Raw genomic sequence first — 56486 nt, 5'->3', positions numbered from 1 at the left:
CCGGTGACCTCTTCGCCGACGAGTTCGCGCAGGTCGCGCTGCCGGGCGATGAAGCTGATGACCGGGATGGGCCGGCGGGTGTCGCCGCCCTCGACGAAGTTGGTGATCTTCTGGATCTCACGGGAGACGAACTGCTGGTCGCCGATCGAGTTGGCCAGCCAGAGGATCAACTCGTCGAGGAAGAGGATCAGGCCGTGGTAGCCGAGTTCCTTGGCGTGGCGGCTGATTTCGGTCAGGCCCCGGTCGAGCGAGACGAACGCCTCGGCGTCCTCCCGCGCGTTGCTGAAGAAGCCCCTGTTCCAACTGGTCAGCAGGTCGTTGACCAGCTTGCGGCGCAGCTCGTCGTTGTACGCGCCAGCGAACGCCTCGTCGAGCCGCTCGGGCGTCCAGAAGGTCTCGCTCTCGCCCCACTCATCCTCGACGTCCCCGCCGGGCAGTCCCTCGATGAACTGCTTGTCGCCGATCTTCTCCCGCAGCGAGGCGGCCTGGTCCAGCAGCGCGTCGGTGCGGTGCACGGCCGGGATGGGCGCCTCGGGGTGCAGCGCGCGGACCCGGTCGACGTAGCCGCCGAGCACCCGCTGTTCCAGCGAGCGGGCGTCGAGCAGGTGGTACGGCACCAGCAGGAACTTGCGGCCGTCGAGCCAAACGCTGTGCTTGGCGACCAGCGGCGCGAACTCGTCCCGCCCCCGGGCGACGGACTCGCCCCGCAGCAGCGCGTGCAGCACCGCCATGAAGTGCGACTTACCGGAGCCGAAGGAGCCGTGCAGGTAGGCGGCCTTCGAGGCGTGCCCCTCAACCGCGGAGCGGATCAGCCCGAGCGCCTCGTCGAAGTTGCCGAGCAGCCGGTCCGTGACGACATAGTCACGGAGGGTGGCGTCGGCGTCGGCGACACTGTCGGCGAGCTTGAGCACGAAGTCGCTCGTGCTCGTGCGCTCCGGGATGTCGATGAACTCCCGGAGCAGCGGCGCGGGGCTGGGCGAAGACATGCCGCATACCGTACCGAGAAACGCGATGAGGATACCCACCGAGTCGACCAGGGTTCGACGTGGCGGCCGATAGGTTGACCGCGGGTGGCACTTGCCGCCGCAACTCGACAACCAGCGGCTGTCAAATGCACGACTGCCGCCTCCGCCCCTTGTTCCGCCTTCGCCGCTTTGCAACCATGTCGACTCCAGCAGTCGTGTCCTGGCCAGTCCCCGGGGCTGCGCTGCATGGTTCCTGCGTTGCCCCTACTCGGAAGGCGTGTTCGACGGTGGATGCCAACACCTACTCGTTGAAGCAGGTTCTCACGCAGGATCGTCGTTACGTCATTCCGACATTCCAACGAGACTACGAGTGGACCCTCGACGGCCAGTGGGCTCTCCTCTTCGAGGATCTCGTGGAGACCGCCGATCGCCTGTTCCAGGCACGACAGCAGGCGGCTGCCAGCGGTGAGCCGCTAGCGAAAGCGGACAGGAAGGTTCCTCCGCATTTTCTCGGTGCGATCGTCTGTGACCAGCTGCCCGCTGCTGTCGGGGGCCTTGACCTACGCGCCGTCATCGACGGGCAACAGCGACTGACCACCGTCCAGCTTGTCCTGCGGGGCGTGTTGGACGTGCTGATTGAGCACCGGTCACCACGCGCCAACCAGGTGCGCCGGCTGCTGGAGAACCACCCGGACATCGTCGGATCGCCCGAGGAAAGGCACAAGCTCTGGCCTCGTCGAAAGGACCGGCAGGTCTGGCCGGTGGCCATGGCGGACGATCTTCCCGAACAGGGGACCCACCTGTACCTCCAGGCACGGCGCTACTTCTCCCAACGCACGCGGGAGGCGGTGAAGGGAGCCGAGCCCGAGCGGCTGGACACCTTCGTCGACGCGTTGCTGGATCTATTCAAGCTCGTGGTCATCGATCTTGAGGACAACGACGACGCCCAGGTCATCTTCGAGGTGCTCAACGGCCGGCAGACTCCCCTGTCCGCAGCGGACCTGGTGAAGAACCTGTTGTTCCTGCGTGGAGAGTTGTCGGACGAGAAGGAACTGGAGAAGATCTACGACACCTACTGGGCGCCATTCGACGAACCTTGGTGGAAGACAGAGGTCGGGCGAGGGCACGCCCAACGCGGCCGGCGGGACGTCCTGCTCTCCGGATGGCTGACCGCTGTGTCCCGGTCCGAGGCGAGCGTCAGCCACCTCTACGGTCAGGTGCGAAGCTACCTCGACGGCGCCGGACGCAAAACCGTGGACGTGCTCGCGGAACTCCACGACTTCGGGCGGGCCTACCGGGTCGTCGTCGGAGCCGAACCGGCTGAATCGCAATCGCTCCGGCAGTCCTACCAACGACTGGACGCCCTGGGCATCACCACGGCTACTCCGCTGTTGATGTGGCTACGCACCCTGCCGCCCGACAGTCTGTCTGCTGTAGACCACGCACTGGCGGTCCGTGCGGTGGAGTCGTGGGTCGTCAGAAGGCTGCTCGTCGGTGCCAATACGCGCGGCTACGGCAAGGTCTTCGTCGACGTACTCAAGGGTGCCGCCGAACGGACAGCCGTGGGTGGCCCCTCGCTCGTCGAGGCAGTCGTGCGTGTCCTCCGCGGTGCGGACGACACCCTCTGGCCGGACGATGACGAGTTGGTCAAGGCGTTCGCCACGCGCAGGTTCTACGGAAACCTGACGCAGGAGCGGATTAGGCTGGTACTAGGGGCCATCGACCAGTACCTGCAGGAGAACAACCCGAAAACTGAGCCAGCAATTTTCTCTTACGAGAAGTTGCAGATCGAGCACGTCATGCCCCGGGATTGGCGGAAGCACTGGCCGCCGACCGCAGCGGACGAGGCTGGCAAGCTCCTGGAAACGCAACGTCGCGACGAAGCGCTGCACCGCATTGGCAACCTCACGCTCGTGACTCCGACCTTCAACAATTCCGTGTCCAATGGGAGTTGGGCCGTCAAGCGGCCAGAGTTCGCGCAACAGTCGAAGCTGCAACTCAACGCACCGCTCGCCGACTGCGAGACGTGGACCGTCGAAACGGTCGACGAGCGGAGTAGGACGCTTGCCGGTGTCGCAGCCATGGTCTGGCCTCGCTTCTCCGTCTGATCACACGCCCGCTTGGCTCCGACGGGCGTCACTGCCCGTCGGCGCCATACGTATGTCCGTTACCCTGCCCGCATGTCAGAAGCCGGCGATGGATAACGAGCTTCAGCTGATCGGTGACGGCGTTGGGCTGGCGGTCATCGGCGCGGGGAACGACGAGGAGGGTTGCCGAGGAAGAGTGAGTGGGCGATGCCCGCCAGCACGAACTACGCGGAGACGGTAGAACCGGGCGACCTCATCGACGGAATCTTCGGGCTGTTTCCCTTCGCATAGACCACCCGGAAGCCCAGGTGTTGTGCCAGTGGCGCCCAGCGAGCGGAAGCGGCAAGTTGCTCAACACTGTTGACCTTGCCGCTGTTGACAAGCCGGTGCAGCACGACCGTCTCGAAGGCGGCTGACTCGATCCAGTCGACCTGCTTCGTGAAGCCGCACACCAGGGCAGCGCCGGTTTCGTGCAGGAAGTCGGTAAGGTACGCATCGGAGCCGCGAAGCACCGAGCAGCCACCAACGTAGATCCGTTTGCCCTGCCATCGTCCCGCCACCCAGCCGGCGATATCACCGAGACTCGTCTCATGCGAGTCAGACAGCCACAAGCTCCTGGGAGAGCCGTGGAACGCGAAGAACCCCACCTCGAAGGCGGCATACTTGCGCAACGACCACTCTTTGAGCAGATACTTTAGTTGTTCCGGAGTGACGGCGTTCCGATGGATGTAGCGCAGGCTCTCCAGCCCGTCCAACAATTCCAGCGTCGGCCGTACGCTGTGGCGCCGGGTCAGATCGCGATCCCAATGCCCCTCGACGCAGAAGACTCCCTTGGGCTTTCCCACTCGCAAGATCCTTCCTGACATCTCTCGGTCGTGCCCTGGCCTTGCGGCCCGGATGGCCATGGCACCGCCCGCAGCGCTCGGCGACGCCACTTCTGGATCTTCTCCATCTGCGTCACAGAGCCGACTTTCCCAGTCGAAGACAGTGAGCCACTACCGGTAGGGCTGTGAGGACAGTCCACGACTGTCCAAGTTCTGGCCGGGTGTGATGACAGTACTTCCCTACTTCACGCCCGGGCACCCGGCCCGCCTCTTGCCGACTAACGCGATATGAAGTGTCGAACTGGCGACAGCTAGACCACCGTCCATCGCAGACAATCGGACGCTAGCCGCTGTCATGGCAGGGTGAGCGCGTTCCCTGCAGGGAGGTCGGGGCAGCATGACTGGTGAAGCGTCCCCTCTGGGTGTGCCTGACGATGCTGGCGCTGACGTCGTTCTCCTTCATCTATGCCCCAAAGACCCCCGGTCAGAGCCTCGAAGAGCATCAGAAGGAGAAGAACCGGTGCCTCACTGAACTGGAGACCACGTGTCCAAGTACAACTCTCTACGAGATCATCTACGGCGGCGGACAAGCGAGGTACGGTACACGCTCGACCAAGTTTCGGAACTGGTGCCGGGTGGGCTACCCCCATCGGCCTACCGGTACGAAGCGTGGTGGGCCAACGGCGACCAAACACATGCGCACAGCCGGGCCTGGGGAGACGCCGGCTTCACAGCTCATCCCGACCTCGCCAACCGGACAGTGCGATTCATGCCGAAGCCGAGGGCGTCGCGGTGACAAGCGAACCAGCGTGTGCGCCGTTTGCGGGAGAGCCTCCCCCGCGCGAGACGTACATCATCAAGCACGGGTTCCAGTTCAATCCAGAGACCTGGCGACGCCGGTTGCCAGATCCGATCGACCTACCGGCCTGTATCGATAAACTCCCCCGAGTCGGTCGCTGGCCCCGCATCACGCGCGGGGATCTGCTGCAGGCGGGTGCCGCCGCACACACCGGCCGCGCGGCCATCGACATTCTGATCGGGGCGTACATATGGGGTAGCGGACTGCCCGGTGGGCGAGGGCCAGCCCGCCTGCGCAAGGTGTTCGATCTCAACGACGGTCGCACGGAGCGGCACCTCGGTGAAGCACTCCAGGTCTTGCGGAGTGAGGGACCTCGGGCGGCATACGCGGCCCTCCATCACGGAGGTGACTACAAGCTGAAGCGACTGGGCCCCTCCTTCTTCACCAAGCTGCTCTACTTCCTCGGCTGGGACTCGGCAGCGGGCGACCAGCGGCCCCTGATCATGGACCAGTACGTGGTGATCGGCATGAACGGTTTCCGGGGCACGAGTTGGCGACCGCTTGGCCCCTGGAGCGCGAACAAGTACGGCGAGTACCTCGCCTGGGCGCATGAGCGCGCGAGTGGCTGGGGCAGCGGGACCGAGCCTGACGTCGTGGAGCGGGCGGTTTGGGAGCACGGCCGGTGATGGCTGGTGCGAACACCGTGGGTACGAGTCGATCCGCCTCCTTCCCCATCCACGTGTACTGAGCCGAGTTGGCTAACAATCGGTCATCATCATCCAGACGCAAACAAGCCTCGTCAGAGTGGCCGACAATCATGGGCTGCCGGCCACTCACCACAGAGCAAGGATTCCAATGCGCCTCAGCCGTACCGTCACGATCCTCGCGACCGCCGTCACCGCGGCAATCACCCTGACTGCCTGCGGCGGTGATGCTGGCGGCGGAGCCGAGCCGCCTCCCACTCCCAGTGCTTCCGCGCCGACCACCGGTCCGACGGCTTCACCAACCGCGGCTACCTACAAGCAGCTCCACAAGGCGGCCCTCACACAGGCGCTTCTGCCCCTGAAGTCAATGCCGGCGGGCTACAGCGAGGCTCCGCTGTCTGAGCCACGAGTTGCGACAACTGCTGGGCGAGCGGACCGGCTACATGAAGCGGTATCCCGCCGTTCCGCTCGCGCTTGGTTGATATCGCACGTCCTCCAGAGTGGCGACGGGGCAATCTGAAAGTGTTGCCAGGACCCGGGCGGGAAGGCTAGGAGGGGTGCGGAATCTCTAGTCCAAGGGCGTGCACCCTGACCCCGGCTCCTGTTTGGCGCCATCGGCAGCAGAGCACTCATGAATACCCGCATCTACGACCTGCGCATCTACGACTTGCTGCTTCGGCTTCGCCAGTTCCGAGCCGGACAGGTGCTCCTTCAGCCTCTTGGACATGGGGAGGAAGGTCGCAAGAGTAAGGCCGCCCGACACGACGGCCCCGACGAGGGGGATCGCCTTTGAGACAGTCTGTGCGAAAGTCTGCTTGGTCATCTGAACGCCGAGGTAGCTTGCGACTTTCTTGACTACCGGGTAGACAACGCCCTTGGTGAGTGCCTTCTGCGGTAGTTTCTTGACAACTTGCTTGGAGATCTCACCCGAGATTTTCCCCACGGCAGCGTTGGCCGACTGGGTGCCGAACATCACGCCCACGAAGAGGATGAGCATCCCTTTGGTCGCGTCGTCGAGGTCGTCGCTGTCGGCCGAGAAAAGGTCCGGCCAACTATAGAGGTAGGCAAGTTTTTGTGCCACTCGGAGCATGTGGCCGAAGTATTGGGCCAGGTCGGCGGGCACAGTGGCGGGCAGGAACAGCAAACCGGGCATCCCCGCAGCGGCAGAGAGAACGCTGGCCTTGGCAGTCTCGTAATAAATGGAATCGTCTGCCGCCTTATCGAGAACTTCGAGAGGGATTCCGGCTGCTGCGGGGGTCTCTTCGATTGCTCGGCGAATTTCGTCCTCGGAACAGTACTGGGTCAGGGCACTCTTGAGATATTCAGCCCTGCTGATGCGTACGCCCGGAAGACCTGCTGCGCTCACCAGCACTGCCGAGAAGCGCGCCTCCGGGTCCTCGATAGCTTGGCTCGTGGCCATGGCATGGACCTCCCCATCTGATCTCTGTAGAACCGTCACCGAGGAACGCCCCGGACGTGAATCCGCCACCTATGCCTTGGCTTTACGACCGCGGGTGGCCTTGGGCGGGCGCCATGAGGTGAGCGCCTCGTCGGTGAGGTGGAGGCGGTTGGTGGTCTCGGCCAGGAAGCCGGCGTAGATGTCCGCCGGCGAGGCGCCCCACTCCGGGTCGAACTCGCCGTGCCACTGGCGTACCCAGGGGAGGATCTCGCGCAGCCCCGCGACTAGCGGCGACAGCCGGTCGGCGGCCCAGCCGTCCTCCTGCTCGCGGGCGACGATCAGGGTGGCCAGGGCCTGGGCCTGCTCGCGGTGGTCCCAGCCGGCCCAACCGACCAGCAGCGACGGGTCACCGTCGCGGCTGGCTCCCGGGTACGAGACGAACCGCTCCTTGGGCACGTCGAGCTTGCCCCGGTGCTTCCAGTAGCTGCCCTTGAGGAAATCCGCCGAGGTGTACTTCGGCGGCACCGGGATCTGCTTGCGGAACTCCCGCTTCGCCGCCTCGTCGGGCAGCGCGTCCTCCTGCCTTTGTAGGTCCCACACCTGCTCCCAGTCGGCGCGCTTGGCCAGCCCGGAGTCCTTGTAGCGCAGCGCGGCCAGGTGCGGCACGTGCTCGTCGGCGACCAGGTCGGCGATCACCTTGCCGAGATCCTGACCGGGCGCGTAGAGGTTGGCGACGGTGAGCACGTCGTCGTCGCGGCGCAGCTCGTCGGCGAGCTGGGCGGTGGTCAGCGGGCGCGGCTGCTCCAGCCCGTCGACGTGGTGGTACCACAGCTCACGCGCCTCGCACCGGTCGAGCAGCCAGTCGCGCAGCGCCTTGCGCTGCATCGCGTCCCAGCCGTCGGTGGCCCAGCGCCGCTTGCACTCCGGCCGCTCGATCAGCCCGATGTTGCGGTTGCCCTCGATGACCGCGATCCGCCGCTCCACGACCGCCTTGTACTCGTCCGACCAGGACGCCGGCAGCTCGGTGATCGGCGTAGAGCCGTGCCGGGCGAACCACTGCGTCTCCAGGCCCTCGTCGCGCATCTTGCGGGCAAGCACGATCTCGAAGGCCCGCTGCCCGAGCAGCAGCATCGGCGGCCGGATGCTCTCCGGGGCGGTCAGGTCCTCGTCCAGCAGCCCGTAGAGCGAGTAGACCTGCCAGTCCAACTCCTCCTGCAAGCAGATCATCGCGCCACGCAGGTAGTGCCACTCGTAGCTGGCGGCATCCAGCCGCTCCCGGGTGGGTACCCCGGACCCCGCGACCGCCGCCGGGCTCACCGTGGCAAGCCGCTGCGCCAGGCCATCGATCTCCCGGCTCAGTTTCAGGGGGTACGCCGACGGCAGCGGAAACTCCTGCAGTTTCGTACCCGTGAACTCGTAGAAGCGTTCCCACATCTCAGTCTTGATGCCGGACTGGTAACCCTCGTTTCCCTTGTTGTGGCTGACCTGCTTGAGCCAAAAGCAGGCGGTCGAACTGTTGAGCAGCCCTAGCAGCCGCAGGTGATCGTTCTCCGACGCCCCCTCCGGCAACTTGATCACCGGCGCCGACTGCTTGAAGACCTTCCCACCCCGATCTAGCACAAAATGGTTATGCGTAGCCACAAACGCAAACGCAATCGACAGCGGCGCCCGATACCGCTTAGCAAAGAACATCGAGTATTCGAACCAAGTTAGTCCACGTGCCAGCTGGTCGCTACCATAAGCCACCCGGTTCATGAGAATCCGGCGCAACGGCCAGAGGGCAGCCTGCACGGTGGCGTCCGGCGCCGCCCTCAAACTCTCCTCGTGATAGGGCCATACGGATTCGACTGGAGCGTGGAGATCCCAATCTCGAGTGACGTCACCCTCGACTATTGGGCGCCGGTGCTCCTCACGCACGCGCCGTCTCCGGAGGAACCCATCACCCACCATGTAGGCACTGTCCTCTCGAGTGACCGCTCCAAACCCGATCTCGTCCACTTCGGCGGACAGAATCTTGTTGTCTGGGGACTCGATTGCGGCCTGAAGCTCACCGGCCCCACCGCCAGCCAAACTCCATGGATGGGCCGCGAACGACCGACGCCCGAGATCAGACACGCTCACCCACTGGCTTTCGGAGCCTGGATTTTGGATTTGCTGCACAATGGCTCGCCAGACCAGACCCATGCTCGGTTCAGCGGGTGCGCTCGGCTCGCCACGGATGCCCATGACGGTACGGATAGTCCCAGGCCTGTTCAGGTTGGTGTTTCGGCCAACCAGAATGACGGTAGGTGTGCCGTGGCCGGGAATATAGGCGCCGGATGTGTCGACCACCTGGGTTAGGTTGACACGGGTAGCGAAAAGTGTCTCGATCATCTTTTTGCCAAACTCGCGCTTCATGAATGAGTTGGCCGTGATCTGCCCGACGTACCCGGCACCCATTCCAGCCGCATCAGCGGTCTTGCCAAGATCGAAGAAGCGCTGAGCGAACGGCACCGAGAGGGCATACTCGCGATAGCAGGTGTCGTACATGTCACGGTAGGCGTCGCTTAGGTTCTTGTCTTTGACCGTGATGTAGGGCGGATTGCCGACCACGACGTGGTAGCGGCCGGCGCCGAGGATGCCGGGGTGGTTCTGCACGTCCTCGGTCGCGTAGGCGAACTCGACCAACGGGTCCTCGCCGAAGAGAGTCCCCTGCCTGTGCTTCATGAGAGAGTCTCCGACAGCGAGGTGTAGGGGGAGGACGAAGTTGGCCGTGCCGGCGAGGGTCTTGATGCCGCTGGCGCGGAGGGCGGCGACGAGGAGGCGGAAGCGAGCGATGGCTATGGCAAAGGGGTTGATGTCGACGCCGTGGACTGCGTCGAGGGCGAGGCGTACGCGCTCGTGAGGGTCCCGGTTGGGGGCGTGCTGCTCCCACTCCGTCAGGAGGCGGTGGAAGGCACCGAGGACGAAGTGGCCCGAGCCGCAGGTCGGGTCGATCATCTTGACCACGTCGTGGCCGAACTCTTCGATTGCCGGAGTCAGCGTCAGGTCGAGGATGAACTCCTCGACGAACTCCGGCGTCTGGAGCAGGGCGTAGGTCTTGCGGGCCGCCTCGGAGAGGTCCTGGTAGAGGTCGCCGAGGAAGCGCGTGTCCCACTCCGGGTCGGTGAAGTCGTGGACCAGGCCGCCAGTCTCGCCACGTCGACGCCAGAAGGCGATCAGGTTTTTGGCCTCGTCGTGAGACAGCGGGACCTGGTAGAGGGGGTTGTGCCGCTTGTCGAACAGCGACTTGCCGGCCTGGGTGCTGGCGATGGCATCGAAGCCCTGGTGCAGCCAATCGCGCAGCGTCTTGTCGGGCTGGTCGCGGAAGAACTGCGCCTCGGCCTCCTCGGCCAGCACCAGCCGGTCCCCCGGCCCGGCGAGGTAGGGGTCGGGCAGCAGGCCGTTGTCCTCGCAGAAGCGTACGAAGACGGTGCCGAGCACCCAGGCGACGGCGACCTGGGTGACGCGCTCGTCGCGCCAGGCCGCCCAGGTGGCGGCGGTGCGCCCGACCTTGAAGGCGTGGTCGTACTCGCCACGCAGGCGGAGGCGCACCTCCTCGACCGACTCGGCCTGCTCCCGCAGGTCCTTTTCCAGGTTCTTGACCTGCTTCTGCAGGTCGGACAAGAGCAGCTTCCGGTCGATCACCCGACGACTCTAGCCGTCCCGTCAACGGGACGGGGCTACCCGTAAGGCCTGTTTCCGTCGCCGGCCCGCTACCTACGGCTCCCGCGTCCAGAGCTTCGCGTCGTTCACGAAGACCACCCTTGGCCTGTGGCGGGCTTCAGTCAGCCGCGAGGCGAGCATTGATCCTGGCTACCGCCTCGTCCCGTGCCGAGGGGTCCGACGACCACACCATCGTGGTCCGGCTCGAAAGAACCATGAAGACCACCCGACCGCCCGTCCTGGTGGTGATACGCAGCCGTGGCGGCGTATCGGCATGGGCGGCGACAGCCTCGATGTCCACCAACGCGATCCGCCGGACACGGCCCAAGCCTGCTACGGGCGTGAACGTCACTTCTTCGTCAGTTAGCGCGAGTGTCCCGCCGAGCAAGGCGAGCCGTCCCGCAAACGAGGTGCCCGAGGAGACGGGCACGCTCGCCACCCACCGGTTGTTGCCGCTCGTCACAAATGGATCCTTACCCGGGAAGCCTGTTGGAGTCACTATCTTGCAGGGCGACACCAACTTTCCGCCATCACGGAGTCAGTCGCGCTGGCCGTCCGGGCGATCGCCGTAACGTCCACTCCCTGATCTGCGAGGGGCGGGCATCGAGCTTCCCTGCCCCGGGGTGAGACTGCCAGTGCAATGCCATCAACACCGCCAGCTACCCGTTGACGCATAGACGATGGGTCCGGTCGAGCGCCGATCCGGCCAGCCCCGCTACCTACGGCTCCCGCATCCAGAGCTTCGGGTCGTTCACGAAGACGCCCTTGCCCTGGTGGCGCCAGATCACCCTCAGCGCTTCGAGCCGCACGTAGACCTGCTTGACGGTCGACGGGCTGACCTTGTGCGTCGTGGCGAGCTGCGTGATTGAGGGCAGCTTGTCGCCCGGCCTGAGCTTCTTCGCTCTGATGTCGGCGACGATCTCGTCGGCGATGCGGATGTAGTCGGCGGTGATTGGCATGACTCCCCCTGCGTGGCACGCCAATTCGATCACGCAACGACACCTTGCAACAACTCATCGTTTGACTCAGATGACTGGGACAGCTAAGTTGAGAACTGCGTCTCCCCTTGCGTGGCAACAAGGAGTAGAGGCGTTCCCCTGGTCGGGGCGGGTGTTTCGTGCCCGTCCCGGCCTCATCCGGCTGCTCTGTCGTCGTACCGCTGAATCGGGCCGCGGACGACCCGCCCTTCCAGACCCCACCGCGCGGAGCCTGCGCGCTCCCGCCTGCCCGCAGAGAGGATCGTCGTGGCTCAGGTGTATCGAGGCGGTCAGCCCTACCCGGCCGGCTGTCCGGGCCGGTTGACGCCGCACGAGGTGCGGACCCGCGAGTTCGCCGCGTGCCGGCGCGGTGTCGACCCCTTGGAGGTACGCGAGTTCCAGGCCCGGGTGGCCGACGAGCTGGCCATGCTCAACGAGACGGTACGGCTGCTCAGCCAGGAGAACGACCGGATCAAGCGGGCGCTGCGCGACTGGCAGACCATGCACGCGCGGGAGTGCCGGCCGCCGGAGGAGTACCACCGCAACTCCGGTCACTGGTGACCGCGCGCCCCTCCCCCGGCGACCTGCTCGTCGTCGACGGCCGGGCCTCGGTGCAGTTCGGCGGGGACCGCGCCCTGACCTTCCGCGTCGTCTCGGTCTCCGACCAACCGACGTACGCCGGCTGGATCTGGCTGACCGGCTACGTCCTCGACCGGCGCGGCGAGGCGACCGACAAGCGCGAGATCTACGTCCAGCTCGCCGGCCTCCGCCCGGCCCCTCCTCCTGACACCCCGTCCCGCCGCGCCCCGCGCTCCCGCCCTGCCTCGTCCTATGTTCGGCGACCTGATCAGGGCAGCGCCGCGAGTGGCGACCGCGCCGGACTGCGCGCCGGGGCTGATGCTGGGTGACGCCCTCGGTGCGACGGGTGGCGCGGCGCCGCAAACAGGTGCGGAACAGGTCGAGGCGAGCGGCCCCCAGTGGTGGGGCCGCTATCTCGACCGCTGACGATCGAGGGTGGCCGGCCGCCGCTGCGAAAGCGCGGTGGCGGTGCCGGCCGGTGCCTGCGCACCGACCATCCTCTGGTACGCGACCCGGAGTGTCGGCGCCACGATCTCGTAGAGGTAGGGAACACCGTTGAGCCCTCCCCAGCGCAGCTTGCCCCAGGCGGAGGGATTGGTGAACGACGCGACGAGGGTGCCGACGCCCGCGAGTCGCGCCTGTTCGAGGTGCGGGGCAACCTGACGGCGCCGGCCCATCAGCTCGGTGAGCACCTTGTGGACCTGGACGCCCTGCACGATGCACAGCGTCGGCTCCAGGATCTTGACCGTCGCGGCCAAGTGCGGAAGGCAGTTGCGGCTCATGGTCGCGTCGCTCAACGACCTCGCCCCGTTGGCGGTGGCCGAGCAGAGCCGCAAGTTCGCCATGGCGTACGCGTCGAAGACATGCACCGGTTGCCGCACCCCGCTCATGCGGAACTGCTCGCCTTCCCGATCGGCTCCCGGCTTCCGCCCCACCGCGAGCCGGATGGCATTGGTGGTGCCCTTCATGTGCGGATTCCGGTCACTGAACGGCAGCTCGGCCGACTTCATGACCTCAGCGTGGCGCTGATCAAGAGTCACGTGCTCTCTCGGGTGCACCGTGTCCATCGCGATGACCAGGATGCGGCACGGTTTCCCGCCCAGCGTGAGGTCGTAGTGACGGCCGACGTGTGAGAGCTGCCCGGCGGCGAAGGACACCTCGGGCCGCGGTGCCCCCCGCCCGTCGAACATGACGGCCCGCCGGCAACTGCTCAGCTTGCGGCAGACGCACTTGTCCGACGATCCGAGCACCTGCGCGCCCATGTACTGGCGCAGCTTCTCGACGCGCCTGACCGTGGCGAGAGTGTCGCTTGCCGCCGTCATGGCGACACCTCGGCATCGCTGCCACGGACTCCGGTTTCGGTACCAGCACCGGCCCTGGGTCGAGGGGGCGGTGGCGCGCTGCCTTCACTGGCAGTTCCCGCGCCGACGAGAGCGTCCCGGAGGAGGGCGGTCTCCTCGGCGCTCGGCGGTCGGGCTGATCCCTTATGCCACTCGACGACCAGCCGCTGGTCCGACGGCAACGCGTACGTCCGCACCGCCCGGCTGGGCACCTTCGACCCGTAGCGCCTGCCGCCGGATCCCAGCCTGCCCGTCCGCGGCAGCTTGAGCGCCTGGGCGATGCCGTCCCAGGGGCGGCCGAAGGCGAACACGTCCCGCACCGGCAGTTCCGCGATCGGCTGCCACACGAACTCGTCGATGACCTCCGGCGGCGGCCGCAGTGGCGCGGTTATGGCCTTCGAGTGCCACGGGTAACACTCGAAGATCAGCAGGTCACGATGGTCGGCGGTCGGATCCTGGAGCCACCGGCGGGTGAACGCGAGCCGCGCCTGGTAGTACCTGTTCTCACCCATCTCCTGCGGCAGGGTCCATGGCGAGCGGTTGTACGGGCATGTCGTCGCCCACCTGCTGTACGAGCCGTGCTCCTTGATCTCCTTGGCGAAGATGCCTTCCCGTGCCTGGAAGCGGGGACGGAATTCGCCAGGGTTCAGGCCCAGCACCACCATCCGTGGCGTGTGCTCCAGACCGAGGAGGTCACCATGGTAGAGCTCCGGGAACCCGTCACGAGTCACCTCGCCGGGCCCGACGCCCGCATAGGAGTCGAACCATGCCTTGAGTTCATCCGGCATTCGGTCTTCGCCGCTGAGCCATGATTCCACGTGGGCGTCCCAGAAGGCCGCGACGCGCTGCCGCGCGGAGGTCGTCATGACGAAAAGTTAGCGACGCGTGACTGGTCAGGCCAGGGCGCAACGCGAAGAATCAGCCTCGTGACCGAAACCTTGCGCCAATTGGCCGCGTTGCTGCGGGATCGCGACGAGTTGGACGCCCGGATCGCGGCGCTCACCGGGCGATCGGCACAGCCGGGGGACATCGGCGAGTTCATCGCCGCCCAGGTGTTCGACATCGAGCTGGCCGACACGGCGAACCAGGCCGGCTACGACGGCACCTTCCGATCCGGTCCGCTCGTCGGCCGGACGGTGAACGTCAAGGCCTACGGCGACGCCTTCGCCGGCCTCGACATCAGCCCGCACCCCTGCGACCACTACCTGATCCTCAGTGGGCCGGCCCGACCGCCGGGCGGCCTGCGGCACCACCGGTGGCGAATCTCCGCGGCGTACCTTCTCGACACCCGCCGCCTGCTCGCGACCCTCGCGGCCAGGGGTGTGAAGGTCGGAATCGCGACGAGCGTTCGCAGAGCCGACCTCGAGGTCGCCCAGGTCTTCCCCACTCCCGGGGCGCACGCCCCGATACGCCTCACGCCGGAGCAGACCGCGCTGTTGTCGCTGTTCACGTAGATCGCTCCTGCCCGCCGCCATCACTCGCGGGCCGGGCATGCGCAGCGCTGGTAATCGACCGCGCCGACTGGGGCGGACTGTCGTGATGACGACAGCACGCTGCTCCCACGATCGGCTGCGACACCGACCGCCGCACAAGCGATAGGCGATTTTCCATGGGAAAACGACGGCTTCCAACGCCACTGGATCAATAGGGGGAAGGCCCGCTCATTCTTGACAGGCATTTTGACGTTGGCATACTGGGCGGTGCCCGTTTCCCGGTGTGCGCCATCACGACAGATGCGGTGACCCATGGACGACCTGTCGGCAGCAGGCCTGGCCGCCGCAGCGAGCGCGGCTCTGATCCAAGCCATGGTCTCGGACGTGTGGCTCAACGTGAAGGACCACGCGGCACGCGTCCTCGGTCGCGACGAGACGGAGTCGATAGCCCGCGAGGACCGGGTCCTGGAGGATTCGCGCGAACGGGTGTTGACCGCCTCGCCGGAGCGCAGAGATGCGGCGTCAGCCCTGGAGGCGGCCCGGTGGGAGGGCCGGTTGCAGGCCCGGCTGGAGGAGGACCCGGACTTCGCCGTCGCGATACGGGAGCTGGTCGCCGCGGTCCGGGCGGCCGGCGCAGGCGTCGACCAGTCGACCACCGTGCAGCAGAACGTGACCGCCGGCCGGGATTCGTACACCGCAGGCCGTGATCTCACCGTGGGTCGCCCCGAACGAACCCCGTGAGTGACGCGTGACCGCGCCCCGGCAGGATGTCAGCGCACGCCGTGACGGCTATGTCGCGGGCCGGGACCTGCACCTGCACGTGGCGGGGCAGCAGCTCAGCCTCTATCCGGAGGAACGCTTCGCCGCGCCGCTGACCTACGATCGCGAACGGCCGATCTTCGTGCAGTACCTGAATCCGGAGATCCGGTCGTGTTACGGCCGCCCGCAGTCGGCCCGTTTCACGGAGACGGATCTGTCCCAGGCGCTGCACGCGACGCGGCTGGCCGTGCTCGCCACCGACGAGGAACTGATCCTGCCCGCGTCGTACCTGTTCGAGGTGCCCAGCCTGTCGGTCTTCCTCACCCGGATCCGGTCACTCGTGGTCCGCGGCGTGGTCCACTACTCCTCACACATCGCCGACCTCGCCTCCTACGTGGAGCACAAGGCCGTCGAATACCGCCGCGACGCCCGCAACCCCTACGAGCTGGCCCCGCACCGCAGCCTCACCGACGGCCTCGTCTGGCGACCCCGCTATGCGCAGAACACCGCCACCGACATCGGCCAGAGCTGGGGCACCGCGCTACAACCGGACGGCGAGCTGGCCACGACGCTCGCGAGCATCGCCGGTCGCTGGCCCCCGACGGCCGGTGACGTCGAGACGCACCTGCATGACGTGCCCGAACGGCTCGACGGTCAGGCCTTCATCAGCCGGTTCGTCCGGGCCACGGTGCCGGTGACGCTGGGCGCCGAGGAACGGGCCAGGATCGACATGTTCCTGTCCCGCGAATACCTCGCCAGCTACCTCCGCGACCTCGACGCCGCCATCGTCGCCGACTTCGACTTCGGCGACTTCTCCTGCGGGATTCGCCAACTGCGGACGTCCCTCGCGGACCGCGTGCTCTCCGCCCGCTCGTTCGACCTCGGCCTGCGATGGCTCGGCATCCATGACTTCGTCCACCGCAGCGCCCGCTAGCCTGAGCTGCTCACCCTGCGCTCGACTCCCGAGTTCGGCGCCGTCGCCACCGCCACGCAGCATCCGGTGCTCCGCGCCCGGCTCCGCGAGGCGGTGATCCGCGGGCGGAAGCGCCTCAGGTTCCAGAACGCGGCGACCATCCAGCAGGCGCTGACCGTGGTGGCCGTCGTCGCCAACAAGCTCGATGTCACGTTGAACCAGGCAGATCCCGACCGAAGGGCACGATGATGCTGATTTCCGTTTACTGTTCCGGGTCGATCATCAAGGGCGGAGGCGATCAACAACGTCTCTGCTGGACGGATGTGGAGCGGGAGGAGGTCGCGGCCGGGGCGGCTCCCTGCGACGTCGTCTTCCTCAATCCGGACGACCCGATCCCCGACGCGGGCAACACGTTGGGCCAGTTCGGCCGGGACATGTACCAGGTGATGGTGGCGACGGCGGTCATCGTCGACGCCCGGGTACGCCGCGGGATCGGCATCGGTGTCGAGATGGCGGCAGCGGTCACGCTGGGAACGCCCGTGGTCGTGGTCGCTCCCCGCAACTCGCAGTACCGCAGTGACGTGCTGGAATATCGGGGCGTGCGGGTGACCGACTACGTGCATCCGCACGTGGCGGCGCTCGCCACCGAGGTGGTCGACGACTTCGCCGCCGCCGGTCACGCCCTCGTGTCGCTGGCCGACCGACCCAGGGCGGCCCAACCTCGCCCTGCCTGGCTGTCAACCGCACTGAACGAGTACGAGAGCAACGTGCTCGGCATCGACACACCGATGCTCGACGCGCTCCGAAGGATCAGGGCCGGTGCGGCGCGAGTGCCCAGCACGACGGCATGATCGCCGACACGGGGTCCAGCGCCGTCGAGCCGATCGGCACCAGCACGGGGGTGACCGGTCTCCACCTGGTGCACAACCGGCACCTGGAAACGCTGCTGTTCGACCGCAACCTGACGGGCCTGCCGTTCCGGCGGGCGTGCCTCGCCAGCAGCAGGGAGTTCGTCCGGCACATCCGGGACGAACTCGACGGCGCGGATATCGCCGAGCTGATCGTCCTGAGCAAGGGCCTGGTCTACCAGCTCGCGGAGGCGGTCGCCCTCGAGGCGGGCCGGAACCTGCCGGCGAACCTGGTCTCCACGAGCAGGGTGGCCGTCGCCTCCGACGATGCCATGGTCGAGGTGTCCTACGCACGGTTCGACGCCGGCGGCTCGACGCTGCTGATCGGCGACACCGTCGCCTCCGGCGCGACGATCGTGGCGGCGCTGCGGGAATACCAGCGGTTCCACCCGGTCCGTCGCCTGTACGTGCTGTCGTACGCCGGCGCCCTGCACGGTGCGGCCCGCATCGCCGACTACTGCGCCAGGAGCGGGATCGAGTGCAGCATGCTCTTCGGCCTGGCGGCGTTCGGGCTCGCCGAGAACGGGTTCGACCTGTCCTTCCTGCACCCCGCGACCGTCACCAGGGACGCCTACCGCGAGCGGGCCCGACGGCAGTTCGCCGGCAAGCCCGTCTCAGCCGTCGGGTGGGACTTCGGCTCGCAGGCCATGGCACCGGAGAAGTACCGCCAGCTCTGCTGGGTCGAGGCCGGCTTGTGGGAACTGCAGGGCTCACCGGCCCTCGCCGTGGCCCGCGAGCCGGAAGACATGACAGCCCTCGCGCACGAGGCACCGGCGTACGCGGGCACCACGTTCCAGGCTGCGGGCAACGACGCGGTCCGAGGCGCCGAGGCCATGGTGGACGCTCGTACGTCAAGCGGTGACTGCGCTGCGGTGGGCGTTGACGACCCAGGCGTCCGGTAGGGCGATCCACTCGTTGTCGCCCACCCGCACGACCGCACCATCCAGCTTGGGCAGCAGCGCCGGATCCTCCATCGGGCAGAGCAGCCACACGTCGCCCGCCCCGGCACGCGCCGCGTCAGCCAGCTCGTAGAGCCGGTCCACCGCCCGGTAGCGCGCCAGCACCGCCGCGTCGTGCAGCAGCACCGGCCCCTCGTCGGCCCGCAGCTCCGCGCGCAGCTCGGGCGCGGCGAGCTGCCACGCCTGCTCGACGTACTCGCCCAGCTTGATCGCCGGCCGAGAATCAGGCGCCGCGATGTCGGCTCTCAGCACCGTCTCCCAGGTCGGCTTCGGACGCGCGTCGACCAGGGCGTGCAGGTGGTCCAGGAAGCGGGCCGCCACGTTGACCGGCCGGGCGTCGAAGCGCCGGATCAGTTCCTCGCGGGCCAGGGCGTACCGGTTGAGGCGTACCGTCAGGGCCCGGAACCCTCCGGCGGACCTGGCGCCCGTCAGCCGCTCCTCGGCCCGCATCGCCGCTGCCAGCTCCGGCGACTCGGCCGTCCACCGGCTCGGCGCGGCCGTCGCCGACGGGCGGCGCTGCATGATCGACATGGAGGACGACGCGTTGCGGGGCGGCGGCGGGACGTACCGGTCGCGGTCCCAGCGCAGCTCGAAGCCGGCCTCGGCGAGCAGCCGATCCAGCTTCGGATGCCCCGGCAACGGCTCCAGCTCGGGGAACCGCGCGGCGACCCGGTCGGCCACCTGCGTGGGGGTCAGGCCGCGCCGCTTGTCGGGCCCGGTCGCCGGTGGCACCACACCGGCCTGGGCCAGCCGCAGCGCCCGCACCGGGTCGAGGTCGCGAGGGTAGAGCTCTAGCCGCGCGGTCGCGGCGGCCCGCTCCGAGGCCACCGCCGCGAGCAGCACCCGTCGCCGCTCGTCGATCGCGTCGGCCGCCCCGCCGGGCGCGGTCACGGCCGCGAGGGTACGCAGCACCGTCGCCGGGCTGGGCAGCACCTCGCTGGCGGCGAGCCGGTCGGCGGCCTTACCGAGCGCGTCGGCGTAGTCGAGCAGGGCCGGCGCGGCCGGGGTGTCCGGGGCGTCGTCCTCGCCCGCTTCGAGGGCCACCAGCAGCCGCTCGCCGTGCCGGCGCAGCAGCAGACGCGGCTCGTCGGCCAGGGCGTCGATCTCCACGGCGGCCCGCACCGCGGCGAGCGCCACCGCCCGGCGCAGCGCGTCGCCGGTACGCACCGAACCCCGACTGCCGAGCAGCGCCGTGGCCAGCTCGGAGACGCCCATCACCCGACCGCCGTCGCGCAACAGCTCGATGATCTGCGTACGGACGCTGCCGACGACGGGGATGTCGTGCCAGCGCTTGCGCTGCTTGCCGAGGATCTGCGCGATGCGGGCAGAGCTCACGCCCAGCGCGGTGGCGACCTGCGGCTGCTGCGGCCAGGACGGCAGCGCCGGCAGCGTGCCGGAGGAATCGGGCAGGTGCAGCAGCAGTCGGGTGCCCTCGATCTCGGTGCCGTTGCGGCCGTTCTTCGCCGGCAGCAGCAGCGTGGCGATCGCGTCCACGCCGACGCGCACCAGATCGGCGTCGCCGTGCCCGGCGTCGGTCTCGGTGGCCACCTCGGCGGTGGCCGCCCTGCGGGCGGCGGGGGTGGTGGAGATGGTTTCCCGCTCCCCCAGCCGGCCGCGCCACTCCTTGACCCGACGCTGCAGCTCCTTGCGGGTCCGCGCGCCGAGGCCGGGGAGGGTGGCGAGCTTGTTCGCCACGGTGAGTAGCTCGCCGACGGTGGTGGCCTCCAGCCGGTGGGCGGCGGAGACGGCCCGCGGGGTGAGGCCGGCGGCCTCCAGCGCGGTGGCCCGGGTCGCCCTGGTCGCGGCCTCGTCCCGGGCCGCCTCGGCGGCCTGCTCGTCCGGCTCGTCGGCCTCGATCTCCGGGTGGTCGGTGCCGACCGGAGCGCTCGCGTCGGAGCGACGGAACACCTGGTGCCAGGCGTCGCGCATGTCCTTCAGTGAGGTGAACCGCTGCCGGTGGTCGCGGTGCAGCGCCTGCCGGAAGAAGTCGACCAGATCGTCGCGGATCGCCGGGTCGAACGCCTCCACGGCCAGCACCGGCGGGCCCTCGGTGAGCTGCGGCTCCGTGCCGCCGTCGCCCCAGACCGGCAGCTCGCCCGAGGCCATCTCGTGCAGGGTGACCGCGAGGGCGTACCACTCGGCATGCTTGTCGTAGACCTGCCGGTTGGCGGTGCCGAGAAACGGGTCCAGGTAGCGGGGGGTGCCGGCGGCGGTCTCCTTGACCGACACCCCGGCCAGGGAGAAATCGAACAGCACCAGCTGCCGGGTGCGGTTGGGGCGGATCCGGATCGCGATGTTGTCTGGCTTGATGTCGCGGTGGTAGACGCCCTCGCCCTCCAGGTAGTCGAGGGCGCCGAAGAGGTAGTCGCTGTAGGTTTCCAGCTCATCGACGGTGAGCCGACCGTCGTCGCGCAGCTTGCGGGCCAGCGTCAGCTCGCCCGCATGCTCCAGCACCACGACGGTGCGGTTGCCGAGCTGCAGCGGTTCGGGCCGGGCCAGCCGGATCACCCGGGAGTCGGTGAGCGGGCCGAGCACCCGCGCCTCGTGCGCGAGCCGGGCGCCCTTCTCGTCGGAGAGGCCGACCTTGAGCACCTCGTCCTTGCCGGTGCGCTCGTTGTGCGCGAGGAACGCCCGGCAGGTCGAACCGGTGCCGAGGCTCTTCCTGATCGTCCACTCGCCGACCCGGTCGCCGCCGCGCGCCTCCAGCGGGTCGACCTGCTCCGGCTCCGGTTCCTCCGGGTGCACCGAGGCGGGCGGCGGGGCGGTCAGCTCGTCCTCGACCTCCTGCAGCATCTCGACGAACTCGGCGACGGTGGTGAGTCGCTGGGTCGGCACCGGGGCGGTGGCCGCCTGGATCAGCTCGTCGGCGAAGAGGCTGATCCCGTCGGCCACGGCGGTGGCGCGCAGCCCGTTGTCCCGGGCCAGCCGGGAAAGGAGTTCGGGACGCTTCGCCGCCGGTGGCTCACCCGTCAGGATCAGGTACGCCAGCGCGCCCAGCCCGAAGACGTCCATCGCCACCGGGTCGGGCTTCGGGGCGGTCAGCTCCGGCGCGAGGTACACCTCGGCGGAGCGCTCGATGTGCGAGGCGGCGTGCGAGGAGAGAGTGACCGGGTCGCCGCTGCTGCCGCCCGCGGTGTCGGCACCCCGGGTGGCCGCCTGCCAGTCGCTGACCTGCAACTGCGGCACCAGCCAGGCCTCGTCCTCGCTGCCGCCCCGCCGCCGCCGACCAGGGCTGACCAGCACGCTGCGGGCCGACAGGGCGCGATGGTGCAGCCGCCGGCGGTGCGCGTACGCCACCGTCTCGGCCAGCTGACGGATCATGGCGAGCCGGCTCAACGCGTCGAGGCGGTCGCCATACTGGGCCATGTAGTGGTCCAGCCGGATGGAGCGAGGGTCGTACCGGAAGATCAGCGCGGGCCCGGCCTCGTGCGACTCCATCGAGTCGACCCGCACTATGCCCGGGTGGTTGATGCCGTGCAGGACGGTCATCTCGCGCTTCGCGGCGCGTTCGATGCTGGCCCGCTCGGACTGCACAGCGTTGCGTTCGACCAGGTAGATCCGGATTCGCCGGTGCTCGCGTTCCAGCTCCCGGTGGCGGGCGTGGTGGTCCTGCCACGTCGGGCCCAGGTCGAACGGGCGGGTCTCCAGCTCCCACGACCCGATCTGGTAGTGCTTGCGGCTGCGGGCGATGCCGACGGCGTTGAGCAGCTCCGGCAGCGCCGCGGACACCTCCTTGGTGACCCGCTGCCGCTCGTCCTGCGGCGGACGCTGAAGCAGCCACCCGATGGCCGGCAGCGGGCCGGGCTGGTGGCCGGGAGCCGGCTCGGGGCCGTGGATGCCGTGCAGGTGATGCTCAGCGAGGTTGACGATCAGACCCGGCTTGGCGAGGAAGACCGCCGCCTGCACGAAAGGAATCCTGACCGGCGCACCCGGCCGCTGGTTCGCCGCCGCCTGGAGCAGGGACTTGAGCTTCTTGGCCTTGGCGTCGGCCAGATGCAGCGGGTTGTCGAAGGTACGGGTGCTGTTCGGGCCGTACAGGATCCAGTTGGAGCCGCTGGAGGTCAGCCAGCCGGTCAGGCTCTTGATCTCGATGAGGTAGAGCCCGCCCGGGCCCGCCACCAGCAGGTCGACCTCGTAGGGGTGGCCGGTCTGCGCGGTGAAGGTGAAGTTCGACCAGGCGCGGTAGGGCTCGGTGTCGGGCAGCAGCGCCTGGACGTGCGCCAGCGCCTCCCGCTCGTGTGCGAACTGCGACGGCGTGATCGTCGTCCACCGGCCCTCCTGCATGCCGACGATCCTAGGGGCAGGTCAGCGGGTGGCGGTGACCGCCGTTCCGGTGGTTGATGCTGCGCCGGCCCCTACCCACAGGAGTCGCAGACACCGCTTGTCGGCAATTGGACGAAGCAGGTGGCACACACTGGCCGGCGGGGCTCGGGGGCCTGATCGCGTCGGCGCTTCAGGGTCTCCCGCAGTTTCGGCGCCAGCGCGGGTACACCGCCACCTGCCGGCAGAGCGGCCCCGAAGTGGCGGTAGCAGGCCAGCCGGGCCTGGGCGGCATGCTTCTCCCGGGCGATCTCGTCCGCCACCTGCGGTTCCTCGATGATCCGAAGGACCTCGTCGTATCCGGGGCCGACCGTCCCGTCCTCGCCCTCACCGCCAGCGCGCTCAGCGGCGGGTCACCCCGGCGGCGGGCCTCGTGGATGACCCGGTTGAGGACTTTCCCGATCCAGTTCTGCAGCAGGGCGGACGTCCGGATGCCGGAGGCGGCCTGGAACCTGTCCCTCAGCTCGCCGTAGGTGATGATCGCGTGGTAGCTCCGGGCCACCTCGACCAGGATGTCGTACGCGTGCTCGGCCCAGACGTCCCAGGCTTCCTGCGCGCTGATCTGGTCGCCGTTCTCCCGCCAGTACCCACGCTGTCGCAGCACGCTTGCCTCCTGCTCGGACGGTGCGGCCAACTCCGCGAGGTGAGCGTAGGTGCAGAGGCACGCTTCGGGGGTCCCTGCCATGCGAGCTACAACTGGCGCAGTGGCGTGGCCCGGTCTGCGGTCGCGACAGGGTGAGACGAAGCACGACCGGTACGGCGAGGCCGTGACATCGGATGAATATGCTTCCCAGGGTGACCAAGGTGACGGCGGAACAGCTCGCGACCGCTCGGGGCTGTGTGCTCGGGCTGATGCTCGGTGACGCCATGGGCGCGACGGGCGGCACGGTGCCGGCGTCCGGGCCGCTGCGGGCGACCAGCGCCGGTCAGCTCGCCTGCTTCACCATGGACGGCCTGATCCGCGCCCATGTCCGCCACCGGCACCGGGGCATCTGCCACCCGCCGAGCGTGGTGTGGGAGTCGTACCGGAGCTGGGCCGCGATCCAGGGCATCCCCGGCTTCACGGTCGACCACGGGGGCCACTCGCCGGCGGGCTGGCTGGCGAAGGTGCCGGCGCTGGCGGAGCGGCGCGGATCGGCGCCGGCGACGGTGGCGGCACTGCAACGCCGGAAGATGGGCACGGTCGACGAGCCCAACGGTACGAGCACCGGGGCGCACGCGCTCACCCGTACCCTGCCGGTCGGCCTCTACCCGTGCGATCCGGCCGAGATGGCCGCCCTCACGCACGCGGGTGATGCCGTGGGGGCGGCCGGGCTGGCCGGTGCGGTGATCCGGCTCCTCGCTGGGGACCACGGACTCGTCGAAGCCCTGGAGAGCGTGGCGTCGGAGCCCGGACAGTGGTCCGAGGCGGCGGAGCGGTCCCTGGCTCCGGCCCTGGCGGCGGCCCGGTCTGGCGCGGCCTCGGCGCACGAGCTGGCCCGCCTCGCCCCCGACGCGCGGGCGGTTTCCGCGCTGGCCGGCGGCGTCTACACCACAGCCTGCTTCCCGGGGCGGGAGACGGTGCGCGAGGCCCTTCTCTTCGCCGCCTCGGCCGGCGATGGCGGCCACGCCGCTACGGTGGCCGGCGCTCTGCTGGGTGCGGCGCACGGGCCGGACGCGCTTCCGGTCGACTGGCTGTCCCGGTTGGAGTTGGCCTGGACGGCCGACACGCTGGCCCGCGACCTCGTCACCGAACTGCACGACAGCCCGTCGGGAGGCGAGTACTTCCCGCCGACCGATCCCCACTGGCGGACCCGCTACCCCGGCTGACGTCGAGGGGCGGCCTGTGGGCCCCGTGCCGGACGCCTGGCACGGGACCAAGGCGCGGAGCGCCAGCACCGAGCGCTGTGCCGGCGGTGCCCGCACGTACGCCAGCGCCTCCCGTTCCTGCGGAAACCCCGGCGGCGGAGCCTCGTCCACCGGCCCGCCAGCGGCCACGGGACTCCTCCGGCGCGGGCTTGACCCTCGAGTGGGTCGAGCCCACAGCCTGTGCGGCGAGAGCCCGACGGCCGGCCGACCAGCCCCCGACCGCGAGGAGCACAGTGGACACGATCGACCCCGACGAGGTCATGGCGACCGTGGGCCGCGCCCTGGAACTGGGGCGGGCCGGCGACCGGAGCGCCGCACGCGACGCCCTCACCGAACTCTGGGACCGGGTCGGCGACACCGGGGACGCCCTGCACCGCTGCACCATCGCGCACCACCTGGCCGACCTTCAGGAGTCGGTCGCCGACGAGGTGACATGGGACCGCCGCGCGCTGGCCGCCGTCGCCGACCTCAGCGACGAGCGCGTCCAGCGGCACCACGCCTCGTTGCAGGTCCGCGCCTTCCTGCCGTCCCTGCACCTCAACCTCGCCGATGGCTACCGCCGTGCCGGCGAGGTCGCACGCGCCCGGCACCATCTGACGGTCGCGGCGCCCCTCGCCGCCGAGTTACCGGACGACGGGTACGGCACGATGATCCGCGACGCGATCGCACGGGTGACCGGGCTGCTCGACACCGGATCGCGGGAACCGCTCGCCGCCCCGTGACACCACGCGGGCCGCCCCGCACCCGGTCAGCTCGGGACGTCGCGGCGGCGGAAGCCGGCCGTCCCGGCCGCCAGCAGCGCCGCCGCCACCGCCGTCAGCACGACCAGCGGCAGCGCCGCCGGGTCGACCGCCGGCGCCGACGGCACATGGGTGTACGGCGACAGGTTCAGCGCCGCCTGCGGCAGGTCGAGCACCGCGCCGAGCTGCCCGAGCAGCAGGAACGCGATCAGCACCGCCCAGGACAGCGCCACCGACCAGCGGGGCAGCAGCCCGAACAGCGCCGTCACCACCCCGACGACCACCAGCAGGGCCGGCAGCCGTACCAGCGCCGCCCCGCCCAGCTCGACCGCCCGGCCGACGGGGTCGCCGGCGACCAGGCCGTAGCCGAGCCCGGTGGTGAGCCCGCCCAGCAGCACCAGGGCGAGCGCGCCGAGCGTCGCCGCGGCCACCTGGGTGGCCAGCCAGCGGGTACGGCCGACCGCGGTGGCCAGCACCGCCTCCAGCACCCCGTCGGTCTCGTCGCCGCGCGTGCGCAGCAGCGCCTGCACGACGTACGCCCCGATGGTCAGCGCGAACAGCCCCAGCATCGCCGCCAGGTACGCGTCGATCAGCCGCGCGCCGCCGCCCATGGCGCTGATCGCCTCGGCGGCGGCCGGGTTCTCCTCGATCATGGCGTTGAACTCGTCGCCGGCGATGCCCATCGAGAACCCGAGCACCGCCACCCCGACCGCCCAGCCGAGCAGCGCGCCGCGTTGCAACCGCCAGGCCAGCCCGGCGGGGCTGAGCAGCCCGGGCGCGGCGGTGGCCGGCCCGCGCCGGGGCGCGACGAGCCCGGCGCCGATGTCCCGCCGCTCGGCGAGGGCGTAGGCGCACGCCACCCCGGCAACCAGCAGCGCGACGGGCAGCGCCAGCACCCACCAGCGTTCGCCGCCGAAGGCGCGCACCTGGTTGCCCCAGCCGAGCGGCGAGAGCCAGGACGGCCAGGCGCTGACCACCCGCAGGCCGCCGTCGGTCTGCTCGCCCAGGACGTCACCGGCCGCGCGGAGCAGGAAGGCGATCCCGACGGCGGCGGCGGCGAGCGCGTTGGCGCCCCGGGAGGTGACCGACAGCTGCGCGGTGACGGCGGCGACGCCGGTGAACGCCACCCCGACGCCACCGACGGCGGCGGCCGCGGCGACGGACCCGGCGAGTGGCAGGCCGGCGCCGGCCAGGGCGGCGGCGAGCAGGACCGCGGCGGCCACGTTCGCCGTGACGACCACCAGCAGGGCGGCGGTGAGCAGCGCGTACCGGCCGACGACGGAGGCGCCGAGCAGCTCCGCCCGGCCGGTCTCCTCGTTCTGCCGGGTGTGCCGCACCACCGCGAAGGTGCTCAGCAGCGCGGCGAGCAGGGCCAGCGTCACGTACGTCTCGGCGACCACCACCGCCCCGAGGTCCGTGCCGACGATCGGCCCGTTGAACGCGCGGGCGACCAGGCTGGACGCCGACGTGCTGGCGTACCCGACGCGGGCCGCCTCGTCCGGGTAGAAGCCCTTGACGCTGCCGGCGAGGGCGTAGCCGAGCAGGGGCGTGCCGAGCACCCAGACGGCGAGCCGGACCCGGTCGCGGCGCAGCACGAGCCGGGCGAGCCGCCCGGTGCCGGTGAACGCGCTCACCGGGCACCCGCCGGGCGGTCGGCGCCGGGGCGGTGGCCGTCGGTCGGGCCCGCCACGGGCGCGGAGGGGCCGGCGGCGACGGCGGCGCGCTCGTCGCCGTAGTGGCGCAGGAACAGCTCCTCCAGGGTGGGCGGGGCACTGGTCAGCGCGCGGACGCCGAAGCCGACGAGGTGCCCGAGCAGTTCGTCGAGGTGGGCGGGCTCGACCTCCAGGTGGGTGCGCCCGTCGACCTCGCGCACCTCGTGGACGCCGGGCAGGGCGTCCAGGCCCGTCGCCGGTCGCGCGGTCTCGACCGTCACCGCCGTACGCGTCAGGTGGCGCAGCTCGGTCAGGGTGCCGGACTCGACGGTGCGGCCCTCGCGGATGATGCTGACCCGGTCGCAGAGCGCCTCGACCTCGGCCAGCACGTGGCTGGAGAGCAGGACGGTGGCGCCGTCGCGCTTGAGCTGGCGGACCTCGTCCTGGAACACGGCCTCCATCAGTGGGTCGAGCCCGGAGGTCGGCTCGTCGAGCACGTAGAGCTCGACGTTCGAGGCGAAGGCGGCGACGATGGCGACCTTCTGCCGGTTGCCCTTCGAGTAGGTGCGGCACTTGCGCGTCGGGTCGAGGTCGAAGCGCTCCAGCAGGGCGGCGCGGCGGCGCCGGTCGAGGCCGCCGCGCAGCTGGCCGAAGAGGTCGATCGCCTCGCCGCCGGAGAGGTTGGGCCACAGGTTCACGTCGCCGGGCACGTACGCCAGGCGGCGGTGCAGCGCGACCGCGTCCCGCCAGGGGTCGGCGTCGAACACCCGCACGTCGCCCGCGTCGCGGCGCAGCAGGCCGAGCAGGACGCGGATCGTGGTGGACTTGCCGGAGCCGTTGGGGCCGAGGAAGCCGTGCACCTCCCCCGCCCCGACCCGCAGGTCGAGCCCGTCGAGCGCGCGGACGCTGCCGAATGTCTTGACCAGGTCCTCGATGGAGATGACGGGCATGACCCCTCCTGCCGCTGGTGGTGCCAACGACCCCACTGTATTGACCGATGGTCAGTCGAATCAACAGTGTCGCCTGCCACCGGTCAGTCGCGGCTAGGCTTGCCGCCATGACCGTCGAGGCGCCCGACGACACGCGTACCCGGATCCTGCGCGCCGCGCTCGACCTGTTCGCCGAGCACGGCTACCAGCGCACGCCGCTGCGGCAGATCGGCGAGCGGCTGCGGCTGACCAAGGCCGCGATCCTCTACCACTTCCCCACCAAGGAGCACCTGCTCACCGCCCTGATCGAGCCGCTGGTGTCCGACCTGGAGGCGCTGCTGGCCGCTGCCGAGGCGGGGCCGCCCGAGCGGGCCCGCGCGACGGTGCTGGAGGGGTGGGTGGACACCATGCTGGCCCACCGCCGCCCCCTCGGCATGCTCTTCCACGACATCGCCCTCGTCACGCGCGGCGACACCTACCACCGTCTGATGCGGATCGCGATGCGGGCCAACGACCTGATCGCCGGGGTGGACGCGGGGCGCCGGGAGCGGGTGCGGGCGGTGCAGGCGGTCGCCATGTGCAGCGACCCGGTCGTCTTCTTCGCCGACGTGCCGAACGCGGTGCTGCGGGCCGACATGCTCGACGGGGTACGCCGCCTGCTCGGCGACCCGCCGGTCGACTCCGACCCGACCGGCGACTCCGGCCCGGTTGGCGACACGGGCACGGCGGGGGTTCGGCGCCGGCCCGGGCGACCACGGGCGATGGGTCCGGAGCAGGTCGAGACGGCCCGACGGATGCACGCCGAGGGCGCCCACACGGCGGACGAGATCGCCGCCGCGCTCGGCGTCTCGCGGGCCACCCTCTACCGGCACCTCGACCCGGCCACCGGGGAATAATGAGACGGATATTGCGACGATTGTGAGACGGTGCCGCTGGCCGTCAGGCGGCGAGGGTGGCGTAGCGGCCGGCGCGCTCCAGCAGGCCGTCGTGGCTGCCGGATTCGACGATCCGGCCGTGGTCGAGCACGGCGATCCGGTCCGCGTTGCGCACCGTGGAGAGCCGGTGCGCGATGGTGATGGTGGTGCGGCCCCGGGCCACCTCGTCGAACGCCCGCTGCACGGCGCGTTCGGTCTCGGTGTCCAGCGCGCTCGTGGCCTCGTCGAGGATCAGGATGCGCGGGTCGCGCAGCAGCGTACGGGCGATCGCGAGGCGCTGCTTCTCGCCGCCGGAGAAGCGGTGGCCCCGTGAGCCGACGACCGTGTCGTACCCGTCGGGCAGCCCGGCGATCAGGTCGTGGATCTGGGCGGCGCGGGCGGCGGCTTCGATCTCGGCGTCGGTGGCGTCCGGGCGGGCGTAGCGCAGGTTCTCCCGCACGGTGGTGTGCAGCAGGTACGTCTCCTGGCTGACCACGCCGACGATCGCGGCCAGGTCGGCCAGGCGCAGGTCGCGCAGGTCGACGCCGTCGACGGTGATCCGGCCGCTCGTCGGATCGTGCAGCCGGCTGACGAGCGCGGCCAGGGTGCTCTTGCCGGAGCCGGTCTCGCCGACCAGGGCCAGGCCGGTGCCGGCCGGCACGTCGAGGGTGATCCCCGCGACGGCGGCGGTGTCGCTGCCCGGGTAGCGGAAGGTGACGTCGGTGAGGCGCAGCTCGCCCCGGACCCGGCGGGGGTCGACGTCGACCGGCTCGGCGGGGTCGTCCACCTCGACCGGCAGGTCCAGGTACTCGAAGATCCGGGCGAACAGCGCCAGCGAGGCGGTCACCGAGACACCCACGTTGAGCAGGCCCATCAGCGGGCGGAACAGCCCGCCCTGCAACGCGGTGAAGGCGACCAGCGTGCCGATGCTGAGCGTGCCGGCGGCACCGGGCAGGCCGGCGCTGAGGTAGATGACTGCCGGGATGGCGGCGAAGACGACGCTCATCGTGGCCATCCGCCAGCGTCCGGCGAGTTCGGAGCGCAGCTCCAGGTCGACCAGGCGGGCCGACGAGGCGGCGAAGCGCGCGGCCAGGACGGGTCCGGTGCCGAGGGTCTTGGCCAGGTGCACGCCGCTGACCGAGAGCCCCTCGTCCACCGTGACGTTGAGGTCGGCGAGCTCGCGCTGGCGCTGCGCGGTGATCTCGCGGCGCAGGTGGGCGACCCGGCGGGTCAGCCAGATGGCCGGCGGCAGCACGACGAGGGAGACCAGGGAGAGCCGCCAGGAGAGCGCGACCATCGCCGCCGCGGTGGCGACCACGGTGGTCAGGTTGGCCGCGATCGAGGTGGCGGTCGAGGTGACCACGCTCTGCATGCCGCCGATGTCGTTGGTGATCCGGGACTGCACCTCGCCGGTGCGGGTGCGGGTGAAGAACGCCAGCGACTGCCGTTGCAGGTGGGTGAAGACGTCGGTGCGCAGCCGGTGCATGACCTGCTGGCCGACCCGGGTGGAGATCCAGGTCTGCGCCACGCCGAGCACCGAGGTCACGGCGGCCACCGCGACCATGCCGGCCACCAGCCCGACCAGCAGCGTCAGGTCGCGCTCCGGCAGGGCCCGGTCGATCACGGCACGCAGCAGGAAGGGAGAGGCCATGGCGAGCACCGAGGAGACCACGATGATCGCGGTGACGGCGGCGAGCGCTCCCCGGTGCCGGGCGAAGAGCGCGCCGATGCGCCGCAGCGACACCTGGCGCGCCTGCTCCTTCTCGGCGGCGCTGACCTTGCGGGGGCCGCGGTCGCGGCCGGAGGGGACGGGTTCCAAGGGATGATTCCTCACGTAGGCAATGCTGAGGTTACCTCAACATGAGGGAGCAACAGCTTCCGCTGCTACGGTATTCCCGTGACGGCAGACACCGACAGCAGCGAGGACGGCCTGGCCGAGGCGTTCCGGGCGGTGACCCGGCGGCTGCGCCACCGCACGGGCGAGGCGCTCGCGCCCTGGGACGTGACGCCCGGCCAGTCCCGGGCGCTCGGCGTGCTGCTCCGGCACGGCGCGCTGCGACTCAGCGCGCTCGCCGAGCACCTGCGCATCGCCCCGCGCTCCGCCACCGAGGTCGTGGACGACCTCGAGGCGCGCGGGCTCGTGCGGCGCCGGCCCGACCCGGTGGACCGGCGCGCCACCCTGGTCGCGCCGACCGAGGAGGGCACGCGCGCCGGCGCCGCCATCCACGCCGCCCGCCGGGCCGCCGCCGAGGAGCTGTTCGGCCGGCTCGCACCCGCCGACCGGGAACAGCTCGCCCGCATCCTGCGTACGCTGCGCGACTGACCGGCCGCCCACCGCCCGGCGCCCGCGATCGGGTGCCGCCGGGGTTTGCCGCCCCCGGTGACGGGTAGCCCAGCCGCCCGTCCTGCCGACGGGATCGGACCCCTCGAAGCGGGCGGTCCGGCACCTCAGACGCCGACAGGAGTGGTGACGGTGGGTCCGGTGTCCCGCAAGTCCGGTGGCCGCTGACGATGTGCGGCATCAGCGGCGAGGCCAGGTTCGACGGATCGACGCCGGACGCCGACGCGGTGACCCGGATGAGCGAGGCGATGCGCTCCCGCGGCCCCGACGGCGAGGGCCTCTTCACCGACGGCTGGGTCACCCTCGGGCACCGCCGGCTCACCGTCATCGACCTCACCGAGGCCGGCTCCCAGCCGATGGTCCGGGAGGACCTCGGGTTGGCGCTGGTCTTCAACGGCTGCGTCTACAACTATCCCCAGCTGCGCGAGGAGCTGCGCGACGCCGGCCACACCTTCCACTCCACCAGCGACACCGAGGTCGTCCTGGTGGCCTACGCGCAGTGGGGCGAGGACTTCGTCGCGCACCTGGTCGGCATGTTCGCCGTCGTGCTGGTGGACCGCAGGCGGCGTCGGCTGGTGCTCGCCCGCGACCGGCTCGGCATCAAGCCGCTCTACCTGGCGGAGTCACCCGGCCGGCTGCGCTTCGCCTCCACCCTGCCGGCGCTGCTGCGCGCGGGCGACGTGGACACCACGATCGACCCGGTGGCGCTGCACCACTACCTCTCCTGGCACTCCATCGTGCCGGCCCCCCGGACCGTCCTGCGCGGGGTGCGCAAGCTCCCCCCGGCCACCGTGCGCGTCGTCGAGGCCGACGGGCGCAGCCGCCAGCACGTCTACTGGCGGCCCGACTACACCCGGGACCCCGCCCACGCAGGCATGGACGCCGGGGACTGGCAGGCCGCCGTCGGGGAGGCGCTGCGCGAAGCGGTACGCCGGCGGCTCGTCGCCGACGTCCCCGTCGGCGTGCTGCTCTCCGGCGGCCTGGACTCCAGCATGATCGTGGCCCTGCTCGCCGAGGCCGGGCAGCAGCACCTCCAGACCTTCAGCATCGGCTTCGACAGCCGCGGCGGCGAGGCCGGCGACGAGTTCCACTACTCCGACCTGGTCGCCCGCGCCTTCGGCACCGACCACCACCGCATCCGGCTCGCCGACGACGACCTCGTCCCGGCGGTACGGCGCACCGTGCACGCGATGACCGAGCCGATGGGCAGCCACGACGTGGTCGCCTTCCACCTGCTCTCCGAGCAGGTGGCCCGGCACGTCAAGGTGGCCCAGTCCGGCCAGGGCGCCGACGAGGTCTTCGCCGGCTACGGCTACCACCAGCCCCTCGCGCGGGTGCCCCGCGACGGCGCGGCGGCGGCCTTCGCCGACGCGTTCTTCGACCGGGACCACGCCGAGCTGAACCGGGTGGTCGACCCGGCGTACGCCTGCGACCGCGACGCCAGCCGCGAACTGCTCGCGGCGGACCTGGCCGCGCCCGGCGCGGAGACCGCGCTGGACGCGGTGCTGCGCCTGGACACCCACCTGATGCTCCCCGACGACCCGGTCAAGCGGGTGGACAGCATGAGCATGGCCTGGGGGTTGGAGGTGCGCACCCCCTTCCTCGACCAGGACCTGGTCGCCCTGGCGGCGGCCTGCCCGCCCGAGCACAAGGTGGCCGACGGCGGCAAGGGCGTGCTCAAGGCGGTGGCCCGCCAGGTGCTGCCCGCCGAGGTCGTCGACCGGCCGAAGGGCTACTTCCCGGTGCCGGCGCTGCGCAACGTCGACGGGCCGGTGCGCCAGCTCGTCGCCGAGGCCCTCGCCGCCCCGGCCGCCCGCGAGCGGGGCCTGTTCCGCCGCGAGGCCGTCGCCGAGCTGCTGGCCGAGCCGGACCGCGCGCAGGCCGCCGCCGGCAGCAACAAGCTCTGGCAGCTCGGCCTGCTGGAACTCTGGCTCCAGTCCCACGACGTCCGCTGACCGGGCACGGCGGGGCGCAGCCCGGCGTCCTGCCGGATCAGCCGGCGCGGGTCTCGGCGGCCAGGTGGTCCAGGACGGCGCGCACGTCGTCGCCGGTACGCGCCATGACGCGGCGTTGGCGGGTGGCGCCGTTGCCGTCCCGGCGCAGCCGCACCAGCTGGTCGCGTACGTAGTCGAGGTCGCCGTGCCGGGCCAGGGCCGGCGCGACCGTGTCGACCAGTTCGCCGACCAGGTCCCAGGCGGGCCGGGCGACGCCGGCGCGCAGGTCGATCAGGTCGCCCTCCAGCCCGTCGTGGGCGGCCCGCCAGTGCGCGGCGGAGACCAGGCAGTCCCGGATCCGTCGGGCGGGGACCCCGGCGCGGACGTCGTCGGCCATCGTCGCGACGAGCGCGCGGACCAGCCCGGCGACCAGCACGGTGTCGTCCACGGCCGGGCAGACGTCGCCCACCCGCACCTCCACCGTGGGGTACGCGGCCGACGGGCGCGCGTACCAGTAGACCATCGCCGCGTCGAGCATGATCCCGGCGTTGATCAGCTCCGCCACCGTCGCCTCGTAGTCGGCGACCGACTCGAAGTGCGGGGTCGGCCCGATGCTGGGCCAGCGTTCCAGCTGCATGGAGCGCCAACTCGCGTGCCCGGTGTCCCGGCCGTCGTGCAGCGGCGAGTTGGCGGTGATCGCCTGCACCACCGGCAGCCACGGACGCAGGTGGTTGCAGACCTGGACGGCCAGTTCGCGGTCGGGCATCCCGACGTGCACGTGGCAGCCGCAGACGGCCGGGTCGTGCGCGACCGGCCCGAACCGCCGGGACATGGCGTGGTAGCGGGGTTTGTCCGGCACCGTCCGGTGCGGCTCGTGCACGGGCGTGGCACCGACCGCGACGAGCCGGGCCCCGGCGGCCTCGGCGGCGTCGCCGGCGGAGCGGCGCAGCGCCACCAGGTGCGCGCGCAGGTCGGCCAGGTCGGCGGTGACCGGCGTGACCATCTCCACCATGCTGTGCCGGAACTCCTGGCGGCTCTGGTCCCGCGCGCTGCCGGACAGGGCGGTGAGCACCCGGTCGGCGACCGGCAGGCTCTCCCCGGTCCGCGGGTCGAGCAGGAGGTACTCCTCCTCGACCCCGAGCGTCAGCGTGGCCTGGTCGGAAGCGGTGGCAGGTGCCGGACGGTACGTCATGGGCGCTCGCGTCCGTTCGTCGGGCGGCGCGCCGGGCGCCGCGCTGCCGGACAACCCGGGTTCCCGGCCCGCCGCGCGGGCAAACGCGCAGGACGAGGGCGTCATCCGCCCGTCAGCACCGAGGCCGCCCGGCGGTCCAGGAAGGCGCGTTCGGCCGCGTTGTCCGTCCGCTCGGCGGCCGCCCGGTACGCCTGCGCCGCCTCCCCCGCCCGGCCGAGCCGCCGCAGCAGGTCCGCCCGGACGGCGTGGAACACGTGGTAGCCGGCCAGGTCGAGGCGCTCGACGGCGGCCAGCGCCGCGGCCGGCCCGGCCACCTCGGCGAGCGCGACGGCCCGGTGCAGCGCCACCACCGGCCCGGGGGCGTACGCGGTGAGCTGGTCGTACAGCGTGAGGATCTGCGCCCAGTCGGTGCCGGCGGTGTCGGGCGCGTCGCTGTGCACGGCGGCGATCGCGGCCTGGATCTGGTACGGCCCGGGACGGTTGCGGCGCAGGCAGCGGCGGACGAGGGCCTGCCCCTCGGCGACGAGCCCGGCGTCCCACCGGCGGCGGTCCTGCTCGGGCAGCGGCACCAGCGCGCCGTCGGCCGTGGTGCGGGCGGGGCGGCGCGCCTCGGTGAGCAGCATCAGCGCCAGCAGCCCCAGCGCCTCCGGCTCGTCCGGCATGAGCTCCACCAGCAGCCGGCCCAGCCGGATCGCCTCGGCGCACAGGTCGTCGCGGACGAGCCGGTCGCCGGAGCTGGCGGTGTGCCCCTCGGTGAAGATCAGGTAGAGCACGGTCAGCACGGCGGAGAGCCGATCGGGCAGGTCGGCGTCGCCGGGCACCCGGTACGGGATCCCGGCGTCGCGGATCTTGGCCTTGGCGCGGACGATCCGCTGGGCCATGGTCGCCTCCGACACCAGGAACGCGCGGGCGATCTCGGCGGTGCCCAGCCCGCCCAGCAGCCGCAGGGTCAGCGCCACCCGGGCGGCGGGGCCGAGCGCCGGATGGCAGCAGGTGAAGATCAGGCGGAGCCGGTCGTCGCGCACGGGTCCCTCCTCGGCCGGTACGTCGCGGACGTGCAGCAGGGCCGCCTGGGCGTGCCGGTCGGCGCGGGAGGCCTCCCGCCGCAGCCGGTCGACGGCCCGGTTCCGGGCGGTGGTGATGATCCAGCCGGCCGGGCTCGGCGGCGGCCCGGTCTCGGGCCACCGCGCCACCGCCACCGTGAACGCCTCCTGCACCGCCTCCTCGGCGAGGTCGATGTCGCCGAGGAGGCGGACCAGGACGGCGACCGCGCGGCCGTACTCCGCGCGGAACACCGCCTCCACGTCGGACAAGCTCAGTCCTCGCCCTGGAAGGGGCGCACCTCGATCGGCAGGGTGGTGGCGAGCGCGTACCGGCGGCCCCAGGCGAGCGCGGCGTCGAGGTCGGGCGCCCGGAGGATGGTGAAGCCGCCGAGGTACTCCTTGCCCTCGACGAACGGCCCGTCGGTGACCAGCACCTCGCCGTCGGACGGCCGCAGCACGGTCGCCGTGTCCGGCGCGTGCAGCCCCTGGCCGAACACCCAGCAGCCGGCCGCCTCCAACTCCTCCCGGATGGCGCCCAGCTCGCGCATCACCCCGGCCAGGAACTCCGGGTCGGGCGTTCCCTCGCCGTCGGGGTGGTAGATGCTGAGCAGGTACTGCTTCATGGCCTCTCCTCGCGTCGGCGGCCGGCGGAACCCCCGGCCTCTCATCCTCCACACGAACGGAGCGGGCCCGGATCGACGACCCGCCGGAAATCCGTCCGCCGCCGGTCGGATCCCCGGTCAGCGCGGGGTCGCCGCCAGCAGGTCGGCCACGGCGTCGACGGTCTCCGGATGCGCGGCCAGCAGGGCGGTCAGCCCGGCGGGGACGGCGGTGGCGGTGGCGCCCGGCTCGCGCCAGCCGCCGTCGCAGCCGAGCAGCGCGGCGACGGCGTCCACGCTCTGCGGGTGGCCCGCCAGCAGGGAGGTCACCGGCCCGGACACCACGGCGGGCACCGTCGGCGCCGGCGGTGCCGCCGAGGCCGACCACGGCGGCACCCAGGCGTCCAGCGCGGCCAGTGAACCCGGGAACGTGCGCCCCGCCTCCCGCACCAGCAGCGGCACCAGCTCCGCGCCGTGCTCGCGCAGGGTGGTGATCAGCGTGGGCAGCCAGGGCAGCAGGACCGGGTCGGGCAGCCGGGCGAACGCGGACGACATCACCTCCACGACGAACGGGGCGAGCCCCGGCACCGGCTCCAGGGCCTGCACGAAGCCGCTGAGGTACTGCGGGAAGGCGGGCACCACCAGCGGGTTGGCGAGCAGCGCGGCACACCGCTCGCGCAGCTCGGCCAGGGGCAGCAGGCCCAGCTGGTGCCGGGCGGCCCAGAGCAGCGCCACCTTGGCCGGCGTCTCCGGGTGGGACTGCGCGACGGCGAGTTCGAGCTGGGACCGGTCGCAGCCCAGGGAGAGCGCCAGGCTCTCCATGCTGAACAGGAAGCCCAGCATGGCGCCGACCTGGCGGACGCCGCTCTCCTCGTCGAGGAAGGCGGTGGGCAGCAGGGTGCAGTAGTGCGCGTACCCGGTGGTCACGAACGCCTCGCACCAGGCCGGCAGCGGCCCGGTGGCGCGGTGGTGGGCCAGCAGCCGCCGGATCCGGCGCAGCACCTCGGGGGCGTCGTCGACGGTGCGTTCGGCGGCGAGCAGCTCCACCGCCCGGGTGCCCAGCTCGTCGACCAGGCGCGGGCTGTCGAGCAGCCGGATGGCGTCCTCGACGGCCTCCAGCGCGACCGAGGCCGTCGCGTTCGGGCCCCGGACGGCGCGGCGCAGGCGCTGCTCCAGCACCTGCTCGACCGTCACCCCCTCGTAGCCCAGCTCGATGAGCGCCCGTTGGCTGCGGCCGAGGGCCAGGTCCCAGCTCTCCTGGATCGAGCGGTGCCCCAACCGGCGTTCGCCCATGATGGGCCGGACCGCGTCGCGGGGCAGCAGGTGCCGCAGCCGCCACAGCAGGTCCGAGCAGGGCACCAGCTCGGGGTTGGCCCGAAGGTCCACCAGGGCCCGCTGGATCGTGCGCTTCTCCAGGTCCAGCCCGAGCGGGCCGAGCCGGTCGTGGACGTCGCGGGCGAGCGGCGGAAGGGCCTCGTAGCCCACCTGACCGACCCGGTCGCCCCCGAAGAGGATCTCGCAGAGCCGGCGGACGTCCCGGCGGCCCGGGACGACGTCCTTCTCGATGCAGGTCACCGCCGCGTCGGCGAAGTCGTAGGGCGTGGGGCGGGCGCGGTTGCGCAGGCCGGCGAGGAGGATCGACGTCTCGAAGACGGCGATCGCGTCGGCGGTGCTGGCCAGGTAGCCGTTGCGCCGGGCCAGCCGGACGATGTCGACGCACCAGCCCCGCAGCTCCGCCTCGTCCAGGCCCTGCGCCGCCGGCGGCCGGGCGAGGTAGCCCGAGAGCCGGTCGGTGACTCCGGCGGCGGGCGCGGGGGCCGGGGTGGCCCGGCGGCGGCCGGCGGTGCGGGTGCGGCCGCCGCGCTGCCCCTCCAGCCGGAACGGGCTCAGCCCGGTGCGGGCGACCGCCTTGGTCCAGGTGGCGGCGGCGATCGACACCGAGCCGGGGGCGAGGCCGAACTGCGCCTCGATGGCGGAGTGGCTGGACGGAATCAGGCCGTAGTGCCACCGGGTGCCGGTGCGGGGGCCGATGTCGAACGGGGCGTCGGCCCGCAGCCCGAACTGCTCCACCCGGCTGGCGGCGTGGAACGCGCCGCAGACGTAGAGGCAGTCGGCGGGGTCGGCGCCGGAGGCCGCGAGGTGCTGCCGCATCCGGGTCCACATGTAACGCTCGCGGTCCTCGTCCCGGTCACGGGCGTCCGACCCGGCCGGGCGCAGCCGCCGGAACAGGCTGCCGATCAGCACCATCACCTGCCGGTAGGTGTCGTGGTCGGCGTCGGCCAGCGGCTGCTCGACGTACTGGTCCCACCACTCCGACCAGTGCCGGACCTTGCCGTGGTGCAGCAGGTAGGCCTCCAGCTCCGCGAAGCGGGGCCGCAGGTCGCCGATCTCGACGCCGATGGCGTCGCCGTGCAGGGCCGCTTCCTCCCCCGCCGGCGCGGCGGCCTCGACGTCCCCGCCGGACGGGGCCTCCTCGGCGGTGCCGGGCGGGGCCTTGTCGGCGGTGCCGGGCGGGCGGGGCAGCCACTGGAAGACGTGGTCGGTCGACCGGTCCACCAGCACCAGCTCGACGCCCGGCGTCTCCAGCGCGTACGCGATGGCCTGGTATTCGGCGCTGGCCTCGGTGATCGGCGCGACCACGCTGAGCGGCCCCCAGTCGGCCGGGAAGCCGTCCAGCTCCGAGGCGAACGCCTGCACGGCCACCGGGAGGCGGCAGTTGCGCAGCTCGCCCAGCAGCGGCTGGAGGTCCTCGCAGAGCTCCAGGTAGATCACCTTCGGCTGCTTCGCGCGGAGCCTGCGGACCATGGCCAGCGCGGACGACGGGGAGTGGTGGCAGACCGGGAAGATCTCCAGTTCCTCGCCGAGGGCACGGTCGACGTCGTCGACCATGCCGGCCAGGATCTCCGCGACGGCACCCGAGCTGCCGGCGAAGGCGCTGGCGGCGGCGGTGAGCTGCTCCCGCAGCGCGCCGAACGGCCCGGCCGTGGTCGGGGCGGTCACGACAGGGAGGCGATCGCCTGGCGGCCGCCGTCCAGGAAGCCCTCCCAGGGGCCCCCGTCCTGCTTGGCGCGCGGCTCGACCACCCCGTGCAGGTACTTGTTGAGGATCGCCAGGTCCTCCGGGCTGCGCCGGGCCAGCGAGCCCACCAGCGACCCGGCCAGCGTCGCGGCGCGCAGGGTGCGGTCGCCGAAGAACTGGCTGTGCAGGATGGCGTCCTCCAGGACACCGATCTGCTCGGCGGTGGACAGCGCCGACTCCAGCTTCTCGTCGTCGCTGGTCGCCGAGGAGGCGGCGGCGCGCAGGTCGGCGAAGCTCTGCAACAGGATGTCCAGCAGGGTGGGTGGCACGTCGAGCGTGATCTGGTGCCGGCGCAGCAGTTCCTCCGTGCGGAAGCGGACGATCTCCGCCTCGCTGCGCTTGTTGGTCACCACGGGAATCCGGACGAAGTTGAACCGCCGCTTGAGCGCGGAGGAGAGGTCGTTCACGCCCCGGTCCCGACTGTTCGCGGTGGCGATGATCGAGAAGCCCGGCTTGGCGAAGACGATGTTGTCGTGGTCCAGCTCCGGAATGGAGACGTACTTCTCCGACAGGATCGAGATCAGCGCGTCCTGCACGTCACTGGTGGAGCGGGTCAGCTCCTCGAACCGGCCGATGGTGCCCTGCTCCATCGCCGTCATGATGGGCGAGGGGATCATGGACTCCCGGGACTGCCCCCGAGCGATGACCATGGAGACGTTCCACGAGTACTTGATGTGGTCCTCGGTGGTGCCGGCGGTGCCCTGGACCACGAGGGTCGAGTTGCGGCTGACGGCGGCGGCCAGCAGCTCGGCCAGCCAGCTCTTGCCGGTGCCCGGGTCGCCGATCAGCAGCAGGCCCCGGTCCGACGCCAGGGTCACGATGCTGCGTTCGACGAACGTGCGGTCGCCGAACCACTTCTGCGGGATCTCCCGGTCGAGGCCGTCGGCCCGTTCCGAGCCGAGGATGAACAGTCGGACCATCCGCGGGCTCAGCCGCCACGAGAATGGCTTCGGGTCGGTGTCGACCGACTCCAGGAAGTCGAGTTCCTCGGCGTACTTGACCTCGGCGGGGGCGCGGAGCATCTCGGACATGAGGGGTTGTTCTCCTAGGTGAGGAAGCTCTTGAGCTCGAAGACGAGTTTGCGGATGTGGCCGGAGATGACCGGGGTGCCCAGGTCCTTGAAGCGCTGCCGGAACCAGGGGTTGACGCTCTGCTGGCCCGAGCTGTTGACCGAGCCGACCGGGATGAACCGCACCCCGGAGCGGTGCACCGCCTCGATGCCGTCGAACAACGGCTGGGAGCGGTCGAACTCGTAGAAGTCCGAGATCCACACCATGACCGTGTTCCTCGGCTCGACGATCTTCGGGCGGGCCAACGCCATGGCGACCGGGCCGTCGTTGCCGCCGCCCAGCTTGGTGCGCAGCAGCACCTCGAACGGGTCGTGCACCCACGGCGTGAGGTCCAGCGCCCGCGTGTCGTACGCGATCAGGTGCACGTCCACCTTGGGCAGGCCGGCGAAGATCGACGCGAGGATGGTGCAGTTGACCATCGAGTCGACCATCGAGCCCGACTGGTCCACGACCACGATCAGCCGGGCCGGGGTGACCCGGCGGGCGGTCTGCCGGTAGTAGAGCCGGTCGACGTAGAGGCGCTCGTCCTCCGGGCTCCAGTTGGTCAGGTTCTGCCAGATGGTGCGGTCGAGGTCGAGGTTGCGGTACACCCGCTTCGGCGGCACGGACCGGTCGACGACGCCGACGCTGGTCTGCGCGACCTGGGTGCGCAGCACCTCGGCGACCTCGTCGACGAACCGGCGGATGAGCGCCTTGGCGTTGGCCAGGGCCACCCCGGAGAGGTTCGCCTTGTCCCGCAGCAGCTGCTCGATCAGCGACATGCTCGGCGTCAGCCGGCTGGCCAGCACCGGATCGGCCAACACCTCCCGCAGGTGCATCCGGCGGACCAGGTCGCCCTCGAGGCCGGCCAGCACCTTGCCCAGGCCGTCGCCGCCCTGCCGGCGCAGCCCGCCGGGCTCCATCCCGAGGGCCTGCTCGAACCAGCCGGCGTCGGACTGCCACCGGGCCAGCTGGCCGGCGTCGACCGCCCCGTGGCCGGTGGCGAACACGTTGAGCAACAACTTCGACACCAGCGCGGCGCGGCGTACCTCGGCGGCACCCGGCGGCCCGTCACCACCGGACCGGCCGGCGGAGTCGGATCCCGGGACGCCCCCGGCGGCGGATCCGCCGATCTCCCCCGGCCCGGCGTCCCCGGCGGCGGCGGGGCCGACGGCCGGCGCGTCGTCGACGGGCCCGGCAGACCCCGCAGACGGCACGGCGGCGGGCGCGGCGGATGCCGGCACGGCGGCGGCCGGATGGCCGTCGGGCGCCGGGCGGAGCAGGCCGCGCAGCTCGTCGGCGATGGCCGGGAAGCGCTGGACGACGGTGTCCACGGACACCGCCGGATCCAGCAGGGCGGCCGGCAGGCCGAGGTCGTCGACGACCGCCATGCTGGCCGACTCCAGGGTGGGCTGCTCGTCGGGGTCGAAGAGCCGGGCCAGCAGCCGCCAGTAGAGCACCTGGCGCCGGTTGGCGTCGGCGAGGTCCGCGGGGGTCGGAGAGTCGTTCATCGGCGCAGCAACCGTCCCGCGCGCTCGCGCAGCACCGCCACGGCGTCGCCCGCCTTGGCCTCGGCCTTGGCGACCTTCGGGTCGGTGACCCCGCCCGCCCAGTCGCCGGTGTGCGCGTCGACCGGCCGGCGCTTGACGGTGGCCCGCACCGCCAGGGGTTGCAGCAGCCACCGCCCGTCGTCCCACCGGACCAGGCCGAGGCACGCGGAGGAGGCGGCCACCAGCTCGGGGGTGAGCGGGCCGCAGGAGGGCAGCCGGTCGACCGCGACGGCGATCGGCTGGCCGTCGAGCGCGAAGGTCGTCTCGCCGTCGTCGTCGCGCACGGTGTAGCCCTCCACCAGCACGGGCTCGGCGATCCCGACGGGGTGCCGCTGAAGCGGCGCCGACGCCGCCGCGACCGCGGTCGGCAACAGGACCCGGGCGGTGGCGAACGGGTCGGCCGGCTCGCCGAGCCGCACCCGGTCGTCGTGCCAGAGCAGGTCCGCCCCGTGCAGCGGCAGAGCGGTGACCGTGAGGCTGCGCCGCTCGGCCAGCGCGGCCAGCAGCACGGGATGGGCGTCCAGCAGGCGCCACAGCGCCGGCCCGACGATCGTCTCCACCTTGACCGCGCCTACCGCGCAGCGGACCAGGCGGGGCGGCCCGCCGTCGGCCGGTTCGAGGATCGCGTGCAGCTGCGCCTGCACGGCGGTGTCGTGCTCGTGCACGTCGACGCCGAGCACCAGCAGCCGCCCGGAGACCTCCTCGACGGCGGTCGGGACGGAGGCGGCCGGCGCGTCCTGGGCGAGCAGCACGCCCCGGGCCCAGAGGTCGGCCCAGCGCCGCAGCGGCGGCTGCGCCATCGTGGCCACCGGCACGCAGGCCCGCAGCTCGGCGGCGAGCCCGTCGAGCAGCACCGCCAGCCGGCGCAGGCCGGGCTCGGCGAGGGCGGCCTCGATCGGCGCGCCCGCGGCGGCCACCAGCTCGTGGTCGAGGCCGCCCCACCCGGTCACCGCCACCTCGTGCAGCCAGGCGCGTGCGGCGGCGCGGGCCGGAGAGCCGGCGCCGGAGGGCTCGACCGCGCCCGGGGCCCAGGGGTCGCGGGCCCGGCCCAGGGCGGTGTCGAGCTGTCCGAGCAGCGCGTCGTGGGCGGCGCCGAGCAACGCGCACCGGGCGCCGGCGAGCGCGAGGAGGTGTTCCTCGACGACCGAACCGGCGGTCACCTTGCCGGCCGCCTCGGCCAGCCGGTCGCCGAGCGGGGTGGCGGCCAGCGCGCCGGCCAGGGCGGCCAGCGCGGCTGCGTCGTCCTCACCCACCCGGGCAAGGCCGCGGAGCAGGGCGTCGTCGAGGCCGGCGACCAGGTCGAGGGCGTCGGTCAGGCCGGTCGGGGCGCCGTCGCGCAGGACGGCGAGCTGCGTGCCGAGCATCAGCGGACCGCCCCGGTGGCCGGGAACCAGTGCAGCTCGGGCAGGGGGACCGTGCTGCCGGGCAGTTCCAGGTAGGACAGGTGTCGCAGGAAGCGGCTGAACACGACGGCGGCCGGGGTCGGCTCGTGCCGCCCGGCCAGGGCGGCGAGCAGCTCCCGGGCGGTGTCCACCTCCGCGCCGACGTCGACCCGCAGGTAGCGGGCGACCCGGTCGGCGCCGTACTGCAGCAGCGCCTCCTCGGCCAGGGCGTGCAGGTGCTTGCACGGCGCGCCGCGCAGCCCGCCGCAGGGACGGTTGTTGTTGGTGCTGCAGTGGTAGGCGTGGGTGCCGGAGGCGATCGACGAGACGTAGACCCGGTCGACGTCCGACCCGCTGGAGACCACGCCCTGCAACCGCCCGTCGGCCAACTCCACGAAGGGCACCTTGGCCAGCTTGCGGGGCCGCGCGGGCGGCACCACCCGCACCGTGCTGCGTCGTCGCCACGCGGTGCGTTCCGCGTCAGCCACTGTCCGACCTCCCGTCCGCCGCTGCCGGCGCCGCCCATGACGATCCGGACGCCGGCGGGGTCGCCGACGTCGCTGTGACGACAAGGATCATGGACCACGGGTACGACACGACCCCGGGGCGGGTTCGCGGGCGGCGGCCGACCGATCCGGTGCCCCCGGACACGCCGGATCACGACTCGCTTAAATAAGTCTCGCCTGATATAACGGTCTCGTGCACGCCTTCGACGTACTCGGCGACCCGGTGCGGCGCCGCATCCTCGAGCTGCTCACCGACGGCGAGATGACCGCCGGTGGGCTGTGCGACGTGATCCGGCGGGAGTTCGGGATCTCCCAGCCGGCCGTCTCCCAGCACCTGAAGGTGCTGCGGGACAACGGCTTCGCCACCGTACGGGCGGAGGGGACCCGGCGTCTCTACGCCGTCGACCCCGGGCCACTGCGGGAGGTCGACCGCTGGCTCGACCACTTCCGCCGGTTCTGGACGCCGCCCCTGCACGCCCTCGCGACCGAGCTGGCCCGAGGCAGGCGCGAACGGCGGCTGCGCGAGCAGCCGCCCACGACAGACGACACGACCGACCACGGGAGAGACCGATGATCGACGCGACCGAGCAGATCAACGCCGTACGCCGTCAGCTGGGCCGGCGGGTGCTGGAGGCCGGCGAGGCCCGGGTGATGACCATCAGCCAGACGTACGACGCGCCGCTCCAGGACGTCTGGGACGCCTGCACCAACGCCGAACGGATCCCCCGCTGGTTCATGCCGATCTCCGGCGACCTGCGGCTGGACGGCCGCTACCAGCTGGAGGGCAACGCCGGCGGCACGATCGAGCGCTGCGACCCGCCGAAGGGCTTCGCCGCCACCTGGGAGTTCGGCGGCGAGGTGAGCTGGATCGAGGTGCGGCTGACGCCGGTCGAGGACGACCGGACCCGCTTCGAGCTGGACCACGTCTCGCACGTCGACCAGGAGCGCTGGGACCAGTACGGTCCGGGCGCGCTCGGGGTCGGCTGGGACCTGGCGCTGCTCGGCCTGGCCTCGCACCTGGCCGCCGACGGCAGCGGGGTCACGCCGGAGGAGAGCGAGGCCTGGGTGGTCTCCGAGCAGGGCCGGCGGTTCGTGACGGCGAGCAGCGAGCGGTGGGGCGAGGCGAGCGTCGCCGACGGCACCGACGCCGGGGCCGCCCGGGCCGCCGTGGAGCGCACCACCGCCTTCTACACCGGCGCGCCGACGGCCTGACCGCGCGGGGACGACGGCGGCCTGACCGTGGGCGGAGCGCCGGCGGCCTGACCGCGCGGCGGCGCGGCCCGGAAAAGCGGGCGCGTTCCGTCGGACCCCTGAGGCAGACTCGCCGCCATGTCGCCACGATCCGTCGCCGAGCTCGTCGCCGCCGTCCGGGCCGGAGAGAAGATCCGCTACCTGCACTTCTGGGGTCACCGACCGCAGCGCGACGGCAGCGTCGGGCCTGGCTGCCTGAGCCAGTGGTGGCCGGCCCCGTTCGGCGACGGCGAGCGGACGTACGCCACCGCCGAGCACTGGATGATGTGGCACAAGGCGATGCTGTTCGGCGACACGGCGGTCGCCGAGCGCGTCCTGGCTGCCGGGCACCCCCACCGCGCCAAGGCGCTCGGCCGCCAGGTCCGCGGCTTCGACCAGGCGACCTGGGAGGCCCGACGCCACGACATCGTGGTGGCGGGCAGCGTCGCCAAGTTCGGCCAGCACGACGACCTGCGGGCGTTCCTGCTCGGCACCGGCGAGCGGGTGCTCGTGGAGGCCAGCCCGGTCGATCCCGTCTGGGGCATCGGCCTGGCAGCCGACGACCCGCGCGCGGACGACCCGGCGCGCTGGCAGGGCGCCAACCTGCTCGGTTTCGCCCTCATGGCGGCCCGCGACGCGCTGCGCGCGGGCCGCCCGTGACCGCCGGGAGCCGCCACCGCGCGCCCGGGGCGGCGGGCCGCGGCGGCCCCCGGCACGCCGGGTAACGTGCTGCGGCATGACCGCCGTGGCGTACTCCCACTGCTCCTTCTGCGGCGCCGCCTACCCGCCGGCGGCCGGGTGGCCGCGGGTCTGCGCGGCCTGCGGCCAGACGGTCTGGCGCAACCCGGTGCCCGTCGCGGTGGCGGTGCTGCCGGTCCGCACGGCCCGGGGCCTCGGCGTGGTCGTCGTCCGCCGCGACATCGAGCCGGCACGCGGCCAGCTCGCGCTGCCGGGTGGGTTCGTCGAGTACGGCGAGGAGTGGCAGGAGGCGCTGGTCCGGGAGCTGTGGGAGGAGACCGGCCTGCGCGCCGACGCCGCCGACGCCCGGCTGCTCGCGGTGCACGGCGCCCCGGCCGGCGGCACGATGATGGTCTTCGGCGAGCTGCCCGAGCGGCGGGCCGAGGCGCTGCCGCCGTCGGCGCCGACCCAGGAGGCCACCGAGTGGCTGGTGCTCACCGAGCCGGCGGAGCTGGCCTTCTCCACCCACACCCGGGTGCTCGCCGACTTCCTCACCCGGCGCGCGGGCTGAGCCGGGCCGCTCAGTCGGCCAGGTACCGGGCGGGCACCGCGTCGGTGAGCCAGACGCCGTTGGCGCTGCGGTAGAAGGCGTGCCCGTCGCGGGCCATCGCCGCCGCGTCCACGGTCAGCACCACCAGCTCGCCCGCCCGGCGGGCACCCACCCGCCGGGCGGTCGCCACGTCCGGCGACAGGTGGACGTGGTGCCGGCCGGCCCGGTGCAGGCCGGTGGCCCGGATCGAGTCGAGCGCGACGCGGCTGGTGCCGTGGTAGAGCCGCGCCGGCGGCGGGCTGGGCGTCAGCCCCAGGTCGACCGGGATCGAGTGCCCCTGGTTGGCCCGGATCCGCTCGACGCCGTCGGCCCCGCGTTCCACGGCGAAGCGCTGCTTGTCGTTGTCGGCCACCACGGCGTCCAGGTCGGCGCGGTGGATCCGCAGCGCGGCGAGCAGGTCGTCGACCGACACCCAACCGGCCCCGTCGGGCACGAGGCCGAACTGGGCGGGCTCGTGCCGCAACGCCAGGGACATCCGCTTGCTCAGCCGCACCATCGCCCGGTGATCCATTGGCGGAGTCTCCCCCGCCGGGCCCCGGCGGCGCCATCGGATTCGCCGGGCCCGGCTCCGGGCGCGAGACGGCGCTCAGGCGGCGGCGCGATCAGCCGCCGGCCGGCGGCGGCGGGCCGGGTCGGTCAGCGCGGGCGGGCGCCAGACGCCGTCCGGGGGGTACAGGTCGGTGCCCGGCGGGACGATCTCGTCGATCCGGTCGAGCACGGCGTCGTCCAGCACCAGCCCGGCGCCGGCGAGCAGGCCGTCGAGCTGCGTCATGGTCCGTGGCCCGAGGATCGTCGAGGTCACCGCCGGGTGGGCGGCGGTGAACGCCACGGCCAGCTGGGGCAGGGTGCAGCCGACGTCGCCGGCCAGCTCGACCAGCCGCTCGACCGCCTGGTACTTGGCGGCGTTGCCGGGCGCCGACGGGTCGAACCGGCCCGGGGTCAGCGCCGGCCGGCCGGCGGTCAGGTCGACCGGGCGGCCCGCGCGGTGGCGGCCGGAGAGGAAGCCGGAGGCGAGCGGGCTCCAGACCAGCACCCCCATGCCGTACCGCTGACAGACCGGCAGCACGTCGGCCTCGACGCCCCGGGCCAGGACGGAGTACGGCGGCTGCTCGGTGCGGAACCGGCCGAGGGCGCGCCGCTCGGCCACGTGCTGCGCCTCGACGATCTCCTCGGCGGGGAAGGTGGAGCAGCCGAACGCCCGGATCGTGCCGGCTCGCACGAGGTCGCTGAGCACGCCGAGGGTCTCCTCGACGTCGGTGGTGTGGTCGGGGCGGTGCACCTGGTAGAGGTCGATCCAGTCGGTGTCGAGCCGGCGCAGGCTGTCCTCGACGGCGCGCAGGATCCAGCGTCGCGAGTTGCCGCCCCGGTTGGACCCCTCCCCCATCGGGAAGTGCACCTTGGTGGCGAGCACGACGTCGTCGCGGCGGCCCCGCAGCGCCCGGCCGACGATCCGTTCGCTCTCGCCGGCCGAGTACATGTCGGCGGTGTCGACGAGGTTGACGCCGCGGTCGAGGGCGGCGTGGATGATCCGTACGCAGTCGCCGTGGTCGGGGTTGCCGACCGCGCCGAACATCATGGTGCCGAGGGCGTGGACGCTCACCTCGATGCCGGTGCCGCCCAGGACGCGGTAGCGCATGCTCGTGCTCCTCGTGGTCGCCGTGCCCGGCGGCGGAAACCCCGGGCGTGCGGGTCACGGTAGGAATTCGAGTGCGTTGGAAGTCAACACCGCGACGACCGGCGACGCTCGACCGACCGCCGGCACTCAGGGCCGGGCGTCGCGGGCAGCCGATATCCTCGACCGGGTGAACCCGGCCCGGCAGACCGAGCGCAGGCTGATCGCCTCCAACAAGAAGGCGCGGCACGACTACACCGTCCTCAAGACCTACGAGGCGGGCATCGTGCTGGCCGGCACCGAGGTCAAGTCGCTGCGCGAGGGCCGGGCGTCGCTGGTCGACGCGTTCGCCCAGGAACGCGACGGCGAGCTGATGTTGTACGGCCTGCACATCGCCGAGTACGGCTTCGGCAGCTGGACCAACCACGCGCCCCGGCGCACCCGCAAGCTGCTGCTGCGCCGGGTGGAGATCGCCCGGATCCTGGAGCGGACCCGCGAGGGCGGCCTGACCCTGGTGCCCCTGTCGATGTACTTCTCGGGCGGCTGGGCGAAGGTCGAGCTGGCCCTGGCCAAGGGCCGGAAATCCTACGACAAGCGGCAGGCGCTGGCCGAGCGGGACGCCGAGCGGGAGATCGCCCGGGAGCTGGGCCGCCACCTCAAGGGCCGCACCGCGCGGCGGGGCTGACCGCCGCCCCGTCGACGCACCGTCGTAACGGTGGGTCGGCGCGGCACGCCGGAGAGTCGTTGACGCGACGCCTCCGTCATGATGTGCTCACTCGGCCACGGTAATGAAAACCGTAGTCATTACCGGCGAATCGGAGGAGGAGCATCATGTCTCTCACCGTCCCGCCCGCCCTGCTCGACGCCGCCGAGCGCGGCCCCGTCGACGACGCCGAGTTCGTCGCGTGCGTCCGCGACTCGCTGCCGTACGCCTGGCAGACGGTCAGCCGGGTGGCCGCCGAGCTGGCCGCCACCGGCGCGGACCACGCCGACAACGTGATCCCGCCGCCCACCGACGCCGAACGCGGCCAGTTGCTGCGGGCGCTCGCCAGCGACGCCATCCGGGCCGGCCTGGAGCGGCACTTCCAGGTCAAGCTCGCCTTCCAGAACTGCCACCGGGTCGCCGCGTTCCGCCCGGCGGCCGTCGACTCCGACGCCTACCGGCGGTTCGTCTCCGCCCGGGGCCAGCTGCTCAACCAGTCCCCCGAGCTGCGCAACTGCTGACCCCGTGCGGCCGGCGGGCGGAACGGGCGGCGAAGGCCCGTGCCGCCCGCCGGCCGGCCGTCAGCGAGCGCCCGGCGACGGCGGCGCGGACGGCCTGACGGACCCGGGGAGCGGCGGCGCGGACGGGTCGGCGGGTTCGACGGCCGGCACCCGGCCGAGGCAGCGCGGGTCGGCCCGCCCCGCCGGCTGCCGGGGAATCATCCAGTCCAGCGCCGTCTCCTCCACGTGCCAGCCGTACACGTCCACCCGGCTGACCGGGATCCGCCCCGGGTCGGGGCAGAGGAGCTGCCCGCGTACCCGGTCGTTGGGCAGGAAGCGCACCTCGCCCCGCCCGTCGAGCACGATCGTCATCCGGTCGGTCACGGTGACCGCCTGACCGCGTACCACCTCCCGGACCGGGCCCGCCTCCGGGCCGACCTCGACGGCGACGGCGGGCAGCAGCGGCACCCGCAGGAAGACCACCCCCATCACCAGCGGCACCACCGCGGCCACCGCGTAGGCGAGGGCGCGGGTCAGCGCCGGGGCGACCGGGCGCGGCACCGGGCCGGTGAGCACCACGGCCCCCAGCGGCGGCACGACCAGCAGCAGCGTCGTGGCCAGCTCGCCGGCGCGGATCGCGGTCGGCACGGCGGGCGCCAGCCAGGCGTAGCTCGCGGCCGCCGCCACGACCGGCAGCACCAGCGCGGTGACGAGGAGCCGGCGCGGGCGGTCCGGGTGCCGCAGCCGGGTCCGCAGCGCCAGCAGCCAGAGGGCCAGCATCACCAGCAGCGGCAGGAACCGCAGCTGCCAGGTGAGCGCCGCCAGCGCGATCGCCGCCACCAGCACCCAGCCGGGGGTACGCACGGTGCCGTAGGCGAGCAGCGAGCGTTCCGGGTCGAACCGGTCAGGCGCGCTGACCTGGAGCAGCCGGCCGAGGACGGCCAGCACCAGCACGACGAGCGGGAACGCCCACACCAGCGCGATCAGCAGGGCGCTGAGCAGCCCGAGCGGGCTGACGTACTGCACCAGCAGCAGCATCGTCGGCATGTCCTGCCGGCTGAGCCGCCAGAGCCGCAGCACCAGCAGCAGCACCGGGAACGCGGGCAGCAGCGTCAGCAGCCACTGCTGCGCCTGTTGCGCCTGCTTGGTGCCCGGGCGGCGGTCGGCACGCCCGATCGCGGCCGGCTCGGAGACGGCAGGGCCCATCTCTCCCACGGCCACTGCCGCACCTCCACCTTTTCCTCGGGCTCCGGCTGCCGGCCGACCGCCACCTGCTGCGGGTTGCTGTACTGCTGCTCCGAGGCCAGGTACCGGTCGAACGCCGCCTTCCACCGGTCGCCGTCGGGGCCCTTCGCCGACTCGTAGAGCGAGAGGTTGACCAGGTCCCGCATCTCCGGGATGGGGCCGGTGTTCACGCCCCACTTCTCCGCCGACTCCGCGCCGATGTCCCAGTGCCGCAGCTCCTTGGGGCGCTGCAGCTTCGTCGCCGGCGGCAGCTCCCCCGGCGGGCGCGGGCCCACGAAGCCGGCCAGGATCGCCGCGTCGGTGGTGACCGCGTCGACCTCGCCGTCGTAGAGCGCCTGGATGCACTGGCTGATCCGGTTGCGGCCGATCGGGCTCGCGCCCGCCTCGCGCAGGCGCTGTTCCGAGGTGGACGTGCCCAGCGTGCAGACCTTCGCCCGGTCGAGGTCGCGCAGGCTGGCGACCTGTCGAGGGTCGGAGGCGAGCGTCAGCACCGACTGCTCGGTCTCCAGGTAGGGGAAGGAGAAGACCACGCCCTGGTCCCGACGCTGCTCCGTGATGCTGTAGGAGGCGATGACCAGGTCGACGGTGACGAAGCTGCCGTCGGCGTCGCGCGCCTGCCGGCGGGCCCGGTCCTCGCTCTCGATCGACAGCAGCGTCACCTCCGGGGCGTCGAAGCCCAGGTCCTCGGCGATCATGTACGCGATGTCGATGTCGAAGCCCTCGAACGCGCCGTTCTCCAGCTTCTGCGCCACGCCCGGCTGGTCGTCCTTCACCCCGATGACCAGCCTGTCCCGGTTGGTCAGCCCGGCCCGCTCGCGCAGCTCGTCCCAGGTGGGCGGGCCGGTGGCCACGATCACCCGGACCGTGGCCGCCACGACCACCACCAGCAGGAGCAGCAGGGCCGCCAGGCGCACCTGCCGGGACCTGGACGCGCGGGCGGGAGCCGCCGGCGCCGGCGGGGTGCTGCTGGTCTCGTCGTCCCGACCCAACTCGGCCCCTCCCCGTCGCCGTCCCCCGTGCGAGCCCTTCATTGTGGTCTATCCCGCCACGCCACGACAGCAGCCGGTCGGGCGGCCGTGTCGTCGGCACCCGGCACCGCGTACGCCAGGTTAGGTGGCCGCCCGGGGCGGCAGCCGCGACGGGCGCCCCTACCCATGCCTCGCATCTGCGGTCGCTAGGGTGGGCCGGTGACGACGTTCCGCATCTCGGAGGCCGCCGAGCTGCTCGGGGTCAGCGCCGACACCGTGCGCCGCTGGGTCGACGCCGGGCGGCTCGCCGCCGGCCGCGACGCGCACGGTCACCGGGTGATCGACGGGGTCGACCTCGCCGCGTTCGCGCGCGGCCAGGCCGCCGACCCGGACGACCGCTCGGACGCCTCCTCGGCCCGCAACCGGCTGCGCGGCATCGTGGTCAACGTCGTCAAGGACACCGTGATGGCGCAGGTCGACATCCAGGCCGGGCCGTTCCGGGTCGTGTCGTTGATGAGCCGCGAGGCTGTCGACGAGCTGGACCTGCGCGTCGGCTCGCTGGCCGTCGCGGTGATCAAGTCGACCACGGTGGTGGTGGAACGCGCCCGGCCGTCGGGGGGCTCCCGGGGGAGGCAGGCGTCGTGAGAGCGGGTCGGCCGCGCACAGTCGCGGCGGTGGCGGTGGCGGCCCTGCTGGCCCTGGCCGGTTGCGGCGGCGCGGGGGCCGGCGGCGGGGGCGACTCGACCGGCGGCACGGTGACCGTTTTCGCCGCGGCCTCGCTGACCGAGTCGTTCACCCGGCTCGGCCGGGACTTCGAGGCGACCCGCGAGGGCGCCACCGTCGCCTTCAACTTCGCCGGCAGCGCGGCGCTGGCCGCCCAGATCAACCAGGGCGCGCCGGCCGACGTGTTCGCCTCGGCGGCGACGCGGAACATGGCCACGGTCACCGAGGCGGGCAACGCCGCCGGCGACCCGGCCGTTTTCGTCCGCAACCAGCTCGTCGTCGCCGTGCCGAAGGGCAACCCCCGGGGCTTCGCCGGGCTGGCCGACCTGGCCCGGCCGGGCGTGAAGGTCGCGCTCTGCGCGGAGCAGGTGCCCTGCGGCGCGGCGGCGCGCACGGCGCTCGACGCGGCCTCGGTCGCCCTCACCCCGGTCACCCTGGAGCAGGACGTCCGGGGCGCGCTGTCCAAGGTGCGGCTCGGGGAGGTCGACGCTGCGCTCGTCTACCGCACGGACGCGCTGGCCGCCGCGGCAGACGTGACGGCCGTCGAGTTTCCCGAGTCCGCGCGTGCCGTCAACGACTACCCGATCGTCGCGCTGCGCGACGCGCCGAACCCCGACGGCGCGCGGGCCTTCGTCGCGTACGTCCGCTCGCAGCGGGGGCGCACGGTGCTCACCGAGGCGGGGTTCCAGGTTCCGTGACGCGTACCCACGGCCTGCGGACCCGCCGGCGGGGCGCCCGGGTGCCCGTCGCGCTGCTGCTGCCCGCCGCGCTGGGCCTGCTCTTCCTCGTCCTGCCGCTGCTCGGGCTGCTGGCCCGTACGCCGTGGGCCACCCTGCCGCAGCGGCTCGCCGCGCCGGGCGTGCTCACCGCGCTGCGGTTGTCCCTGCTGACCGCCACCCTGGCCACGCTGCTCTGCCTGGTGCTCGGGGTGCCGCTGGCCTGGCTGTTGGCCCGCGTCGAGTTTCCCGGCCGACGCCTGGTACGCGCCCTCGTCACGGTGCCGCTGGTGCTGCCGCCCGTCGTCGGCGGGGTGGCCCTGCTGCTGGTCTTCGGACGGCGGGGTCTGCTCGGCGGTTGGCTCGACGCGACGTTCGGGATCACCCTGCCGTTCACCACCGCCGGCGTGGTGCTGGCGGAGGCGTTCGTGGCGATGCCGTTCCTCGTGATCGCCGTGGAGGGGGCGCTGCGCGGCGCCGACGGCCGGTACGAGGAGGCGGCGGCGACCCTCGGCGCCGGCCGCTGGACGACGTTCACCCACGTCACCCTGCCCCTGGTGGCCCCCGGCCTGGCGGCCGGCGCGGTGCTGTGCTGGGCCCGGGCGCTCGGCGAGTTCGGCGCCACCATCACCTTCGCCGGCAACTACCCGGGGCGCACGCAGACCATGCCGCTGGCGGTCTACCTGGCCCTGGAGACGGACGTGCAGGCCGCCGTGGTGCTCAGCCTCGTCCTGCTCACCGTCTCGGTGGCCATCCTCGCCGGGCTGCGCGACCGCTGGATCACCAGCCCGTGAGCGCGCCCCTGCTCGACGCGCACCTGGTGGTGGAGCGGGACGGGTTCCGCCTCGACGTCGCGCTGCGGGTCGCCGCCGGCGAGGTGGTCGCGCTGCTCGGCCCCAACGGGGCGGGCAAGACCACCGCGCTGCGCGCGCTCGCCGGCCTGCTCCCGCTGACCGCCGGGCACGTCACCCTCGACGGTGTCGACCTGGACCGGCCGCGGCGGCGGGCCTGGACGCCGACCGAGCGCCGGGCGATCGGCGTGGTCTTCCAGGACTACCTGCTCTTCCCGCACCTGAGCGCGCTGGAGAACGTGGCGTTCGGGCCCCGGCGGCACGGTGCCGACCGGCGCACGGCCCGCCGGACCGCCCTCGACTGGCTGGACCGGGTCGGCCTGGCCGAGCACGCCCACCGCCGGCCCCGGCAGCTCTCCGGCGGGCAGGCGCAGCGGGTCGCGCTGGCCCGCGCGCTCGCCGTCGGGCCGGCGCTGCTGCTGCTGGACGAGCCGCTCGCCGCGCTCGACGCGCGTACCCGGCTGGACACCCGGGCGGAGCTGCACCGGCATCTCGCCGCGCACCCGGGGGCCGCCCTGCTGGTCACCCACGATCCGCTGGACGCGCTGGTGCTGGCCGACCGGCTCGTGGTCGTCGAGGAGGGCCGGGTGGTGCAGGAGGGGGACGCCGCGACCGTCACGGCGCGGCCCCGCACCGACTACGTGGCCCGGCTCGTCGGGTTGAACCTGCACCGGGGTCACGCCGACGGGCACCGGGTCAGGGTGGCCGACGGGCTGACCCTCACCGTCGCCGACCGGCTCGACGGGGCGGCCTTCGTCGCGTTCCGGCCGTCGGCGGTGGCCCTGCACCCGTCGCGCCCGGAGGGCGGTCCGCGCAACACCTGGGCGGCGACGGTGGCTGGCGTGCAGCGGCACGGCGACAACCTGCGGGTGCGGCTCGACGGGCCGATCGGGGTGGCCGCGGACGTCACGCCGGCCGCCGCCGCCCAGCTGCGGCTGGCCCCCGGCCAGCCGGTCTGGGCCGCGGTGAAGGCGGCGGAGACGCACGCCTACCCCGCCGGCTGACGCTCCCGACCCTGGCCGGCTTCGGTGTCGGGGGCGGCGCCCGGCGCGAGGTCAGCCGGGTCGAGGCCGAGCGCGGCGGCCCGCGCAACCACTGCCCGCGGCGGCGTCGGGGGTGCGGTCGACGGCGGCGCACCGGAGCCCGGCGGGGAGCCGCGCGACGCGGACCCGGGGTGGCGCGGGGCCGGGCGGGTCAGGCGGCGGGGGCGCGGCCAGCAGGTCGGCGTGCGCGGCGCGGAGCCTGGCGAGGCCGGGGTCGCTGCCCGGCGTGACCCGGCGGTCGAGTTCGGCCCAGACCTCGGCGAGGGCGGCGGTGACCGCGCGCAGCTCGGCGGCGTGCCGGTGGCTGCTGCGCCGGTGCGCCTCGTCGAGGCGCCGGGCCCAGCCGGCGGTGACGGCGGCGAGGCGATCGGTGTCGGCGCGGGCCTGGGCGGCGCTGCGGGCGGCGGCCGCCGGGACGATCGCGGCGACCGGTCGGGGGTCGCCGTCGCGGGTGACGACGGTGACGGTGTCGGTCAACTCGGCCAGCGCGACGAGCTGGGTGAGCCGGGTGCGCGCCTCGCGAAGCGGCACCGAACGCGGCTGGTCGGTGTGCGGGGTGAGAGCGGGGACAGCCATGGATGGATGGTCGCCCCCGGGTACGACATTTCCGCACGCCGACGGTCCAGGATGGAGCCGCGGACCAGAAACTGGCGCGAGCCGGGGCCCTCCCGGCGGATACGCTGCCGGCCCGGCGCCGCACCGCGAACCGGCGCGGCGCACCTTGCCACGTGAAGGAGCTGCCGTGTCCCGCCTCGACGTCCGGACGGTCGACCTGCGGACGATCAACTCGCTGACCAAGTACCCGTCGATCCCCACCTACCACGCCCTGGACCCCGGCAACGGCGGGCTGCTGGCGGAGTGCGTGGCGTTCACCGGGCCGGTCACCATCACCGAGAAGGTCGACGGGACGAACGCCCGGATCGTCGTGCTGCCCGGCGGCGCGTACCTGATCGGCAGCCGCGAGGAGCTGCTGTACGCGCGCGGCGACCTGATCGGCAACCCGGCGCTCGGCATCGTCGACGCCCTGCGCGACGTGGCCGAGCGGCTGACGGTCGCGGCGGCGGACGACCGGATCACGGTCTTCTACCTGGAGGTGTACGGCGGCAAGATCACCGCCGCCTCCCGGCAGTACACGGCCGAGCGCCGGGTCGGTCACCGGCTCTTCGACGTGGCCGTGCTGGACGACCCCGCGCCGATGCTCGACTGGCCGACCCCGCGGATCTCGGCCTGGCGCGACGGCGGCGGCCAGCGCTTCCTCGGCGAGGCGGACCTCGTCGGGCGGGCCGACGCGCTCGGCCTGGCGACCGTGCCCCGGCTGGCCACCGTCCCCGCCGACGAACTGCCCCGCGACATCGACGGGACGCACGCGTTCCTGACCGGTCACCTGCCTCGGACCCTGGTGGCCCTGGACGGGCCGGCCGGCCGCTCGGAGGGACTGGTGCTCCGCGCGGCGGACCGCTCGGCCATCGCCAAGGCGCGGTTCCAGGACTACGAGCGCACCCTGAAGCGCCGCGCGGGCCGGCGCTGACCACGGTTCGGCGGCGCGCCGGTCGGGCGCGCCGCCGAACCGGCCGGGCGGCAGAGGGCCGGCGGTCGGGCCCGGCCCGTCACTCGGCGCGGACGGGCGTCGAGACGCGACGGGAAGTCCGGCCCGAACGCCTGGACAATTACAGTTAACAATCCTAATAATTGTGCATCCGTCGATCCGACGGCCCTCGTACCCGGGAGGTCCGGATGCGTCGCCCTGCCCGAAACCTGTTGCTGGCCGCCGTCGCGGCCCTCGCCACCGTCACCGCCACCACGCTGACCCTCGCCGCGCCCGCCCGCGCCGCCGGCCCGACCGCCACCTTCGTCAAGACTGCCGACTGGGGCACCGGATGGGAGGGGCGCTACACCGTCACCAACGGCGGCCCGGCCACCATCACCGGCTGGCAGGTGGCCTTCACCCTGCCCGCAGGCACCACGCTCGGCTCCTACTGGGACGCCACGGTCAGCAGCGTCGGCCAGCGGCACACCTTCACCAACCGCTCCTGGAACGGCACCGTGGCCCCCGGCGCCTCGGTGTCGTTCGGCTTCCTGGCCACCGGCTCCGGTTCCCCCACCAACTGCACGCTCAACGGCGTGCCCTGCTCGGGCGGCACGCCCACCACCCCGCCGACCACGGCACCGCCCACGACCGCCCCGCCCACCACGGCGCCAC

At 72.4% G+C, this 56486-nt stretch carries 54 protein-coding genes (1 of these 54 running past the window's edge); 28 read left to right on the top strand and 26 right to left on the bottom strand.

Features of this window, described 5'->3' with window-relative positions; translation table 11 throughout:
* On the bottom strand, positions 1 to 986 hold the start of the coding sequence (gene pglY, locus ACSNN9_RS06175) for a BREX-2 system ATPase PglY (protein ID WP_436671694.1). It extends 2713 nt beyond the left edge of the window; the window shows 986 of its 3699 coding nt (coding positions 1-986); the start codon lies at positions 984 to 986; the stop codon falls past the left edge of the window.
* Between the two features lie 266 nt (positions 987 to 1252).
* Here pglY and ACSNN9_RS06170 point away from each other — a divergent pair, with 266 nt between their 5' ends.
* On the top strand, positions 1253 to 3073 hold the full coding sequence (locus tag ACSNN9_RS06170; protein WP_436671692.1) for a DUF262 domain-containing protein: 1821 nt from the start codon (positions 1253 to 1255) through the stop codon (positions 3071 to 3073).
* Between the two features lie 203 nt (positions 3074 to 3276).
* On the opposite strand, the gene ACSNN9_RS06165 is transcribed toward ACSNN9_RS06170, so the two are convergent.
* The gene (locus ACSNN9_RS06165; protein ID WP_436671691.1) at positions 3277 to 3897 is read right to left on the bottom strand and encodes a DUF6642 family protein; all 621 of its coding nucleotides are present in this window, start codon (positions 3895 to 3897) and stop codon (positions 3277 to 3279) included.
* Between the two features lie 523 nt (positions 3898 to 4420).
* On the opposite strand from ACSNN9_RS06165, the gene ACSNN9_RS06160 reads away from it, so the two are divergent.
* On the top strand, positions 4421 to 4672 hold the full coding sequence (locus ACSNN9_RS06160; RefSeq protein ID WP_436671689.1) for a DUF7662 domain-containing protein: 252 nt from the start codon (positions 4421 to 4423) through the stop codon (positions 4670 to 4672).
* Entirely contained in the window at positions 4669 to 5361 is a 693-nt protein-coding gene (locus ACSNN9_RS06155; RefSeq protein ID WP_436671688.1) for a hypothetical protein, read from the top strand. The genes ACSNN9_RS06160 and ACSNN9_RS06155 overlap by 4 nt, the downstream gene beginning before the upstream one ends.
* Before the next feature lie 586 nt (positions 5362 to 5947).
* Here the strand turns inward: ACSNN9_RS06155 and ACSNN9_RS06150 are convergent.
* The 4 genes from ACSNN9_RS06150 to ACSNN9_RS06135 all read right to left on the bottom strand — a co-directional run bounded on the left by ACSNN9_RS06150 (position 5948) and on the right by ACSNN9_RS06135 (position 11421).
* Positions 5948 to 6799, bottom strand: coding sequence for a hypothetical protein (locus tag ACSNN9_RS06150; protein ID WP_436671687.1), 852 nt, complete (start codon positions 6797 to 6799; stop codon positions 5948 to 5950).
* A 69-nt stretch (positions 6800 to 6868) separates the two neighbouring features.
* Positions 6869 to 10444: a BREX-2 system adenine-specific DNA-methyltransferase PglX gene (gene pglX / locus ACSNN9_RS06145; RefSeq protein ID WP_436671684.1), complete on the bottom strand. Its 3576-nt coding sequence runs from the start codon at positions 10442 to 10444 to the stop codon at positions 6869 to 6871.
* A gap of 136 nt (positions 10445 to 10580) precedes the next feature.
* Complete coding sequence (locus tag ACSNN9_RS06140) at positions 10581 to 10925, bottom strand: hypothetical protein (RefSeq protein ID WP_436671681.1); 345 nt, start codon at positions 10923 to 10925, stop codon at positions 10581 to 10583.
* A gap of 256 nt (positions 10926 to 11181) precedes the next feature.
* On the bottom strand, positions 11182 to 11421 hold the full coding sequence (locus tag ACSNN9_RS06135) for a winged helix-turn-helix domain-containing protein (protein WP_436671679.1): 240 nt from the start codon (positions 11419 to 11421) through the stop codon (positions 11182 to 11184).
* 285 nt (positions 11422 to 11706) lie between these two features.
* Between ACSNN9_RS06135 and ACSNN9_RS06130 the strand changes: the two genes are divergently transcribed.
* Both ACSNN9_RS06130 and ACSNN9_RS06125 read left to right on the top strand, forming a co-directional pair.
* Positions 11707 to 12000, top strand: coding sequence for a DivIVA domain-containing protein (locus ACSNN9_RS06130; RefSeq protein ID WP_436671677.1), 294 nt, complete (start codon positions 11707 to 11709; stop codon positions 11998 to 12000).
* Positions 11997 to 12347 (top strand): hypothetical protein, encoded by a 351-nt coding sequence (locus ACSNN9_RS06125; protein ID WP_436671676.1) that lies wholly within the window; start codon positions 11997 to 11999, stop codon positions 12345 to 12347. The genes ACSNN9_RS06130 and ACSNN9_RS06125 overlap by 4 nt, the downstream gene beginning before the upstream one ends.
* Positions 12348 to 12428: 81 nt before the next feature.
* Here the strand turns inward: ACSNN9_RS06125 and ACSNN9_RS06120 are convergent, their stop codons facing one another.
* Positions 12429 to 13340 carry a hypothetical protein gene (locus ACSNN9_RS06120; protein ID WP_436671675.1) on the bottom strand — a complete coding sequence of 304 codons (912 nt, stop codon included), beginning with the start codon at positions 13338 to 13340 and terminating at the stop codon, positions 12429 to 12431.
* Entirely contained in the window at positions 13337 to 14224 is an 888-nt protein-coding gene (gene brig1 / locus ACSNN9_RS06115; RefSeq protein ID WP_436671673.1) for an anti-phage DNA glycosylase Brig1, read from the bottom strand. Before brig1 ends, ACSNN9_RS06120 begins: the two co-directional genes overlap by 4 nt.
* A 60-nt stretch (positions 14225 to 14284) precedes the next feature.
* Between brig1 and ACSNN9_RS06110 the strand changes: the two genes are divergently transcribed.
* The 6 genes from ACSNN9_RS06110 to ACSNN9_RS06085 all read left to right on the top strand — a co-directional run bounded on the left by ACSNN9_RS06110 (position 14285) and on the right by ACSNN9_RS06085 (position 18273).
* Positions 14285 to 14812 carry a DUF6998 domain-containing protein gene (locus ACSNN9_RS06110; RefSeq protein ID WP_436671672.1) on the top strand — a complete coding sequence of 176 codons (528 nt, stop codon included), beginning with the start codon at positions 14285 to 14287 and terminating at the stop codon, positions 14810 to 14812.
* 291 nt (positions 14813 to 15103) lie between these two features.
* Positions 15104 to 15532, top strand: a complete 429-nt coding sequence (locus ACSNN9_RS06105; RefSeq protein WP_436671671.1) for a hypothetical protein — start codon at positions 15104 to 15106, stop codon at positions 15530 to 15532.
* 7 nt (positions 15533 to 15539) lie between these two features.
* A complete protein-coding gene (locus tag ACSNN9_RS06100; protein WP_436671670.1) occupies positions 15540 to 16484 on the top strand; it encodes a hypothetical protein in 945 nt (314 codons plus the stop codon).
* A gap of 66 nt (positions 16485 to 16550) precedes the next feature.
* The gene (locus tag ACSNN9_RS06095; RefSeq protein WP_436671669.1) at positions 16551 to 16712 is read left to right on the top strand and encodes a hypothetical protein; all 162 of its coding nucleotides are present in this window, start codon (positions 16551 to 16553) and stop codon (positions 16710 to 16712) included.
* The gene (locus tag ACSNN9_RS06090; protein ID WP_436671668.1) at positions 16709 to 17314 is read left to right on the top strand and encodes a hypothetical protein; all 606 of its coding nucleotides are present in this window, start codon (positions 16709 to 16711) and stop codon (positions 17312 to 17314) included. Before ACSNN9_RS06095 ends, ACSNN9_RS06090 begins: the two co-directional genes overlap by 4 nt.
* Positions 17311 to 18273, top strand: a complete 963-nt coding sequence (locus tag ACSNN9_RS06085) for a hypothetical protein (RefSeq protein WP_436671666.1) — start codon at positions 17311 to 17313, stop codon at positions 18271 to 18273. Before ACSNN9_RS06090 ends, ACSNN9_RS06085 begins: the two co-directional genes overlap by 4 nt.
* Here ACSNN9_RS06085 and pglW read toward each other — a convergent pair.
* Positions 18223 to 22614 (bottom strand): BREX system serine/threonine kinase PglW, encoded by a 4392-nt coding sequence (gene pglW / locus ACSNN9_RS06080; RefSeq protein WP_436671664.1) that lies wholly within the window; start codon positions 22612 to 22614, stop codon positions 18223 to 18225. The two genes, ACSNN9_RS06085 and pglW, sit on opposite strands and share 51 nt — an antisense overlap.
* 169 nt (positions 22615 to 22783) lie before the next feature.
* A complete protein-coding gene (locus ACSNN9_RS06075; protein ID WP_436671662.1) occupies positions 22784 to 23254 on the bottom strand; it encodes a hypothetical protein in 471 nt (156 codons plus the stop codon).
* Between the two features lie 191 nt (positions 23255 to 23445).
* On the opposite strand from ACSNN9_RS06075, the gene ACSNN9_RS06070 reads away from it, so the two are divergent.
* Complete coding sequence (locus tag ACSNN9_RS06070; RefSeq protein WP_436671660.1) at positions 23446 to 24459, top strand: ADP-ribosylglycohydrolase family protein; 1014 nt, start codon at positions 23446 to 23448, stop codon at positions 24457 to 24459.
* 299 nt (positions 24460 to 24758) lie between these two features.
* Positions 24759 to 25220, top strand: a complete 462-nt coding sequence (locus tag ACSNN9_RS06065; protein WP_436671711.1) for a hypothetical protein — start codon at positions 24759 to 24761, stop codon at positions 25218 to 25220.
* A 26-nt stretch (positions 25221 to 25246) separates the two neighbouring features.
* Here the strand turns inward: ACSNN9_RS06065 and ACSNN9_RS06060 are convergent, their stop codons facing one another.
* Together ACSNN9_RS06060 and ACSNN9_RS06055 are read right to left on the bottom strand one after the other, a co-directional pair.
* Positions 25247 to 26872, bottom strand: coding sequence for an ABC transporter permease (locus tag ACSNN9_RS06060; protein ID WP_436671658.1), 1626 nt, complete (start codon positions 26870 to 26872; stop codon positions 25247 to 25249).
* Positions 26869 to 27840, bottom strand: coding sequence for an ABC transporter ATP-binding protein (locus ACSNN9_RS06055; RefSeq protein ID WP_436671656.1), 972 nt, complete (start codon positions 27838 to 27840; stop codon positions 26869 to 26871). Before ACSNN9_RS06055 ends, ACSNN9_RS06060 begins: the two co-directional genes overlap by 4 nt.
* A gap of 107 nt (positions 27841 to 27947) precedes the next feature.
* Between ACSNN9_RS06055 and ACSNN9_RS06050 the strand changes: the two genes are divergently transcribed.
* On the top strand, positions 27948 to 28715 hold the full coding sequence (locus ACSNN9_RS06050) for a TetR family transcriptional regulator (protein ID WP_436671654.1): 768 nt from the start codon (positions 27948 to 27950) through the stop codon (positions 28713 to 28715).
* A gap of 43 nt (positions 28716 to 28758) precedes the next feature.
* Here ACSNN9_RS06050 and ACSNN9_RS06045 read toward each other — a convergent pair whose 3' ends face one another.
* Entirely contained in the window at positions 28759 to 30552 is a 1794-nt protein-coding gene (locus ACSNN9_RS06045) for an ABC transporter ATP-binding protein (RefSeq protein WP_436671708.1), read from the bottom strand.
* A gap of 78 nt (positions 30553 to 30630) precedes the next feature.
* Between ACSNN9_RS06045 and ACSNN9_RS06040 the strand changes: the two genes are divergently transcribed.
* Positions 30631 to 31056 carry a MarR family winged helix-turn-helix transcriptional regulator gene (locus ACSNN9_RS06040; RefSeq protein WP_436671652.1) on the top strand — a complete coding sequence of 142 codons (426 nt, stop codon included), beginning with the start codon at positions 30631 to 30633 and terminating at the stop codon, positions 31054 to 31056.
* 188 nt (positions 31057 to 31244) lie between these two features.
* Positions 31245 to 33029, top strand: coding sequence for an N-acetylglutaminylglutamine amidotransferase (locus tag ACSNN9_RS06035; RefSeq protein ID WP_436671650.1), 1785 nt, complete (start codon positions 31245 to 31247; stop codon positions 33027 to 33029).
* A 37-nt stretch (positions 33030 to 33066) separates the two neighbouring features.
* On the opposite strand, the gene ACSNN9_RS06030 is transcribed toward ACSNN9_RS06035, so the two are convergent.
* The 8 genes from ACSNN9_RS06030 to ACSNN9_RS05995 form a co-directional block, all read right to left on the bottom strand.
* Positions 33067 to 34200, bottom strand: coding sequence for a carboxylate-amine ligase (locus ACSNN9_RS06030; RefSeq protein WP_436671649.1), 1134 nt, complete (start codon positions 34198 to 34200; stop codon positions 33067 to 33069).
* A 101-nt stretch (positions 34201 to 34301) separates the two neighbouring features.
* A complete protein-coding gene (locus ACSNN9_RS06025) occupies positions 34302 to 35513 on the bottom strand; it encodes an RNA polymerase sigma factor (protein WP_436671648.1) in 1212 nt (403 codons plus the stop codon).
* A gap of 2 nt (positions 35514 to 35515) precedes the next feature.
* A complete protein-coding gene (locus tag ACSNN9_RS06020; protein ID WP_436671647.1) occupies positions 35516 to 35866 on the bottom strand; it encodes a YciI family protein in 351 nt (116 codons plus the stop codon).
* Positions 35867 to 35983: 117 nt separating this feature from the next.
* Positions 35984 to 38842 (bottom strand): hypothetical protein, encoded by a 2859-nt coding sequence (locus tag ACSNN9_RS06015; protein WP_436671644.1) that lies wholly within the window; start codon positions 38840 to 38842, stop codon positions 35984 to 35986.
* On the bottom strand, positions 38839 to 39951 hold the full coding sequence (locus ACSNN9_RS06010) for an ATP-binding protein (RefSeq protein WP_436671643.1): 1113 nt from the start codon (positions 39949 to 39951) through the stop codon (positions 38839 to 38841). Before ACSNN9_RS06010 ends, ACSNN9_RS06015 begins: the two co-directional genes overlap by 4 nt.
* Positions 39952 to 39965: 14 nt before the next feature.
* Complete coding sequence (locus tag ACSNN9_RS06005; RefSeq protein WP_436671706.1) at positions 39966 to 41360, bottom strand: VWA domain-containing protein; 1395 nt, start codon at positions 41358 to 41360, stop codon at positions 39966 to 39968.
* A gap of 116 nt (positions 41361 to 41476) precedes the next feature.
* A complete protein-coding gene (locus ACSNN9_RS06000) occupies positions 41477 to 42883 on the bottom strand; it encodes a hypothetical protein (protein WP_436671641.1) in 1407 nt (468 codons plus the stop codon).
* The gene (locus ACSNN9_RS05995; protein ID WP_436671639.1) at positions 42883 to 43389 is read right to left on the bottom strand and encodes a hypothetical protein; all 507 of its coding nucleotides are present in this window, start codon (positions 43387 to 43389) and stop codon (positions 42883 to 42885) included. Before ACSNN9_RS05995 ends, ACSNN9_RS06000 begins: the two co-directional genes overlap by 1 nt.
* 211 nt (positions 43390 to 43600) lie before the next feature.
* Between ACSNN9_RS05995 and ACSNN9_RS05990 the strand changes: the two genes are divergently transcribed.
* The 4 genes from ACSNN9_RS05990 to ACSNN9_RS05975 all read left to right on the top strand — a co-directional run bounded on the left by ACSNN9_RS05990 (position 43601) and on the right by ACSNN9_RS05975 (position 45886).
* On the top strand, positions 43601 to 43981 hold the full coding sequence (locus ACSNN9_RS05990) for an ArsR/SmtB family transcription factor (RefSeq protein ID WP_436671638.1): 381 nt from the start codon (positions 43601 to 43603) through the stop codon (positions 43979 to 43981).
* Entirely contained in the window at positions 43978 to 44619 is a 642-nt protein-coding gene (locus ACSNN9_RS05985) for an SRPBCC family protein (RefSeq protein ID WP_436671637.1), read from the top strand. The genes ACSNN9_RS05990 and ACSNN9_RS05985 overlap by 4 nt, the downstream gene beginning before the upstream one ends.
* Before the next feature lie 117 nt (positions 44620 to 44736).
* Positions 44737 to 45297, top strand: a complete 561-nt coding sequence (locus ACSNN9_RS05980) for an NADAR family protein (RefSeq protein WP_436671636.1) — start codon at positions 44737 to 44739, stop codon at positions 45295 to 45297.
* A gap of 76 nt (positions 45298 to 45373) precedes the next feature.
* Positions 45374 to 45886 (top strand): NUDIX domain-containing protein, encoded by a 513-nt coding sequence (locus ACSNN9_RS05975; protein ID WP_436671635.1) that lies wholly within the window; start codon positions 45374 to 45376, stop codon positions 45884 to 45886.
* 10 nt (positions 45887 to 45896) lie between these two features.
* Here the strand turns inward: ACSNN9_RS05975 and ACSNN9_RS05970 are convergent, their stop codons facing one another.
* Together ACSNN9_RS05970 and ACSNN9_RS05965 are read right to left on the bottom strand one after the other, a co-directional pair.
* Positions 45897 to 46436 carry an RNA 2'-phosphotransferase gene (locus ACSNN9_RS05970; protein ID WP_436671634.1) on the bottom strand — a complete coding sequence of 180 codons (540 nt, stop codon included), beginning with the start codon at positions 46434 to 46436 and terminating at the stop codon, positions 45897 to 45899.
* 75 nt (positions 46437 to 46511) lie between these two features.
* Positions 46512 to 47561, bottom strand: a complete 1050-nt coding sequence (locus tag ACSNN9_RS05965; RefSeq protein ID WP_436671632.1) for an aldo/keto reductase — start codon at positions 47559 to 47561, stop codon at positions 46512 to 46514.
* Positions 47562 to 47727: 166 nt separating this feature from the next.
* On the opposite strand from ACSNN9_RS05965, the gene smpB reads away from it, so the two are divergent.
* Together smpB and ACSNN9_RS05955 are read left to right on the top strand one after the other, a co-directional pair.
* Positions 47728 to 48222: an SsrA-binding protein SmpB gene (gene smpB, locus ACSNN9_RS05960; protein WP_357883867.1), complete on the top strand. Its 495-nt coding sequence runs from the start codon at positions 47728 to 47730 to the stop codon at positions 48220 to 48222.
* Positions 48223 to 48368: 146 nt separating this feature from the next.
* Positions 48369 to 48761, top strand: coding sequence for an SCO5389 family protein (locus ACSNN9_RS05955; protein WP_436671630.1), 393 nt, complete (start codon positions 48369 to 48371; stop codon positions 48759 to 48761).
* Between the two features lie 60 nt (positions 48762 to 48821).
* Here ACSNN9_RS05955 and ACSNN9_RS05950 read toward each other — a convergent pair whose 3' ends face one another.
* Complete coding sequence (locus tag ACSNN9_RS05950) at positions 48822 to 49961, bottom strand: hypothetical protein (RefSeq protein WP_436671628.1); 1140 nt, start codon at positions 49959 to 49961, stop codon at positions 48822 to 48824.
* Positions 49853 to 50974, bottom strand: coding sequence for a transporter substrate-binding domain-containing protein (locus ACSNN9_RS05945; protein ID WP_436671626.1), 1122 nt, complete (start codon positions 50972 to 50974; stop codon positions 49853 to 49855). The genes ACSNN9_RS05950 and ACSNN9_RS05945 overlap by 109 nt, the downstream gene beginning before the upstream one ends.
* Positions 50975 to 51172: 198 nt before the next feature.
* Between ACSNN9_RS05945 and ACSNN9_RS05940 the strand changes: the two genes are divergently transcribed.
* The 4 genes from ACSNN9_RS05940 to ACSNN9_RS05925 are packed head-to-tail and all read left to right on the top strand — an operon-like array spanning position 51173 to position 54247.
* On the top strand, positions 51173 to 51598 hold the full coding sequence (locus ACSNN9_RS05940; RefSeq protein WP_436671625.1) for a TOBE domain-containing protein: 426 nt from the start codon (positions 51173 to 51175) through the stop codon (positions 51596 to 51598).
* A complete protein-coding gene (gene modA / locus ACSNN9_RS05935) occupies positions 51595 to 52374 on the top strand; it encodes a molybdate ABC transporter substrate-binding protein (RefSeq protein WP_436671624.1) in 780 nt (259 codons plus the stop codon). The genes ACSNN9_RS05940 and modA overlap by 4 nt, the downstream gene beginning before the upstream one ends.
* Positions 52371 to 53186 carry an ABC transporter permease gene (locus ACSNN9_RS05930; protein WP_436671623.1) on the top strand — a complete coding sequence of 272 codons (816 nt, stop codon included), beginning with the start codon at positions 52371 to 52373 and terminating at the stop codon, positions 53184 to 53186. Before modA ends, ACSNN9_RS05930 begins: the two co-directional genes overlap by 4 nt.
* Complete coding sequence (locus tag ACSNN9_RS05925; protein WP_436671622.1) at positions 53183 to 54247, top strand: ABC transporter ATP-binding protein; 1065 nt, start codon at positions 53183 to 53185, stop codon at positions 54245 to 54247. The genes ACSNN9_RS05930 and ACSNN9_RS05925 overlap by 4 nt, the downstream gene beginning before the upstream one ends.
* A 51-nt stretch (positions 54248 to 54298) precedes the next feature.
* Here the strand turns inward: ACSNN9_RS05925 and ACSNN9_RS05920 are convergent, their stop codons facing one another.
* Entirely contained in the window at positions 54299 to 54862 is a 564-nt protein-coding gene (locus ACSNN9_RS05920; RefSeq protein ID WP_436671621.1) for a type II toxin-antitoxin system Phd/YefM family antitoxin, read from the bottom strand.
* A gap of 166 nt (positions 54863 to 55028) precedes the next feature.
* Between ACSNN9_RS05920 and ACSNN9_RS05915 the strand changes: the two genes are divergently transcribed.
* Together ACSNN9_RS05915 and ACSNN9_RS05910 are read left to right on the top strand one after the other, a co-directional pair.
* A complete protein-coding gene (locus ACSNN9_RS05915) occupies positions 55029 to 55814 on the top strand; it encodes an RNA ligase family protein (protein WP_436671620.1) in 786 nt (261 codons plus the stop codon).
* A gap of 206 nt (positions 55815 to 56020) precedes the next feature.
* On the top strand, positions 56021 to 56486 hold a 466-nt coding region (locus ACSNN9_RS05910; protein WP_436671618.1), incomplete at its 3' end, for a cellulose binding domain-containing protein.

Origin of the sequence: Micromonospora sp. URMC 107, from assembly GCF_051386315.1 — a bacterium.
Classification (GTDB): domain Bacteria; phylum Actinomycetota; class Actinomycetes; order Mycobacteriales; family Micromonosporaceae; genus Micromonospora.
Note: the sequence above shows the minus strand (reverse complement) of the source record. Positions and strands in the feature narration are given on the sequence as shown.

Excerpts from the sequence above, each read along its gene's own strand:
- ACSNN9_RS06150 (WP_436671687.1), bottom strand. The coding sequence starts at position 6,799 with ATGGCCACGAGCCAAGCTATCGAGGACCCGGAGGCGCGCTTCTCGGCA.
- ACSNN9_RS06135 (WP_436671679.1), bottom strand. The coding sequence starts at position 11,421 with ATGCCAATCACCGCCGACTACATCCGCATCGCCGACGAGATCGTCGCC.
- ACSNN9_RS06120 (WP_436671675.1), bottom strand. The coding sequence starts at position 13,340 with ATGACGGCGGCAAGCGACACTCTCGCCACGGTCAGGCGCGTCGAGAAG.
- brig1 (WP_436671673.1), bottom strand. The coding sequence starts at position 14,224 with ATGACGACCTCCGCGCGGCAGCGCGTCGCGGCCTTCTGGGACGCCCAC.
- ACSNN9_RS06105 (WP_436671671.1), top strand. The coding sequence starts at position 15,104 with ATGGACGACCTGTCGGCAGCAGGCCTGGCCGCCGCAGCGAGCGCGGCT.
- ACSNN9_RS06090 (WP_436671668.1), top strand. The coding sequence starts at position 16,709 with ATGATGCTGATTTCCGTTTACTGTTCCGGGTCGATCATCAAGGGCGGA.
- ACSNN9_RS06085 (WP_436671666.1), top strand. The coding sequence starts at position 17,311 with ATGATCGCCGACACGGGGTCCAGCGCCGTCGAGCCGATCGGCACCAGC.
- pglW (WP_436671664.1), bottom strand. The coding sequence starts at position 22,614 with ATGCAGGAGGGCCGGTGGACGACGATCACGCCGTCGCAGTTCGCACAC.
- ACSNN9_RS06065 (WP_436671711.1), top strand. The coding sequence starts at position 24,759 with ATGGCGACCGTGGGCCGCGCCCTGGAACTGGGGCGGGCCGGCGACCGG.
- ACSNN9_RS06055 (WP_436671656.1), bottom strand. The coding sequence starts at position 27,840 with ATGCCCGTCATCTCCATCGAGGACCTGGTCAAGACATTCGGCAGCGTC.
- ACSNN9_RS06050 (WP_436671654.1), top strand. The coding sequence starts at position 27,948 with ATGACCGTCGAGGCGCCCGACGACACGCGTACCCGGATCCTGCGCGCC.
- ACSNN9_RS06035 (WP_436671650.1), top strand. The coding sequence starts at position 31,245 with ATGTGCGGCATCAGCGGCGAGGCCAGGTTCGACGGATCGACGCCGGAC.
- ACSNN9_RS06030 (WP_436671649.1), bottom strand. The coding sequence starts at position 34,200 with ATGACGTACCGTCCGGCACCTGCCACCGCTTCCGACCAGGCCACGCTG.
- ACSNN9_RS06020 (WP_436671647.1), bottom strand. The coding sequence starts at position 35,866 with ATGAAGCAGTACCTGCTCAGCATCTACCACCCCGACGGCGAGGGAACG.
- ACSNN9_RS06010 (WP_436671643.1), bottom strand. The coding sequence starts at position 39,951 with ATGTCCGAGATGCTCCGCGCCCCCGCCGAGGTCAAGTACGCCGAGGAA.
- ACSNN9_RS06005 (WP_436671706.1), bottom strand. The coding sequence starts at position 41,360 with ATGGCGGTCGTCGACGACCTCGGCCTGCCGGCCGCCCTGCTGGATCCG.
- ACSNN9_RS06000 (WP_436671641.1), bottom strand. The coding sequence starts at position 42,883 with ATGCTCGGCACGCAGCTCGCCGTCCTGCGCGACGGCGCCCCGACCGGC.
- ACSNN9_RS05985 (WP_436671637.1), top strand. The coding sequence starts at position 43,978 with ATGATCGACGCGACCGAGCAGATCAACGCCGTACGCCGTCAGCTGGGC.
- ACSNN9_RS05980 (WP_436671636.1), top strand. The coding sequence starts at position 44,737 with ATGTCGCCACGATCCGTCGCCGAGCTCGTCGCCGCCGTCCGGGCCGGA.
- ACSNN9_RS05975 (WP_436671635.1), top strand. The coding sequence starts at position 45,374 with ATGACCGCCGTGGCGTACTCCCACTGCTCCTTCTGCGGCGCCGCCTAC.
- ACSNN9_RS05970 (WP_436671634.1), bottom strand. The coding sequence starts at position 46,436 with ATGGATCACCGGGCGATGGTGCGGCTGAGCAAGCGGATGTCCCTGGCG.
- ACSNN9_RS05965 (WP_436671632.1), bottom strand. The coding sequence starts at position 47,561 with ATGCGCTACCGCGTCCTGGGCGGCACCGGCATCGAGGTGAGCGTCCAC.
- ACSNN9_RS05955 (WP_436671630.1), top strand. The coding sequence starts at position 48,369 with ATGTCTCTCACCGTCCCGCCCGCCCTGCTCGACGCCGCCGAGCGCGGC.
- ACSNN9_RS05920 (WP_436671621.1), bottom strand. The coding sequence starts at position 54,862 with ATGGCTGTCCCCGCTCTCACCCCGCACACCGACCAGCCGCGTTCGGTG.